This window comes from Pseudoalteromonas sp. BSi20495, from assembly GCF_000241185.1.
Taxonomy (GTDB): domain Bacteria; phylum Pseudomonadota; class Gammaproteobacteria; order Enterobacterales; family Alteromonadaceae; genus Pseudoalteromonas; species Pseudoalteromonas fuliginea.
Genome location: NZ_BADY01000153.1, coordinates 1 through 47,170 on the forward strand (window position 1 = coordinate 1; position 47,170 = coordinate 47,170).

Here is a 47,170-nt window from a genome sequence, read left to right on the forward strand (position 1 = left end):
TTTTCGTTGCTGTTTAGGTCTCCCTGACAGCGGCGTGAATAATACGAACCAACCCCTATTTCGTCAAGGGCTTTTTTGTTTTTTTATAGGTTTTTTAGTCATCTGTCATCGAAAGGTTTAAAATTTCACCTGATTTGTCACTTTTTGAGCCATTTTTACCGACTTGATTTTTTTCTGAGTCAGTAACGTCATCTTCACTTGCTTTCTTTTTCTTTAAAAAAGGCAGCCTGACGTTAAATTTAATCGACTTTTTCTGAACAAATATACGAATTAACAGCCAACCAACCAATAATATGAATATATTACAGCCGACAATCAAACTAATTATTGTTGATGTGGTCATTTTTCCTTCATCAGGATCGCTTTTAATCATTTCATCAGGCGTAATAATCGTTGCAGGGTCAATTTCGGGCACCGCTTCTATGGGTCGTTCTATCTCAAATTTATATGTGGGTAGCGTTGCCATAAATTCACGATCATTTATATTAGTGCCAAAAACAGACAGTTCAACACTATACCGACCCCAGTCATAATTTTTTATCGTAAGCTGGCGTGATACATTTGCTATTGCATCAATAGTAAACATTTGTTCTTCATTATTGGGATAATATATTTTGCCCTGAATTATCACGGTTTCAGGTTTAACAATGTTTGCATCAATAGTTATAGCTAAAATATGATCATCAAAATCCTCTTTAGCTAAAGCTATATCAAACTCAAAAGGCGGCTCATGAATAATAAGTGCTTTTTGGGTTATACGCCTTTGTAGCAAAGGAGTCGCAATGTAAAGTTCTGGTGTCCACTCTCCTGCAGGGAAATCTAATTTAAATTCACCGGTAAATACACCATCTTTTGGTCGTTCATCAAACCCACGACCATCATCTTTAAACTCAGCAACTTCTTGTATACCAGCACCGAAATTCGCAAAACTCTCGTTGTTAGTACTGACAAAATCGACATGTAAACTAACCACATCTTTAAATAAGTTAGCATTAATTGGTTCGCCATCATTTAATACTCTACCCGTAACCTTTACAGATTCGCCTCTAAATAACACAGATGGTAACGACTCTGCCTGCAACGACACCTCACCTAATACCACGATTCGACTATCTGGTAATATGCTGCCTATAACTTGCCAAGGCCCAGGCGTTGGCTTTTTAATTGTAACGAGATCGTAGTTAAGTTCATCAAACCATTCAATGTTAGGATCTTTAACTGAGTCGGGAGCAAAGTATTTACTGCCATCTGGCCTTACTAAAATAACAGCAGGTGTACCTGCCTTTCTAAAAAAAAGTAACGTTATTTCATCAATTTGACTATCTATACGAAAACGATTTTCTAATAAAGGTATTTCATTTTGTTGGCCATCGCGTTTAAGTACTTCCACTTGCTTAGCGCTATAAGCATTATTTGTAAAACAGCTAACCGCTATTAGCACAGTTACAAAACACATCGTTTTCATATTATGGCCTTATTCAGCGCGCCATAAACATTGGCCGCCTTCTTTATTTACAAGATCTAATCGGGCTTCGTGTGCGCTTTGCTCAGCATCGCTTGCTCGCAATACAACTAGTGGGGCTCTGTCACTATTTAAACGCTTTATACCCCCCTTTCGCTGCTCGCTGCCGTCATCTTTGTTTTGATTCAAATTTAGTTTTGTTTGACCGCCCGTCATGGCAAGGTAAACATCAGCTAAAATCTCAGAATCCAGTAACGCACCGTGAAGCGTTCGCTTGGCGTTATCTACATCGTAACGACGACATAAAGCATCAAGATTGTTCTTTTGACCTGGATGCAAGTCACGCGCCATTTTAAGCGTGTCAAGAACTTCACAAAACGTACTCGTTTTAGGATAACCCTGATTAAGCAACGCAAATTCGTTATCCATATGACCAACATCGAACGGCGCATTATGAATAACTAGTTCAGCCCCTTCAATATAGTCGAAAAACTCTTGCGCGATTTGATGAAACAGTGGTTTATCACGTAAAAATTCGTTAGTGATACCGTGAACGTCGATTGCTTCTTCTTCGCTTGGGCGTTGTGGGTTTATATAAACGTGAAAGTTATTGCCTGTTAAACGGCGATTTACTAACTCTACACACCCAATTTCTATAATACGGTGCCCTTGTTTAGGGTCGATGCCGGTGGTTTCTGTATCTAAAACTATTTGTCTACGTGCCATATCGAATTTAGCCTGATTCTGGTATCTTTCTATAATCACTTTATTGTACATAAGATCAAGGTAAAACAGTGCAAAAAACCGTAGAGATTTACACCGATGGCTCATGTTTAGGTAATCCAGGCCCCGGCGGTTATGGTATTTTTATGATTTATAACGGTCACGAAAAAGAAATGAGCCAAGGTTATAAACTCACAACGAATAACCGAATGGAAATGCTCGCGGCTATTGTAGCCCTAGAATCACTCACTCGAGAATGCGAAGTAAATCTAACAACCGATAGCCAATATGTTAAGCAAGGTATTGAATCGTGGATCACTAACTGGAAAAAACGTGGCTGGTTAACATCAGCTAAAAAGCCGGTTAAAAACGTCGATTTATGGAAACGCCTAGATAAAGCCTGTAGCGAGCACAATGTAACCTGGAAATGGGTTAAAGGGCATAGCGGCCATAAGTACAACGAAATAGTTGACGATTTAGCGCGCGATGCCGCAGGCAGTAAAGATTTACTAGAAGATGTAGGCTACCAGCCTTAAATTTATTCTAAGCTAGTTGTTATACCAATTTATTAAAAACATGTTCATTCTATCGCATTAAATAACTCACTAACTGCGTTAAAAATTATTCATATAGAACAACTATATGTCACAATTTTCGCCTTGTTAATGTGCTATTTTCTTAGCGCTATAATAGATCACTTATTTAATGCAATTGGTATTATTTTTTTGGTCACACGTTTTGTAATGCTGCTTAGAGGTTTGCCTAAGCCCTGCCCCTTTTACGGGTGCAAACTGCGGCCTTGCATGCCACTTAGGTTTTATCGGCGTAAGTGGCGCAACTCTTTTTCGTGCCACCAGCATATAAACACTGCCCATTGGTTTTAAATACTGTTTTGCAAAAGTCCGCCAAAACTCAAATCTTGATAACCTGTTACCTCTTGCCAGTGATGAATAAATAAAACGTTCGTCACTTACAATTTCAAAACCCAATAAATTTAGCCAATCTTTAACCCTCGCAGGGGTAAAAAAGCGCCCTGTCCATGGTAATTTCTGACCACTAAAAGGCAGCATTTGTGCAAGCCCGCACAAACTAAACGGATTAAAACCAGTCACGAGTATATAACCGCCCGGAATAAGCGTGCGATGTGCTTCTCGTAAAATATGATGCGGGTCTGAATGATACTCTAAGCAATGGCTTAGTATGCAAGCATCAATACTGTGCTCGTAAAATGGCAGTTCATCTATGTCAGCAACTACCCCGGTGTAAGGTCCTGGCTCTGCAACACACACTTGATGTTTAATCGTACTTATACTTGTGTTTAATTCGCCACTTAAATTACCCAACTTAAGCATATGATAGCCAAACATACGCGGCAGCCATTGCTCCATTTTGCGTTCAATATCTGCACGCAAATAATCCCCATGAGGAAACTGCTGCCACGACAGTGGTTTGGGTCCTTCTTGAAAACTAAGGGCTGGTTTCATTTTTTGAGCTCGTTATACTATGCGATAAGTGTCACTTTATAGAGCAATTTACCATGGTGCAAGTCAAAGCAATTAAAGCCTTTTCTGATAATTACATTTGGTGTTTAACTACCGATAACAGTAACCAAGCATGGGTCGTCGATCCAGGCCAAGCGCATCCCGTATTAACGTACTTAGCTGAGCATAAACTAACGCTTGGTGGCATTTTAATTACGCATCATCACTACGACCACACTGATGGCGTAGCTGAATTAGTTGACGCCTATCCAGATATATCGGTTTATGGCCCTGCAAATAGTCCATTTAAAGGCGTCACTCACGCACTCACTGATGGACAAAGCATCAGTGTGCTTAATATTAACTTTACTATTTTAGCAACTCCTGGACACACGCTTGATCATATTTGTTACACAAATGATGAACTTGCTTTTACCGGCGATACATTGTTTAGCGGTGGATGTGGGCGCTTATTTGAAGGCATGCCAGAGCAAATGTGGGAGTCTTTTAATAAACTAAGAGAGCTGCCTGCAAGCTGCAGTGTGTATTGCACGCACGAATACACGCAAGCTAACCTTGCCTTTGCCAAAGCCGTTGAACCACGTAACCCAGAACTCCTTGCGTACAGTAAAAAAGTAGATGAATTACGCAGTAATAACCAAATCTCCCTACCCACTTCTATTGGCCAAGAGCTAAAAATAAATCCATTTATGCGTAGCGATTTGCCAACCATTACAGAGTTAGTGCCAGAAGAGTTTACCTCGGTTACAAAAAACAATGAACCTTGGGGAAACTTTGCGAGTCTGAGGCAGTTCAAAGACAATTTTTAATGCACAAACTAATACTTTAACATTTATTTTATTAGAATCATTAACTTAAGATATAGTGATGATTCTATTTCTGCGTTTTAAAAAGTCATTCAGTGGCAATGTTAACTCATAACAGGTAGTATTCGCCGAGTTTTTTACCCGATGTATTGGTATTTATGAATAAATCTCCCCTATTAATAGCCTTGGCGTTAGCGCTAAGTGGTTGTCAAACTGTGACAACTTTAGACTCAGACTCTCAAGTCGCCATGCAAACAAACCAACAACTCGAAGGCGCAAGTCCTAACGACATTAACAATGCATTGATGGTAAACGCACAATATCAGCAAGTCGACCCTGATGAGCAAGAAGCTCCCGTGTTTGATGATGTGTGGGAGCGAATTCGCTACCAACTTTCTATCGAAATACCGCAAAACCGCCCTGTTGTTACTGAACGTAATTATTATGCTCGCCACCAAGCCTATTTAGATCGTATTTCTAAACGTGCAGAGCCTTACTTACACTTTATTGTTGAAGAAGTAGAAAAGCGCGAAATGCCAATCGAAATTGCACTACTGCCTATTGTAGAAAGTGCATTTGACCCGTTTGGTTATTCTAATCGCAGCGCATCGGGCATTTGGCAGTTTATGCCTGCAACCGGTGAGCGATTCGATTTAAAACAAAACTGGTGGTACGACGGTCGTCGCGACATAGTGCAGTCGACTCGCGCAGCACTTGATTACTTATCGTATTTACATAAAACACTTGAAGGCGATTGGCTAAATGCGATTGCTGCTTATAATTCAGGTGAAGGGCGTTTAATGCGCGCGATTAAAAAGAATCGTAAAAAGCATTTACCTACCGATTTTTGGTCTCTTGATTTACCAAGCGAAACAACAGCCTACGTACCAAAGTTATTAGCACTTGCCGATTTATTAAAACGCTCAGATGATTTTAACGTTACATGGCAACCAGTAATTAATGCACAAGTGGTTGAAGTGGTTGATGTTGGCTCGCAAATAGATTTAGCACTTGCTGCTGATATGGCTGATATGACGCTTACTGAGCTATACAGATTAAACCCCGGTTTTAATCGCTGGGCAACTGATCCCAATGGCCCACATTCTTTATTATTGCCTGTTGATAAAGCAGAGGAATTTAGCCAAAAACTAGCAAACACTGATGTTAAAAACAGATTACGCTGGCAGCGTTATATTGTGGCTCGAGGCGACAGCTTATCGGTAATTGCCAAAAAGTTTACAACAAGCTCAAGCGCAATCCGATCGCTTAATAAACTCAAATCAAATACGATTAAAGTAGGCCAAGAATTATTAGTCCCGCTTACTGATGGCGCTATAAATAGTGAGCATTTACCAAAGCAGATGCGTTTAGCTGCTAATAAAGCAACTCGCACAAAGCTTTCGCACACAGTTAAAAGTGGCGACACGTTATGGGACATTAGCCGCGAATATGACGTAACTATGGATGAGTTGGCTAAATGGAATAAACTAAAGAAAAACTCTGTATTGCGCCTAAATCAAAAACTAACTGTGTATAAGTCAGCTAATAAACCACAAGCAACGGCAAGCACCAACCGTACTATTACATACAAAGTACGCCGAGGTGATTCTCTTGCACGTATTGCGTCTAAGTTTAATCTAAGCGTTAACGAAATTATTAAGTGGAATAATTTAGCCGGTCAAAAATACTTACAACCGGGCCAAAAGCTAAAACTTAAAGTAGATGTCAGAAGTAGTTAATTTATAAAACTATATTAAAAGTAAAAAAGCAAAAAGGAGCGCATGCGCTCCTTTTTTAATACCTTAAAGTTAAGGATTAAACAGGTAGTTTTTCTAGCCATACTTTTAACCAAGGCTCGGTTACTGGCCATGGTTCAAAATCTTCACATGCATCTATTTCTAGGCGGTTGCCCACAGGCTTTGCTTGTAAATCGCGTAGTAACTCGTCAAAGCTACGCCCTGCGCCACAAAATGTATCGCCGTAGCATCTGTCACCCATTGCAATTACACCAAATGGTTTATCGGTAAGCATTGGGAAAGTGCTATTCATTGCAAAGTACAATCCGGCCAAATTACTCGGTACATCACCTTGGCCTGTTGTGGAGGTAACAATTAAAATATGCGATGCATTTTTTATATCATCAAGTGATGCTTCAGTAATTAGCGTTGCAGTATGACCCGCTTGCTCTATTGTGGCTGCAACTTCATCGCTTAAACGCTCTGCACCGCCATTAACGCTGCCTACAAAAATACTAATATGTGCCATTAATAATCCTTTTCTTGCTCTGGCCAACCTAGCTGCTTACATATTTCAAGCATGTCTTCACCTAGTGGCGCTTTAATTTTTATTGATTCATTACTATAAGGGTGCACAAAACTAAGCTCTGTTGCAAATAACATTAAGCGTCTTAGTTCAAAATGCTCTCTAAAAAATTGATTATGCTGATTATCACCGTGATTTACATCACCAATAATAGGCAGTGATAAGTGCTTTAAGTGTCTGCGAATTTGATGCTTGCGCCCGGTTTTTGGAAAACACTCAACTAACGAGTAACGCACTGTTGGATACTTACCTATAGGAATAGGCAATGCAGCTTGGTGCAAGCAATTAAACTGGGTTTGCGCTTCTTGCGGTGCTTTATCTTGATCTGCAAACTTATCGGCTATTTTATCAAGTTCTTCTTTAAGCGGTTTATCTAAAAATACTGACTCTGGCGCAAAACCGCGCACTAAGGCTAAATAGCGCTTAGCAATAGTACCTTCAATAAATAGCTGGTTCATATCGCGAGCTGCTTCCGAGCTCAATGCAAACAGTAATACGCCCGACGTAGGTCTATCGAGCCTATGTACTGGAAATACATGTTGCCCTAGCTGGTCGCGCAACATTTGCATAGCAAACTGGGTTTCGTGTTTATCTAAAAACGAGCGATGCACTAATAAACCTGAAGGCTTATTTATAGCCACATAGTTTTCATCTTGATACAAAATAGTCAGCTCGCCATATTCAATAGGCGCTGGACGCTCACTCATTTGGTTCTCCTAAAAAGGTATCAAGGGCTGTTAGTAATTCAATTATTTCATCGCTTCCGGCTTTATTCACAAGTGTCATTTGCGCCATAGGGGCAATAGCAAAGTTACGCGGCAGTGGTTGCCTATGTGTTATTAATTGCTGTATTTTTTCAATAAATACAAACTGTAACCACTGCTCAAATGCCATTGTATCGTGACAAAAAGGAGTATTTGAAAGCAGTGCCTCAGCGTCTATTGGCCCACTTTGCCAAAGCGCGTGTTTTTGTAAAAGTGCCGTTAGCTGCACTAAATAAGTTTGGGTTTGCTGGTACATAACCACCCTCTTTTATATATGTAATGCAATTATACCCTGTTCCCTCATAGGCGGCTATGACGTATAATTAATGTAATTTTGCAGTAAAAACAGTTGAGAAAACAATGAGTGATCAAATAGCTACATTAGGTCAGCTTTTAGATGGTGCGGGTACTCAGTGGCGTGCTTTTGATATTGGCAGGCACATTACTAAGCTTGATAAAAAACAATTTTTAGCTATTGAACAAGCTCAAGTGCCTTACCCTTATCCACTTGCTGGTCATGCATGGCTCGCTATTCAATTTTGGGATATTAAAGCCAGTAAAGAACCGTATGTATGGTTTTTAAAATTTCCACTTGATGAGCAAAGTATGCTGGTAAGTGCTAGTCGCGATCACTTTGCTGATATGGTTATTCAAGCACTAGGCACTGAAATTACAGGTGAGCAAGCCGATGGAAAACTTGATAATAACCCTTATGTTTTTACACCAAACGCAAATAAATTAGCGGCATTTAACGCCCAAGTAAAAGTACTATTAAAACAGCCTGCATCGCAGTATTACGAGCATGCACAACTGTACTTTAGCGGTAAAATTGGTTTTGATAATTGGCAAAGTGTTGCACTACAGGGTATTGCCGATTTTGCACTACGCTTAGACAGAGATACAAACTTAAGTAATCTGCAAAAAGCATGGGCGCATTTACCTATTGAAGTACTACAGCCACTCAGTGCCATGCTTGAACACGTTGAAATACCAACATCAATGAGTGAGTTACTTGTTGATTACACGCAGGGTGCAATTAGTGACAACGACACAGTGGCTATAACCGCAGCACTAAGATCAATTTCAAAAGGTCAAGCTCAAGGGTTATGCGCTCAATTAGTCGACACTGTACTAAGCTCAACAGTGAGGCACGACTCTGACGTGTTACTAACAATAGCTGGGCGGTGTTTTAAGCAATTAGAAAACCCTGAACGCTTACATGTATTTATGGATAATTGCGCGCATCATCAAAAAATTGAAGAATTGTTTCCAAGTATTTTTGCTGACTTAGTTGCAATACCGACTATTCGCCCGCATTTATTAGGCTTATTACGTAAAGAAAATCGTAGCGAAACCCTCGCGCGTGCAATTGGAAGGTTATTCTCTTAAATGGCAAGTTTATGGACGTTCATACTTATTGGTAGTGTAATTTACTTATTTTGGCTTAACCGAAAGGTTGCTGAAGCGGCGAACGTTCATGCTAAACGTCAAAGTGAGCAACTGCAGGTGCAGTTAATGAGTGTTGCATGCACAAAACGCCGCTTTGGTTTTTTAAAGAGCGGCAAGCCAGGCATTAAAAGTGAATTTATATTTGAGTTTTCAAGTGACGGTGAAAATGCTTATCAAGGTGTGTTAATTATGGAAAATGAGTTTTTGAAAAGTGTGGTTGTTCCACCCCATAAAATATAAATGGATTTAATTTAGGGCTAAATTAAATTTACTCAAACACAAAAAACTAAGGCGTAACTAAAGTTACGCCCCAATTGGACTGCATCCTGCTAGATATCCGTTATCTATTAATCCGTATTATCATCCCCTGAACGAGTAAACAGCCTTATCTACCCTCACATTGCATCCTGCAATATCCATAACCATCTTGGCAAATCCACGCAAACTAACGCTTAGCTACATCCTGTAGCATCATCCCTGGTAATCCTTTGAAGTAGCTCCTGCCACTTTTGCATCCTGCTATGTCCTCTCGCCACCTTGGCCTATGCGTAATCTAACGCTTGGCTATATCCTTTAGCATCATCCGTGGTAATCCTTTAAGTAGCTCCTGCTACTTTAGCGCACCTTGCACTTCCTATTCGTCCTTGCTTTCCTTGTTAACTTGTCCTTTTTGCTTCCTGCTAGCGTCCGCTACGTTGCCTATTCCATATCCTTGGCAGTAACTCAATCATTGAGCTATGTCTTCTTGACAAAGTAAAGTTTAAAGCAAACGAGTGTGAGTAATAGGACTTAACATTAAATAAATAAGCGTCACAAAAATGAAAAAAACAAAATAAACATTTAATAACAGCAACTTAAATTAAAAAAAGCCACTTAATAGTAGCCTTAAACTGATTATGCTCACAACAATGTAAGAGATGTCTCACGGCCTTATGTCCGTTTGGGCGCATTGGCTTACATTATAATTTTAAATAGCTGGCTCAATTATTGATTTAAACAGTAATTCGCCCTCTACTTGGTTAAAAGTAAGGTGTTTAAATGCTTCAAACTTTTCAGTTTTAAAAAATTCAATGTGCTCCTTACGTGTTACAAATACAGCCATCCCTGTTGACTCAGCGTTACATTTAACTAAGTCATCCAGCCCACGTAGTAAGTAACGGCCAAATCCTTGCCCATGAAAATGCGGATCTACGGCAATAAAAGCTAAAAAATAGTAATTACCTTTCTGTTTAAGCGCGTCTCTAATTGTTTGTTCTTTATCTATTAATTGATTTGTTTGCAAGTAGCCCGCACTCAGCATTAATTTTAAACGCCAGTGCCAATAACGCTGCGCTTGTAATTGGCTATTAGATTCAAATACACACGCTACTGCTTTTAATTTATCGTTGCGGTATAGGCCAATTAGTGGCTGTTTTTCTTGCCAAAAACTACTGAGTTCTTCGCGAATTAATGATCGTAGTTTTTTTTCGTAAACTGATTTATTTTCGTCATTGTAGCTAAGCATGTTTAGTAATACAGGATCGTCATGATAAGCCTGATAAATTAGGCTCGCTGCAGTACTAATATCTTCTGCAGCTAAATACTGTACGCTGAACGTATCAGCTGGTGTGGTTACACTCATTGTATTTCCTTTATTATTTTAGCTATAGGCTGTTTAACTTTAAACCTAACTATATACCTAAAATTATTAACCGTAAATTCAGCGAGAGTTTAACTAGCAAGAGGTACAGTTAGGCACTAGTATGAGTTTTCATTCATTTAAAGGAGCAATATCATGGATACGACAAAACACGACATTAACACACTTTTTGCACAGCTTGGATTACCAAATAGTGATGAGCAAATAGATGCGTTTATTGCCTCACATGAATTAGAAGACACAACACGACTCCAAGAAGCTTCTTTTTGGGATGAAGCACAACAACACTTTTTAGCTGAATCCCTTGCAGAAGATGGAGATTGGAGTGAAGTAATTGACGAGTTAGATGTACGCATTCGTCAAAGTAAGTAATTTATTTAATGTACCCTCCCTTATTTATTGCTAACATAGCATTTGCGCAGCATTTATATGCTGCGTATTTATTTTATTAAAGAGTTATATATCTAATGAATTCAGTTGTATTTGATGCAATCAAAGCCCTTCTCGATGAAGGCAAAACCCCTACTGTAGCACTAACTAAAAGCCGTTTGGCGCAACCGGTTCCAATGCCGATGATTATTGCAGCAGTAAGCCAATATAAAAACAATCCTGATTCAATTAATAACTTCATGAGAAACCCACAGCAGTCAGATAATACTGAGCTTAAAACAAGTCAATTAGATAGAATTGAGCAAAAACTCGATAAACTTCTTGCGCTGCTAGAACAAAAATAATTTGAGACTATAAATGTTCGTTGTTGATTTAACTTTTGATTGCTACCAAGACACCACCCTAGAACAAGCCGAACAAGCAATAAATCGCTTAGTAAATGCACTGCGTTTTAATGGTCAAATAATGGGGGAAGAATTTCCAACCGTTTTAAAAGATGGATTTTTTATTACCCGCGTAATGTGCCCTACTGAAGATGCAATGCACCCGCTAAATAACAGCCCGTTTGTTAAGCACAGTATCGAAAAGTTACATAGTGCTGGGCTACTTGCGCCAAAAGTAAAAGTAATTGGACAAGATATTCACTCCAACGGCGCTGATTGCTGCAAAGAACCATCAAGTTATATTTTATATACAACCTATGTGCATACGTGCAGCCCGCTTTATTGTGGTGATGACTTTTTGCCTGTGCCGCTATTTCGTATTCCGGCAATTGCTAATGGTGACTATAAAACGCTTATAAAATGGCAAGAAGATTGGCAAGCCTGCGATCAAATTCAAATTAATGGCGCAACCCGTTGTGAGTTTCCGGCACTTGAAGAAATATCGAGTGTCCAAAGCGACCTATATAGACGTGGAAAAGACATAACAAAGCGAATTAGTTTTTTAACTAAAAAGCCAACCTATTATTATTTATACCGTGTAGGCGGCGTAGATAAAGCGTCTGAACTTGAACGAAAATGCCCTAGTTGTCATGGCGACTGGAAATTACCTGAATCGTGGTTTGGGTTATTCGACTTTAGGTGTGAGCCATGTGGCTTAGTGTCTAATATATCGTGGGATTTTCAGTAACCACTTTAATGAGTGCTTAAAATCAGCTTAGTGATGACGCTAAGCTGATTTATTAAACACGTTTTAAACCTCTAATGCCTTTAAAAAAGCATTAATGTTAGGTGCAAGTACATGGTGTGTTTTTTTGCCTACGTGCTCTAAACATACTTCACCAGTGTGCACCAATACACTTACTAGTAAATCATCTTGATCAGTTAAACCAATAAATACTGTTTCTGGTTGCTTGAGCTTGCGTTTCATTAAAACATGGCCCGTTATATTTTGCTGTAGCAAATGAAAGTCTTCTTCGTTCCATGCTTGTAGTAATTCAACCTGATGCCCATCAATACTTGCTAAAATACTTCCACCGTACATATGCCCGTATAGCTCGCTAAGCGCTTTTGGAAACTCAAGTTCTAGTGCACTGGCTAAATCATTAAGCGAACCTGCAGGTTGCTGACGCGCGCCCTGCCATTGAATGTTTCCTTGCTCGTCAACCTCACCAACTTCACATGGGCTTGGCCATTGCTCGTCGTGCGCAATAAGTGGGTACTTTGTAGTGTTTTTAAGGGTATTTTCGCTAAATGTTTGATGAAGTTGTTCTATAAGCAATGCAACAGACATACTGTGAAACTCATTTAAATTAGATATAATGTCCCTATTGTAACTATTTAAGAGCAAACATGACAGATTACAGCAATTCTCCAGACCTTAAAGGTAGCGTATTAGGCCAATCTACTGAGTATGTAGATGTGTACACGCCAAGCTTGCTTTTCCCTATTGCGCGCAAACTAAATCGTGATGCTTTAAATATTGACGAAGCAGAGCTTCCATTTAAAGGCCAAGACATTTGGACAGGTTACGAGCTTTCATGGCTAAACAATAAAGGTAAACCGCAAGTTGCCGTGGCCTTATTTACCTTTGAATGCCAAAGCAGCCATATTATTGAGTCAAAGTCGTTTAAACTTTATTTAAATAGCTTTAACCAAACCCGATTTGAAAGCATTGATATAGTAAAACAGCATTTAATTGATGATTTATCAAACGCAGTTAACAGCCCTGTCAAAGTGACTTTATATAATCCTGATGATTACAATTGCTTACCGTGTACAGCGCTGCCAGGTGAATGTATTGATGATTTAGATATTGAGATTAATAATTACGATATTGATGCTAATTCACTTAAAGCAAAGAATGATAACGTAGTAACAGAAACGCTCTACAGCCATTTACTTAAATCAAACTGTTTAATTACCTCCCAGCCTGACTGGGCAAGTGTAATTATACGATACACAGGCGAGCAAATATGCCGTGAGTCGTTATTGCGTTATTTAATTTCGTTCAGAACGCATAACGAATTTCATGAGCAGTGTGTTGAGCGTATTTATAGCGATTTAACAACACAACTTAATATTAAAGAGTTAGAGGTTTACGCGCGTTACACTCGTCGCGGTGGGCTTGATATAAACCCGTATCGCTCTACGCATTATAACGATACGCCATTTGCAGTTAAAATTAATCGTCAGTAGGTTATTTTAAACTGGAATATGAGTATTAAAAAGGAGCCTAGGCTCCTTTTTTACATTCTTTAATTAATACCAATTCCATTAAGTATGTGATCTAAATTTTACGCCGAAAAAATAATTCAGTTCTAGGCGTAAATTGATGTAAATGGTTGTTCCCTTTGCGAAATTTACAACAAAGAAATGGGTTGTTTTAGCAAGTAAAATAGATCAGCTATTTATTGGAATTGGTATAACTTCGCGCTTAGTGGGTATGGCCATACCACACACATCAACGTAGTTATGTGCTTTAACAAACCATGGTTCAACACGGTTTTTACGAGCATTGATTAAGTTTTTAAACACCGATGAGTTTGTTTTCATCACTTTAAATATACTTTTATCGCTTTGTACATCGCCAAGCACTTGTATATTTGTAATTGGGTTAAATGCTTTCCCTTCAGTTGGTGTACGCGCTAAACGGTTAAAATGCTCTATACCTTCAAGCACTCGACCAAACACCGTAATATTTTTATCAAGGTAGCGCGGGCCTTGCCCTATCGTTACAAAAAACTCCGTGTTCGCACTATTTATATCGTTGTCGCGCGCCATTGCAAACACGCCACTACAATGCACTTGCCATGTTTGCGTATGTGCTGAGTTTTGAGCTACTGCAAAGCCGTTTAAAAAGCCGGTAACTGGTGCATACCCGTCGCCATTTAGCTCAGTAATTAAAAGTGGTTTGTTTGTTGTTAAATAAAACTCAGCTGGGACTGTTTTGTCTGCCGTTTTAATTAACTTTTTACCCGAGCTGTCCCCGCCTTGCGCTACAAAACCTTCAACAAACCGATAAACGCTGGTATTTTTATAAAACCCTTCTCGTACTAACTTTTTAATGTTTTGAGCGTGCTTTGGGGCAAGCTGTTCATTAAGCTCAATGTACGCATCGCCCGTTGGCAGTGTTATCTTTAAAATATTTTGAGCATCCACTACTCGCCAGTCATCATCTGTTGCACTAGCAATTACCTCACTCGCGCTCAATAAAGGTAGCTCTTGATTAGCAACATCATCACCGAGTTGTTGAGCGCAACCGCTCAATAAAGCACTAAGCAGAGCTGGCAATATAATTTTTTTCATCGCTTATATCCTTATAATTATTATAGTTTTGATTATTCCCAATCAAACTTATATAGCACATCAACATTTTGGTATAGCCCGCTCGTTATTTCTATGTATAACTGTGAAAGTAACTGATAACGCACAGCCACTTCACTGAGCGAATCAAATACACCCACGCTATATTTAACTTGTAAGCTGGGTGCTACGTAACCTGATATTTCTACTTTGGTGCTATCACCACTACCTGATGAGCTTAAACTTACATCTGACAACCCAAAGGTTTCACCTACCTTAGAAACAACCCCTTCGCTGCGGCTAACACCTTGAGAGAGTAATAACTGTGTGAGCATAGCATCGCTTGACGAACTTTCTCCATCGCCTAAAGGTTGGCCATTAAGTAAATATGCGAGTGCTTGAGCTTGATCCATCGCAGGCTCAGAAAATATTTTAAGTGTTGGTTGTTCAACATTACCCGTGAGCGTAACCCCTGCAATGACACCATTTGCAGTCGTATCGGGGTTACGTATTGCTTTAATATTTAAAAATGGTTGTTCAATTGAACCGCTAAAACCGACTTGCCCTGTGCTGATTATTAAATCTTGCCCAAAGGCTAAGTAAGTACCTTCAATTAAGTTAAGCTCACCTGTGGCTATAATTGGTGCACCTTGATTCATTTTTATAGCTAAATCACCCGCAACTTTTGATTCCAAGCCAAACGATTCTACTTTTACATCGTTTTTAACAATCACTTTTAAATCTATGTCGTAATCAAACGGAACTGTTTCGGTGGCCTCAGTTTTTTGATCAACAATAATTTCATCATCGCTAACTTGCACTGCACCCTCAGGAAGCTCTTCAATCATTATACGACCGTAAGGCACAATTACCTCACCAGCAAGCTTGAGTGCATTATTAGCCAAGCCTATTTTTAAATCCGGCGATACTTTAAAAGTAACCCCTTGCTGCGCGCGTACATAAAACTGCTCGCCAACTACCGCAACATTTACAGCAGGTTGCGCACCTTGCCAATCAACGTCACCGGTGAGATTTATTTTACCGCCCTGATTGTCGTTTAAGTTGCCTTTTATTGTGGCTGTTGTTTTATCAAACAATACGTTTATATTTGATTTTTGCAGCGCTATAGGTAATTGCTCGCCCTCTAAACTAATATCGCTCACATTAAGCTCGCCATTTAATAAAGGATCTTTTAACGTACCAGCTAACGCCACTTTCCCGCTAATATCACCTTTTAACTGCTCAAGGGTTTCAAGAAAAGGTTGTAAGTCTGAAAGGAGTATTTTATCAATATTAATGGTGCCATTAAGCGCTTGCGTATTTTGTATATCGTCGATATTAATGTGTGTATTAATTTTGCCTAATACACTTGATTCTAAATTAGCTTCAAGCTTGCCAATTTGAGAATCCGAAAACGCACTAATAGTTAGAATTTCGATTGGTAACTTAAAACGATCTTCTTCCGAGGTTAGCACTGCTTCTAAGTCGCTAGAATCGATATTTGCGCGTAATGTTTTAAGCGCACCGCTTTGCCAATTAAGTGCTACATCGCCAGCTATATTACCGCGAGTACGAATGCTATTAGGTAAAAAATGCTTAAGCTCCTCAAGTGCTAAGTTGCTTAGTTTAGCATTTAACTGACCGAGATTTTTTGACTGCGCTAAGGTGTCTATACATAATTCACTTTGATCAGATGCCCAACAATGTGCACTCACATCAAAGTCGCCACTTTGCGTATTAACCATAATGGCAATATTTTTAGTATTACTAAAACTAAGCTTTTTATCGCTGAGCGTTACATTACTAAGCTCGCCATTCCAAGTGGTATTATTAATTTTGCCATTAACTTCAAGCTCTACACTGCCTTGCTCGGCATCTACAGATGCCGTAAGTTGATGATCTGTTTTGTCGCCGCTAATATCAATTTTAACGCTATTAATTTGCTGTTCGGCCACCAGCGCCGAACCAACACTTACCGAAACATCGGTTTGCCAATCGGCTGCGGTATCTAACTGCCCTTTTACTGATAATTTATTAATGTTTATTTCATCAAAAATAAAGCGATCGAGTATTAGTGCTAAATCAACAGAGGGCATTAACCTTTCCCCCCTTACTTTTAAATTTGCGTTGCCGTCGGCAGTAAATGGAATATTAGCTTTTTCATCACTTTTTAGCGTTACTTTGCCATCAACTTGCCAAGTATCATCAACTTGCCCGCTTAGTGCTAATTTATTGGTGCCGCTACTTAAATAAAAGCTATCAATATTAGCTTTTAACGTGTTGTCGAGCTTAAAATTTGAGGCAAATTCTAGTGGCACGTCGTTAAGTAATCCGCTTAACTTTGTATTATTCATTTGTAGCTGCCACTTGTCGTCAGCTGCATTAAACGAGCCTTTAAACTGTCCTGAAATATCACTGGTAGCGGCATCAGTTAAATACTGCGCTTTTAAGTTAGCAAGCGTGCCATTAAAGTTAGCCTGTATGCCCTTTTGCCAATCAACATTGGCTTTTATAGTTGCACTGCTTTCGTTCGCTTTAATGCTTAGCGCTTGTAAAGTTGCTTTGGTGAGACTGCCTTTTAATTGGGTATTTAAGTCAACAGCTGGGTACGCACCTAATTGGCTATTCCCCTGTAGGCTAAGCTGATAGTCGTCAGCATTACCTTGTGCGTTAAGGCTTACATTTCGCACTTTAAGCTCATTACTTTGTGCATCAATAAGCCACTGTTTAATTTTGCCATTTAACTCAAACGGATAGTTTTTCTGCTTTAAATTTGCCGTTGCCGTTAAACTAAGCGGATATTGTCCCTGCGTTTCTAAATTTAAGTTTAGATTTGATAAGTCGCCATTCAACTGCAAATTGGCATGGTGCTCGTCACTTTGTAAAACAACATACCCTTTCACGGGCAAATTCCCTGCAAGCTCAGCATTAAGATGCGTATTAAGCTGCCACTGTTCATACTTTGCTGAGAATGACTCTAAATTAATAACCGCATCTTCCACACTTAATTGCAGCGAGATGTTTTCAATAACATGTTGGGCTTCGTTTTGCTCAATCGTAATTTTAGCTATTTCAAAGTCTTCAACAACTAAATCAAGTGGCGAAGTAAATTCTATATTAGGCAATGCGGGTAGGTGCGTTAAAGGCGCTTGAGTATTTTGCGCCGTTTGTGTTTTCGCATCTTGTTCTTGCTCTTTTAAGGCAACAAGTATGGTGGGAATATTCAGGCTTTTAACCGTCAGCTTTGAACCCTCTGCTTTTGCTGAGAGTTTAAAGTTATTAACGCTTACGTTTGCACTTGGATGCTCTAGAGTAAATTTATTGATCGCAATGTTTTTTACAGCAATATTAAAAGGTAAGCTGATTTTTTCAAGCGGCTCTGCCGCGGCTTCTTCTTGTGACTCTGCAGTTTTTGGTAATGTTAAATTTATAGATTTAGCACTTAAGTTATCTATACAAATTCCATCGCACTGCCACCAAAACAAATCAATTTTCAATTGTTGTGCATTAAAGTCCAATCCGTTGCTAGCAAAGCGTACATTAAAGGCATCATTATAAATAAAACGGCCATCTTTAATTTCAATATGTAGTCCATCTACCGCTTTGTTTGCACTATAAGCAATAAATTGATTACCGGGTGCGGTAAATAACAAACAAAATAGTGCAACAACTAACGTGACAAAAATAGCACTTACGGCGGCTGTTATCTTTTTTAATACTGACATTAAATTTCTGGCCCTATGGTAATACTTAAACGTGTGCTTTTACTTTCTTTTGTTAATCCCCAAGCGTGGTCTATACGCACTGGGCCTACAGGTGTTAAATAGCGAAAACCAAAACCAGCACCTACTTCAAAATCATCAGAAAAATCATTAGTCGCAGTACCACCATCAACAAATAAAGCTGCTCGCCAATTTTTAGCAAACTGGTAGTTATATTCCATCGTGCCCGATAGTAAATACTTACCACCTATTAGCTCGCCGTCATCGTTCTCAGGCGAAATTGATTGGTACGCAAAACCACGAACGCTTTGATCGCCACCTGCGTAAAACCGAAGTGAAAATGGCACGTTGTTAATATCATCAACAAGCATTGCTCCCACATTCGCTTTTAAAAACACCAAGTGGCGGTCAAAATAAGTGCGTAGCCATGCATGTTGCATTTGCACCCTAATCAGATTAGTACTCGAAAGCACATCATCTAAGCCAAACTCAGCAGATATAAGCCACTGCTCTCCCCAATAAGGAGTCGTGCCGCCTTTTGATTTTTTGCGCGCGTAGCTAATGCCCGGCATTAACATTTCGGTACTTTCTTCGTCTTCATCACCAATACGGTAGGTTTCTTGGTCGCGGCGTAAAAATGCAGTACGCACCCACTTATTTTCGGTCAACCATTGGCGCTGAACTTGCCCTGTTAATATTTCACTGTAAGTGTCGTTTGTGAGCTCATCTTCTAATTTATAACCGACAGAGAATCGCCATAAATCATCATTAGGATCATCAACCGGAATTGTATAAGCCATGGAAATATCTTGCTGCTTTTGTGCCACATTTAAATTAGTTTCGAGGTAATGGCCGTCTTCTGTGATCCACGGTTTACTCCATTTAAAACGCACCTTGGGCCCTAAGTCAGTACTAAAACCACCGCCAATTTCATAGCTGTTAGCTGGCTTGGGTAATACTTCAACTTTAATCGGTACTTGGCTGTTTTTGCGCGCTGCAATGTCAGCATAAACACGTACACTGGCAAAATAAGGGGTACTTGATAAATCTAGGTTATAGTCAGCAATATGCGTTGATTTATAAGGTTGGCCCTGCGAGAAAGGCGCTATAGAGCGTATGTATTTTTCAGCGGGTGTACTACTGGCAATTTGTATATCGCCAAACTGATACCTAACTCCGGTATCAATTATGAAAGTAATAACAGCACTATTTTTTTTAAGCGATACTTCTAATTTGCGCGCTGGCCACTTAGCATCAAAATAACCAAGCTCCAGCAACATAGATTCTATTTTTTTATGAGCAGAGTCATATTTACCATGATTTAAAACATCACCTTGCTTTAAGTGATTGCTTTTAATCAATGCCTGTAATTGAGTATCACTTTGACCATCACCGTTTAGCGTAATATTAATTGCTTCTATGCGAGTTGCAGGCCCCCGTTCAACTTTAACAATTAGCTCGCTGTCGTCTTTATCATAAATAACCTCGACGGTCGGGCTATAATAGCCAAGTGCTTTGATGCTATTTTGTACTTGTTTTTGAGCATAACGGCGAAGTGTACGGGTTGGCTTCTCGCCAATTAACTGCTTGAGGTAAAGAGCTACGTTATTTTCTAAATCGCCACTTAACCCTTCAATTTCGTAATCTTCTATGACTTTTTCTGCCGCATAGCTATTTGTCGCAATTAAAGCGCTCACAACACACATGCAACGTAAAAACTTAATAAACAAGTAAATATCCTTACTTTTAATATCTAACAAAAAACTGTTTAATTACCCGCATATTAGCATAGCCATAATGAGCAACACATTAACTTAATAACAATCTAACGCGTAAATTTAACTTTGAATAAATATCAGCATAATTAAAATTAGTACGCGTTAAGACAATATTTTAGTTACAATAGTGCCTACGAATAAAAAATTAATTTTAAATGAGTTTTTAATGCAATTCCCTGATGATGATAACGGCCAACTTTTAGCCGAAATAGCCGCTGCTGGCATTGATTTAAATAAAATGCACCAAGTCGATTTTTTTATTTTATTTGAACAAGAAGCCGATGCTGAAAAATTTGCTAAAGAAATAGTCTCTGATGCATTAGTTCAAAAGGCTGAACTTGAAAAATGTAAAGACACTGGCGTTTGGGAAGTAATCACTCAAGTACAAATGGTGCCAGAGCACACCCTCTTAGGACAAGCTGAGCAATACATTGAGAGCATTGCTAATAGCTTTAATGGATACGGTGACGGCTGGGGACTAATGGACGGTGACGAGGCTTAGTTGCCTTTTAATTGTATTAGTTCAATGTACTCTATCAGTTAAGCTTAGCGGCTTAACTGATTTGCCTTTCTAAAACCCCCTTTATAGTCAAATAGCTTATCAGCCACTTTCCAACCATATTTTTTGCTTTTTCGTGCAATAACAAAATCCGGTGGTACTAATTCAAATTGTGCTTTTACTACTTGCTCTGCAGTTTTAAAATTAATGGGTGTTTGTCCAAGTCCTACTCGTAGACCAAATTGCTTATTAAATATAAATTGCCCGCCTTTATTTGCGAGGTTATATATTTCATCGCAACTTGCACCATCTTCATCAAAATACGTTATTTTAATAAGTTCATCTTTAATTTGAGTTACCGATAACCCACTACATCGAAGCACAAGTGCGTCTTTTAAGTTTAATGCATTACGTAACTTATCATCAGGGTCGGCCATTGCCGCGCCACAATCATGGCATTTACGTGCAGCAATATCATTTTGGGCACCGCACTGCTCACACTCTTTAAACCTAAAACGATAATCGCACTGCTCTTTATGCCCATCATCATCTTCTAACAGCCCTTTACAGCGCCTGCCAAAGTGCTCTATTACTTTTCCTGCGGAATCAGTTTTACCCCAAAATATATTCGCAAAACCACAGCCAGGACAAAGTACCTGCACAGGTTCATTATCACTATCGCCTTTTTTATCGCCTACTTCTGGGTGAAATAAATTAAAACCATTGCCAGCATAATCTATTACTAAGCAATCCGTTTTTGATTCAGATAGCCTCAAGCCTCGCCCCACAATTTGTTGATATAAACTAACTGATTCTGTAGGTCTTAAAATAGCTATAAAGTCGACATGTGGCGCATCAAAGCCGGTTGTTAGTACCGATATATTAACTAAATACTTTAATTGCTTAGCTTTAAATTGCTTAATGATTTTATCGCGCTCAGTGTTTGGCGTATCACCTGTTATAAGTGCACTTTGTTGAGCTGGCAAATAGCTTAATATTTCCTGAGCATGCATTACCGTGGCTGCAAAAACCATAACACCTTCACGCTCTTCACTGTATTGAATTACTTGCTGTAATATCGCTTTCGTTGCGCGCTCACTGTTTTTTAAAAGCGCATTCATATCATCAGTCGTATATTGCCCAAATGCATTGCTATCTAAAGACGAAAAATCATAATGGCTAATCGCTGCATCAACTTCGTTTGGCGACGTTAAATAATTATGTTTGATCATATACCTGAGTGGTAATTCAAAAATACAACTTTTAAACGGGCTTTCATTAGTCCCTTTAACAAAGCCATGATAATGATGATGGTATATCCACCCCGTTCCTAGCCGATAAGGTGTTGCTGTTAAACCCAATACTTTTAACTGAGGGTTATATTCTTTTAAACTACTTATTACTTTTCCGTACTGGCTTTTTCTATCCCCATTTACCCTGTGGCATTCATCAATAATAAGTAACGAATAATGCTCATTTAATTTATTTAAATTACGAGAAAGTGATTGCACACTGGCAAAGGTTACTTGATGGTTTAATGACTTTTCTTTTAAACCTGCTGAAAATATACTCGCCTCTAAACCAAAACTTTTATATTTTTGCGAATTTTGCTCTACCAACTCTTTTACATGAGCAAGTACTAATATTTTTTGCTTAGCAATACGGGCAAGTTCAGCAATAACCAAACTCTTACCTGCGCCGGTTGGTAGTACAATAACGGCAGGATCATTACTCTTTCTAAAGTGTAAAACGGTGCGTTCTACGGCTTCTTGCTGGTAAGGTCTTAGTTTATAGCTCATGGGAAAACAAATAGGTTTGAGTGAGGAGATTTTAGCAAATAATAGCTGGGAGTTTTAAACTTTAATCATATTTTATTGAGAGGTAAACAAAAAAGAGAAGCCGGAGCTTCTCTTATATTTAGCTTTAGGCTAAAAACTTTTCAAGCTCAACACCTTCAAACGCTTTAGGACGACGGCCACGGCCAGTCCATTCAATAGTCTCACCATTAAGTTCCATGCGGTACTTAGGCTTAACTTTGGTGCGTTTGTCAGATGCTCCATCTTGTAAATCTTCTAGCGTAAGTCCTTTTTCTTTTAAAAGATCCAAAACTTCCTGTTTCGCTTTTTGCTGCTGGGTATATTTTGAAATTGCATCATTGATAAGCTGTTGAGCTTTTTCAAGATCCGTTAATGATGCTGTTTTAATAAAAGATCGGACTTCTTTCATTTATATCTCGCTAAATTTATTTGGTTAGATTTACTTTAATATTCTATTTTAGTATAAGCGGATTCTTTTGAAATGACTATGGTATAAATTATTTACTATCAACAATATACACAAAAGAAGAAAATAAAAAAACCGCGATAGATATCGCGGTTTCAAATTTTAAAAATTAATTAAAATTTAGTAGTTAAATTTAACTGTAAGTAACGACCTGTTACATCATAAGCTTGTGATACTGTGTTAATACCTGTACCACCATTTGATGAACTTTGGTTAGCAACTGGTGGTTGCTTATCGAACAAATTACGCACTGTTAATGTAACACTTGTACTATCAGTAAAGTTATAACCTGCTGATACATCATGATAAACAACTGATGGGAAGTTATTATACTTCTCTAACGGTGTAAAATCAGTGTAGTTAAAGTTAGCACCTTCAACACTATCTACAGAACGATCCCAGTAGCGCATACGCCATGAAACGTTTAAGTCTTCCATACCATAAGTTAGGTTTAAGTTAGCTCTGTTATCTGGTGTGAGTACTTCACCAGCGTATTCAACTGTTTCCCCGCTTTCGATACCAGTTGTATCGTATTTACTTAAGTGGTTCCAAATTAAGTTAGCACCAAAAGCACCATACTCTGTGTCTATTTTATATGCTAATTCAATATCAACACCTGAAGTTTCGATATTATTTTCATTACCAGTACCTGAATTAACTTCTACTAATGCACCTTTCGCATCACGTAATGCATTACCACCACAAGATGGGTCAAAGTTAGCTGAACTAACATCAAAACAACGATTTAGTACAGTAGTACGGCTAGTGGTAGATATTGCATCCTCAACAGATATATCGTAGTAATCGACAGTTAAAGAAAGCTCTTCTGTCATCTGCCAGATTACACCCACGCTGTATGTATCAGCGGTTTCTTCTTTAACATTCTCGTTACCACCAACAAAACCACCTGCGCTTTGCGCTTCTATTTGCGTAAGCTCAAATTTACCATCAGCTGCAACACGCGCAGCAACTTCAGGAATAGACAGACAGTTTTGGGCTGCATTACCAACATCAGAAGCAGTTACACCGCTACAAGGGTCCGTAACACCAGCAAATGTTTCACCACGTCCACCAAATAAATCTGCAATATTTGGAGTACGGATAGCTGTTGCTGCTGAAGCACGGAATTTTAATGTCTCTAACGGAGAATACTGGATACCTGCATTCCATGTTGTTTGACCGCCAACAATTTCATGATCTGAGTAGCGAGCGGCTAAATCAACCTCAAGATTGTCAAGTATTGGTAGAATAGTTTCAGCGTAGTAATCATTTGAATAATAGCTACCATCTGTTGGTAGTGACTTATTAGTACTAGAAGCACCTGTTTGAGCTAAATCACCTGGGTTGAAGAAACCACTTTCTAAACGATGCTCTGCACCAAATGCAACACCTACAAAACCACCTGGTAGTTCTATTGGTAATTGACCAACTAATGATGCTGAAACAATGAACTGTTCAGTTTGACCAGCGATTTTTGCAGGAACTTTAATATAATCAACAGCTTCCTGAGTCACAGTGCCTGCACCAAACAGGTTAAGCGGCACACAACCTTGTAGAATAGCAAGGTCGTCAGCACATTGAAGTGTACCGTCTGCATTTTCTACCACATCAAATGCTTTCGCAGCTCTTTCAATATTTACTTGACCACCACTGTCTTGACGTTGATCTGTTTTACCCCAAGAAACGTAAGTATTCAAAGACCAATCGTCATTTATAAACCAGTCAAAGCCAGTTGCAATACGGATAGTATCTCGTTCTAAATCTGTCGAACGAGCACCAAACTCAACCATACGACGAACCATATTTGGAATATTACTATCCATTGTTAGATCAGGGTCAGCAGCCATTAAGTTTTGACGTAGCAAATCAGGAATCATAGGGTTGCTTAGTTTTATACCGCCTACCCCACCTCGCTCTGGGATAAACACATCGTTAGTCGCGAACGGTGTTGGTTCAATTGTTGAACCGTAAGTTTTTGACGAGTTCCAGTTCATTTCAGCAAAAAAGCGAACCTCATCATTAATGTCTTGCTTTATATTTAAAGCTGCATATTTTCTTTCTAGAGGTGTAACAAGTTGACGAAAAGCAGCACGGTTGAAAGCTTCACCCCCAGCTAAACCTTGATAAGCTGTACCATCACCATTAAAAGCACCAATACGCCCTTGTGGTGGGTAAGATGAAAATACTTTATCTACATATTCGTTACCATTATCATCTAATAAAATTGCTTCATCAAACTCAGAGAAATCACGGTCAGCTGGCTTTAAACCTTTGTCATCATCGTAACCAAATGATGCAGTTACATTACCTGTGTTCCAGCTATTACCAGCAGTTAAACTTAATGAATATTTTTCACGGTCGCCTTCAGATGAAATACCTGTTTGAGCATTAACTTCAACACCTTCCACATTATTTCGAGTAATGATATTGACTACACCTGCAACAGCATCTGTACCATAAACAGCAGAAGATGCGCTTTTAAGTATGTCGATACGCTCAATCATTGATGCTGGAATAGAGTTTAAGTCAACTGCGTAACCGCTCGAAGGTGAGCGGCCAGATACAAAACGACGACCGTTAACTAGTACTAGAGTTCTTGATTCGCCCAGGTTGCGAAGTGATGTTGTATTAAGACCAACGCCTGAAGTGCTAAATGATGAATTAGATTGGTCTGCACCAGCAATTGTTACAGGAGACTGGTTTAAAATATCAGAAACATTAATTGCGCCCATAGCTACGATATCAGCACGTCCAATAGTAGTAATTGGAACTGTTGTTTCAATGTCAGTACGTTTAATACGTGAGCCTGTAACTTGAATACGTTCTACTTTTTCTACGCCTTCTTCAGCAGCGATTGTACTTGCTGAAAATGCAGCTGTTGATGCTGCACCAAAAGCAATCGCTAAGCGAACAGCTTTTGTTACTTGATTATTTAACATTTGATTCTCCCAAGAATACATTTTATTAATTATAATTTTCAATCTAACGTGATAGCAAAGTGTTACCAAACGCTACAATTGTGTGATGAATGATAATACCAGTGAAACAACAACGTCAACAATCAATTAACCTTAAACCCTTTTAAATTACAAAAAAAACTTAGACACACAATTAAATATCAATCACTTAGAAAAGCACAAAGACATAACCAATTGTTTTAAAAGCAAGAAAAAAATAAGTAAAAAGGTTCAATTTAAATTACATAAAATAGGGGATTATTAACAAAACAACATGAGGGAATCATAAATTTTAACAAAAAAAGAGAAAAACACTTCATCCCATATCAAAGCAGGTTAAATTTCACACAATAAAAATAACGATTTAAATACAAAAACTGTAAAGTAATTATAAAAATGAAAGTTGAGCCCCTTGATATTCAATTTCTTTCAAATTCAAGGCATCAAGTACCATTTGAGCGATAGGTGTTAGCTGTTTTTGTATGTAAGCCGAATAATTTAAATTATTGGAACCATTGTATAATTGCGCCCCATCATCAGAATAAACATATTCAATAATTTGACCTCGTTTAATTTCAAAATCAGGATTACTAGCTTTATACTTTTTAATCGCTTGCACTTGGGGAGGAACATTTTTTACGTAATCATTTAGATTTTGTCCTAACTTTTTACGGTATATTAACTTTTCATCGAATTCACCTGCGAACAATCTTTTGGTGTAGTCACTTATAATCTCGTGAAGTTGTTTTATTTCAAATTTTTCATTAAATAAAGTTTTGAATAACTCTTTTTGAAACTCTTGTGCAAATTCGGTCCAATCGCTGCGTACGGTTTCCATTCCTTTAAATATAAGTTCAGGCATCCCATTTTTTATAATTTGTCCTACGTAACGTTTTTTTGAACCCGTTTTTTTACCTCTTATTGTTGGCATAAAGAATGGGCTATAGTGGGTTTCAAACTCTATTTCTAAATAACTAGTAAGCCCAAAACGGTCCTTAATATCGAAGCTCCATTTATTATTAATATAGAGCGTTAAATCCTTGCCTATTTGATTGCAACTCAGCGCACTTAGCTGATCGTCAGCTTTTACAAAAATAGAGTCTGTATCGCCATAAATTACTTCATAACCTAACGTTTCAATCCATTTACGGGTTGTTTGCATAATTTCATGCCCACGTAATGTTATTGAACTCGATAATCTTGGATCATAAAATCGACACCCCTTAGAGCCAAGTACGCCGTATAAGCTGTTCATTATTATTTTTATAGCTTGCGATAACATTGGCTGATTTGTGTCTTTTGCCCTTTGCCGTGTATGTGTTAAATGCTTAATTAACGACGGTAAGTGGTGTTCATTTCGTGAAAAAACGGCTTCATTAAACCCTTCAATTGCATTTTCAGGTGAGTCTAACCCTTTAATAAGCCCAAGAGGGTCAATACAAAAAGTTCGCATAATTGAGGGATATAGGCTTTTAAAATCTAAAACAAGTATATTCTTATAAAGCCCAGGCACTGACTCCATTACATAACCACCGGGGCTTTCAAAAGATAAACCGTGATCGCCTAAATTTGGCGCAACATACCCGCTGCGATGTAGTAATGGCAAATATAAGTTAGTAAATGCTGCAACCGAGCCGCCCATTCGCTCAAGCTCAAGACCGGTTAACTGAGTCCTCACTATTGCAAATTCAAAGAGTTGTAACTCTGCAAAAATCCTCTTAACGAGTATACAATCTTGTCGGTTATAAGCTGCTAAGTTGAGCTTATCTTCATTAAATTGACGAACAATTTCACTTAAACGATTATCCGCCTGAATTAGTTTGGATTCACCAAGGACTTTATAAGAAATGTTCGCAAGCGAATAGCTATCAAAGTGATAAGTGGCATTTTTTAAGGTATCAATGCCATCTATAACGCTTCGCCCAGGTAAGGTGAGGCGAGTGTAATGCCCTGTTTTTATATTTAAAGGCTGCTGATCCCGGCCAAAATTAAGCGTTATCCCTAGCGCCTCTGCCCGAGAGTTTAACACTGTAAAATCAAATTCAATGACATTCCAACCCACAATAATGTCAGGATCATTATTATTGATATACTGCTGTAGCTTTTGTAGTAGATTAATCTCGTCAAAGCACCAATCAATATTAAATGGCTGATTATGCTGTTGAGGCTCACCAATCATTAATACAGTATCAAGGCCATTTCCTACCAGCCCAACCGAAAACAATACGCCCTCACCATTACACTCAATATCTAATGAAAGCGATTTCAGCGTGGGTGTATATTCAGGGCTCGCTTTTAATTTAGCATTGCTAATTAAAATAAAGCCATTTTTTTGAGATACTTCACCCGTAACCCATACCCCACCTTTAATAAAACGTTCCATTAAAAAACGATCGCTGTGGCGTATATCCGCTTCGTATATACTTATGTGCTTTTCAAGTAATGTGCGTGCTTTGTAAAGGTTACTTACATCATTAAAATAACAGCCTATGCACACAACACCACTAAAATGGCGCATTTCTACCGTTTTAAAATTAACACTTATATTTTCTTTATTTAATATGCTTTGTGCAAAATTGTGTTCATCTTGTGGGATAAAAAAAACAACTTGCTGGTTTTCAATTAGTACTTTAATTGGGCCATGCTCTGATACGAGCCAGTAGCAAAGCGTGATCCCACGCTTACTCTTAGGCGAGTATTGTTGCCTTGATAAAATAAAGCCCTGATAGATTGCTTGTGTCAACGTACGATCCCACTTAATATATACACTGTAATTATATACATACTTTAGGTAAATCATCCCATGCTTTCTGACTCACTAAAAAAAACAATTAGGCAAGTACACCAGCATGTGGCTAATAACCTAACTGATTACCGTCCGCGCAGCAGCCAAAACTACCTTGTAGCCGAAATAGCAAAAACACTCGCAGGCGACTATCACAAAAAACAACGTATATGCGTTATTGAAGCAGGCACCGGTACAGGTAAGTCTCTTGCCTATTGTTTAGGTGCATTACCACTGGCCTTGGCACAAAAAAAGAAACTGGTTATTTCGACTGCTACCGTTGCACTGCAAGAACAATTAATAGCAAAAGAGCTCCCGTTTTTTAAAAAGCATTCAGGCCTCGACTTTAAATTTGATTTGGTAAAAGGTCGTCATCGTTATATTTGCGCTCACAAACTACACAATGCTGTTAATGGCGATAGCCAAACACAAATGGATTTTATGCCATCGCTTACTTCACCACTGAGCGCAATGGAAACCAAGTGTTTGAATGAGCTATATAACGCCTATGTGAATAAAAAATGGCAAGGCGATAGAGACAGCTGGGCCGATACTGTACCCGATAGAGTGTGGAACTTAATAGCCTGCGATAAACATTCATGCCAACGCCAAATGAAGGCCCATCAAACGTGTCCGTTTCAGCTTGCTCGTAACCAATTAATGCAAATGGACGTACTGGTAATTAATCACTCATTACTACTTGCCGATTTAGACTTAGGCGGCGGTAAAATTTTACCAGAGCCCGACAACACCATTTACGTTATTGATGAAGCGCACCATTTAGCACATATAACACGCGATTTTTCATCTGCTGCTGCCACAATAAAAGGTACAATAGAATGGCTTGATAAGCTCACCAAGTTTAGCGGGAAAATGGCGAAGGTTTTAGTGGGGCAAAGAGCTATTGGCCAAAACTTTAAACTTTGCGACAGTATTAACGACGCGAATAAAGATTTAAAAGTAGTTCGCGATATTCTTGATAATGCCGACTTTGAATACTCAAAAGACGATACTTACCGCTTTGAACACGGTGAAATTCCAGAATCGCTGCACAGTAAAGCGAAAGACATAAGCGAAGCCACGCAAGATGCGCTGCGCTGTTTAAACAAAATGCACGACACCCTTACCCAAGATGTTAGCGATGGCGACATAAAACCTTACGTTGCCGACCCAATACTAGGCGAAAGCGGTCAATACATAAACCGCTTAGAGCAACTAAACAAACTATGGTTTAGTTACGCAAAAAAGGGGGAAGGTGCTCCTCATGCACGGTGGATAAAACGCCTTGAATATAAAAGCCATCACGATCACTTATTAAGCGACTGCCCTATCGAGGTCGGTTATTATTTAAAAGATAAATTATGGCGCGAATGCGCAGGCGCTGTTTTGTGCTCTGCTACATTAAGTGCACTGGGCTCGTTTGATCACTTTGCTTACGAAACAGGGCTTGCCAAAGAAGAAGGCGTTAAATTTATTAAAGTACCTTCTCCTTTTGATTACCCCAAACAAGCGACTTTACGTATTCCGGTATCTAAGGTAGAACCAACCGACAAAGACTTTAGTGATCACTTAGCTAAAACTTTACCAGAGTACTTAAATGATAAAAAAGCGAACCTTGTACTATTCGCTTCTTACTGGCAAATGGACCATGTAACAAAGTTTCTTAGAACAAAAGGTTTTAACTTATTAGTACAAGGTGAGATGTCGCGAGAAGCGTTGCTTAAATTACACACCAAAAGTGTAGACGAAGGCAAAGGCAGTATTTTATTTGGAACACAAAGCCTTTCGGAAGGTCTTGATTTACCTGGTAAATATTTAGAGAACTTAATAATTACTAAAATTCCATTTGCTGTACCTACTTCGCCAATAGAAGAAGCGCAAGCAGAATTTGTACAAAGCAAAGGCGGTAACCCGTTTTTAACGATTACCGTGCCAGACGCCGCAAAGAAATTGGTACAAAGCTGTGGTAGACTGCTGCGAAAAGAGAGTGATGAAGGCTGTATTACTATTCTCGATAGGCGCTTAGTTACTAAGCGATACGGTAAAGCCATGCTCGACACCCTACCACCTTTTAAAAGACAAATAGATTATTAATGTTTGAACTCGCACTCGATCCAACAACCTGGGCTGTTTTATGTGCTGTTGCACTTGCCGCAGGTTTTATAGACGCTATCGCCGGTGGCGGTGGCATGTTAACTGTACCCGCTTTATTAACTGCTGGTTTACCTCCACATTTAACATTAGGCACCAATAAACTAGCAGCAAGTTTTGGCTCGTTAACGGCAAGCTATACATACTATAAAAAGAACTTATTTAGTCCTAAGTTTTGGGCTGCCTCTATTATTGCTACCGCAATAGGTGCATTGATAGGTACTGTTATTGTTGATCATTTAAGTATCGACTTTTTAAACAAACTACTTCCAATTATTATTATTTTAGTTGCTGGCTATAGTTTATTTGGTAATTTAAGTACCACCGAAGGTAATAAACTTCCTAAACTAAACAAAGCGATGAAAATAAAACAATGGCTACAAGGTTTAGCATTAGGCTTTTTTGATGGTTTAGCAGGCCCAGGTACGGGTACTTTTTGGACTGCTTCTAATGGCATGCTTTACAAAATGAACCTGCTACTCAATTGTGGCTTAGCGCGTTCAATGAACTTTGTGTCTAACTTTATATCGTTGATAACCTTTGTTGCACTCGGCCATGTAAACTTTTTACTTGGCATAACAATGGGCTTTTTTATTATGCTAGGCGCATGGTTTGGGGCGCATTCAGCAATACGTTTTGGTAGCAAATTTATTCGCCCAGTATTTAATACTATGGTTATACTTTTAGCATTAAAACTAATTTACGAGGCTTACTTTTAATATGCACCCTACAGCTTTAGATAAACTACGCCAACAAGTTGCAACGCTAAAACAACAAGCTGAGCAATTTGATAAAGCTAAACTTTTTTCTAAAAATCGTTACATGCAAGCGCAACCTAGCTTGTTTGACCGCGCAGTTTTTAGCACAAAGAGCATGAACCTAGTCGATTACGTAATAGAAATAGAAGACGAAGTGTCAAGGTTACCGCCAAGCGAACATCGTCATGCATACACCTACGCACTTGAACGTATTGCAGCTCAAGTACAAGCCGTATTCAACGTTATTAAATCAACGCCTATTTGGGTTAAAGAAAATAAAAGCCATTATAAACCTCGCCCTAAGCAAACCGTTTACAAGCAAGCTGTACAAAAAATAATGCAATCATCGCATGAGCTTTATGACGAATTAAAACAAAACCATGAGTTTGAACGCCGTTTAGTGCTCATGATTGAAGAGCGGAAAATGCAAATGGATAAAGCCTCGCCTGCTAAAGCACAAAAGCTTAACCTTGAAATATTAAGCACACACGCTCGATTAGGCCGCTGCAGAAAAGCAATTTCTGCCACCGAAGATAAAATTCAACAAGTCGAAAAACAACAATTACGCTAATGCAGCTTTTTTACCACCCGCTATATTCTGCTTTAACGCTTCCTGAGCGCCATCGTTTTCCAATACAAAAATACCAAAAGCTTAAAGCAGAAATTGAAGGACTAGGCTTAACGCCCAATAATTTTACTTCACCTATAAAAGCAACGCCTGCTCAGCTTTCGCTGTGCCATAATCAAACTTATATAAATAACTTTTTAAACGGCACGCTTAGCAATAAAGCCATAAAAAAAATGGGTTTTCCTTATTCAAATGAATTGGTAGAGCGCACATTACTATCAGTTGGGGCAAGCATCCAAAGTAGTGAACACGCGCTAAAACATGGTTTTTCGGCTAATTTAAGTGGTGGCTATCATCATGCATACAGTGATTACGGTAGCGGTTTTTGTATTTTTAACGATCTAGCTATTGCAGCAGCACATTTAATAAATACAGAGCAAGCCGACACTGTTTTAATTTTTGATTGCGACGTACACCAAGGCGATGGCACAGCACAAATCACTCAAAATCATGACCAAATTATTACCTGCTCAATTCATTGTGAGCAAAATTTCCCTCGTAATAAACAGCAATCCACTTACGATTTTGCATTACCCGCTAAAACAACCGACGCTGAGTACCTCACTACATTAAAACAAGCACTCGATTTTTGCGTGCGTATTCATAACCCCGATATTATTTTATATAATGCTGGCGCAGATATTTACGAAAAAGATGAGTTAGGGTTATTAAATGTATCGCTCAATGGCGTATATAAACGTGACTTTTTTGTTCTCAATTTTTGTAAACAACAGAAAATACCACTCATGTGCAGCCTTGGCGGTGGTTATCAACGTAATTTAACCTCATTAGTTAATGTACATAAACAACTATTTAAAGCCGCTATCGATTTATAGTAAGCCTTGGTATAAACTCAATTAAATGGATTAACAAAGAGTGATAGGAATATGCGATTACATGACGATATACACAACTTTTACGAAAAAATTGTTCTAGAAGAAATAATTAAAAGAAAACTTGATGGACAATACAACGAAGATGTAATGGCTGACTTTTGCTGTACTGTACTAAACCAACTGCCACCAAGATATATTCGCTATGACGTAGACATGGCATTTTACTTACCACAAGCCGAACGTACACATATGGAAGAACGCGTACAAACTGCGATTGATGTGGCTATTAGTCAAATTTCTAAAAAGAAAAAGCACCATGACCAACCCACTTGATCAAGCTCCAACATATATTAAACTTGCAGTAGATTTAATTATGATATTAGAGCAACACGATGTTGCTCCAGAAGAAGTACTAAAAGCACTTGAAATAGTTAAAAGCGACTTTGAAAAGAAGCGAACCGAAAGTTAACTTTATTTAGCATGCTCAATTGGATAGGTCGTTACAGTCTCTTCGTATTTCTCACAATTAACTTTTCTTTATTAACCTTGGTTTATTATTTTTATGTGTCAGTTCCGAATATGGCTTACACCATTTATAAACCCTGTTACTCTACAAGCTAACCAGTATAATTAAAGTACTATCATGACCTTAGCAAGCTTACTACGATTGTTTTTTTTGGCCGCTATTTGGGGCGCTTCTTTTTTATTTATGCGAATGGCAGCTAACAGCTTGGGGCCTGCAGTATTAATTGAGTTTAGAGTAGGCTTTGCTGCAATTACTTTATTTATTGTTGCTTTGTATTTAAAACGCCGTTTAGCGTTTATCCAGCATAAAAAACACTTTTTTATTATAGGCGCGTTTAATTCTGCTCTGCCGTTTTTATTTTTTGCTTACGCAGCCCAAACTATTAGTGCATCCACACTCTCTATTTTAAATTCTACAACACCAATATGGGGTGTTGTAGTTGGAATTTTATGGACAAAAACAAAGCCCACAAAAAGTATGGTGCTTGGTTTACTGCTTGGTTTGATAGGTGTTGCAATACTTGTTGGGCAAAATCATTTTGTATTAAATAGCCAATCAATTTTAGCCATAGTAGCAGCATTAAGCGCATCACTTTGCTATGCCATTGCATCGCATTACACTAAAAACGCGCCTAAACTGGCCCCATTTGATAACGCCCATGGCTCAATGTGGGCATCGAGTTTTATGGTATTACCGCTTATCTTATTTATGCCAATACGAGAAATACCAAGCACCAACGTTATGCTAGGTGTACTCGTATTAGGAGTAGTGTGTACCGCACTTGCTTATATTTTATTTTTTAAATTAATCGACGATATAGGCCCTACCTCGGCGTTAACAGTCACGTTTTTAATTCCACTATTTGGCATTTTTTGGGGGCATTTAATTTTAGATGAGCAAATTGGGCCAAATACGTTACTCGGCGCATTATTTGTAATTATAGGTACGATGCTTGTAACTGGATTTTTACCACGAAAAAAAGCACTTAGCTAAAGTAAGCTAAGTGCTTAAAATTGCATACTACTTCTTGCGTCAAGATTTACTGCTTATTCACTAATTTGGGATTGCTGAATAAGTAACAACAACTCAGCAGTAGCGGTTGCATCGGCCAATGCGCGGTGATGGCTCGTTAAATTTAAATTAAAATGCGATGAGAGATTGCCAAGCGAATACGACTTTAAGCCTTTAAACGCTTTGCGCGATTCAACCACGGTGCACATTTTTGGCATTTTAAAAAAGTGCCCTGCAACCTCGCATTCTTTTTTAATAAAACCATAATCAAAGTTCACGTTATGGGCTACAAAAATACTGCCTGCGAGTTTATCTAATAGCGGCTTGGCTATATCGGCAAATACAGGCGCGTTGTACACCATACTGTCGCTAATACCGGTTAATGACGTAATAAAGCCAGGTATATGGCGCTCGGGGTTAACTAAGCTCGTCCAAGTGTCAATTACTTTACCGTATTGCACTTTTACAAGGCCTATTTCGGTAATACGGTTACCGCCTTTTAAGCCGCCGGTGGTTTCTATATCAACTACGCTGTAAACACGGTTTGGGTCTACAAACCACTTAACTGCGGCAATATGTACTGTAAAGCCCACATTTTTTAAATTATCAATAGTTGTAAGTTGGTTGCGCCTAAGCTTATCCCCCGGGGCTTTTACCTCTTCAAAATGTACTTGGCCATTATTAATGACCATTAAGTCGGGATAGCCGTCTTTTAGCTGTAAATAATGTTTGCTCATGGCTGTTAAGTGCGCAATTAGCGCCTTAATAGGGCTGTTTAAAATAAGCGCCTCTAGTGGCTCTAATAAATTGCTGCGCCATCTAAACAAACCGTTAGGTTGCTCAAAGTATTGCGCTGCATGTTTGCATACTAAATTAAGTAATGCTTGCGACGTTTGGCACTGCGCTAAGCGCTCATTTATCTGTGTTTGCTGCGCTTCATAAAAATTACCAAGCCTTAATACTTGCGGATAAATATCAAACTCATTACATGGCGGATAAGGCGACTCCACAAATAACTCATGCCAAAATACTAAACCAAACAAACTTTGCCAAAGCGTGTTTTCGGTATTAAATACAGCCATACCTTGGCGAGTATAATAATCGTTTACGCCCTGCTCTACTTCACCTCGGTACAGTTCATCTATTTCTAGCACGCACTGAGTGTCGGCAAGCATGGCGCTTAAGCGCGAACGTGTTTTTTTATTAAACTTACGCATTAAAAAATCGTCAGCAAAATAAAGTAAATCATCAGTAAGTGGGTTTTCGATAATGGCTTCTAATCGTGCTTTTACCCACTCCTTATTGCCAAGCCTGTATTGCTCTCTTATTTGAATTTCTTGTGCTTCGCTATCATCCACGCACCCTTCAAGTAAACTAAAAGCAAGTTCGCTATCAACTATTTTTAGCTGCCTATAAAGCCTAACTAATAGTTTGTTTTTTAATACAATGGCAATTACACCATGTGCAGCTTGCACTAAAACCTGCGACGCTAAAGCAACATAGTCGCTCTCATCTGTTATATTTTTAAATGCTAACCGGTAACGGTTTAATAAATAGTTTGATTGCGCTTCGTCAAGTGTTTCAAAACGTGACAAGCTCTCGCTGTGTCCTTCGCGCGTAGCGGTTAAGCCTAAGTCTCGCATTACAAAACGGTTTTGATGATTCACATCACCACCGCTTAGTTTGCCTGCAAATAAAAACTCAAAATACTCGTAGTAATCACTGCGGTTATTAATTACATACTGGCTATAAAGTGGCGCAAGCTCTTGTGGGCACGCTTTAAAAAACTCACGTGCAATATCCACCAGCTCGCCTTTAGCGGCGCTCTTTTTAAAGCTTATTTGCTCACTGTAATTACTTAGCAACTCAACCAAAGAAGGCTTAGTTAAGTGCGCTAAAAGCTGCGAATAATGCTGCTCGTTTGGCTCAAATAAAATACCCGCTTTTTTTAGCGTATAAATAGCCTGATGCGGCGAGGTTATTTCTTCATAATTAAGCGATTGCGCCTGCACTAAATAAGGCTTTCGCGAGTACACACGCGCCAACATGCATTGGCTTTGCTCATCTAGCTGATTAATTTTACTAATAAATTCGCTGTGTTTGGGCTCAAGTAAATGCATACATTTACTTGTTACAAACTCAATAAGCTCTCTAAAATGCGCTAAATAGTATTTTGCTGGTAATTCTTTTTTCATAATATCGCCACAACTGTATATAAAAACAGTATCCAGCATTTATGCTTATTATTCAATCTTAAACTTGTAACTAAAACACGCTATAGTGAGCTTATTAAAGTAAATTCATTGAAAATAAAGGACTTACCATGAGCGCGCATCCGTACGATGTTTTATCACTCAATAACGGCGCAAATATTATTTTTACGCCTTGCCCTGGTACAAAAACACAAAACTTAGCGGATTCAATCGCTACATTAAAAGCTGCTGGCGCTAACGTGCTGCTTTCACTTATGCCTCAAAAGGAGCTTGAAAAAAACAACGTAGAAACAATTAATAGTGAGTGCAATAAGCACGATATAACCTGGTTTCATTTACCTATAAATGACGACGAAGCACCCAAACAGCCTTTTATATCAAGATGGAACACCCACAAAATCGACATATTACAGGCCATACAACACAAACAAACCATTGCCATACATTGCAAAGGCGGTACAGGCCGCACAGGGTTGGTCGCTGCGCTTATTTTAAATTCGGCAGGTTACACAAAAGAAGAAGTATACAGCCTAGTACAAGGCATTCGCCCTAAAGCACTCACTATAGAATTGCAAAAAGAGTACTTTGAGAATTTTGAGGTGTAAGACAGAAATTTCGGAGGATTTAGCACTATAAATAGTGCTAAAAAATTTAATGCTAGTTATAGATTAGCGGTTGATGGGGTTAACCACTTGTTATGCATTGCGGTCATAGTCGTACACGCCTATGAATTTATAGAAGTTACTTTCAATAGTTCCTGTAACTTCTGGCTTGTATTCGAAGTTGTACATTAAAAACACATGCACTGTTTCTTTAATTTCACTCGAAAGAGCAGCTTTTTTTAGCAAAGGACTTTCCATATGAAGAACAATTAAGAATCTCCTCTAGCGATGATAAACCATCTAATGCCATCGCTTCCACAAAGTCGTGATCATAATAACCAAAATCCGTACTAAATTGATTGAAAGGGTCATCGTCATCGCCACCGTAATTTTCTTCAAAATAGTCGTTCGGAATATCACCCGAAGAACACTTAGCAATCCAAATAGAAACCACATCTCTGTCTTCACACTCGAAATCTGGTCCGTCATATCTGCCCATGATGATTCCTATGCATAGCGCCAACCTACACCGCAGCATACTGGTGCAAGTTTTGCGCCTTTTTTTTGTAAAAAATGCGACAGTATTAATTGTCGGATTTGAGGTTCTTATTAACAGTACTTACTGCCAGAGAACTCTGGATTGCTTTTCTTTTTCGAGAGAAAAGAAGTATAGCCTGATCTGAATTAACTTTATCCTTTGGTGCTTTAGGTTTGTCAGGAATTTCCGCAGCAATGCTTTCAAGGCCAGCTCTGACTAGCTCTTTGTCACTTTCATCGTTAATATTTTGAAACAGCTTTTTTAATTCTTTGTTGGCCTCATCAATTTTTTTACTGACATCGCTGGCCATCATGGCACCATTAGCTCCACGTTTAATGGATTCAAGTTGATTAATCACTTTTTGAATGGAACCAATAATTCCGACACGAGCTTCTAATCTAATTACATTTTGCTGCCTAGCACCAGATTGGAAGGTTGTTTCCGCTATTATGTATTCTGTTAATCTTTTAGAATCACTATATATCAGCTGTATTCCGTCCCTGAAGTTTTTGTAATTAGAAATCCCAGTGAATAACAGCCCGATAGTCCCCATCACTGTAACTCTTGCAATCAAAGAACCGTCTTCAAATTCAATTTCAACAGGCAGTTCAGGAGACAAAAAGAACTCAACACGACTTTTAGTAAATTGAGTTAAATTAAGCTTGAATCTTTCTAAATCTTCTTTCGTTTCAAATGCAGTAGGTTCAACATGCACGTAAGCTTGGCTCAGTATATTTTTATTTATGTAATCTGCCATTAAAGCTTCCTTGTGCTGTTACGAGCCTATAGATTAGCTCATTTTTTATTTAAATTTTATTTATAAATAAACCATAGCTGAGTTCCTATTTTGGTTCAATCTATTACTGTAATTTTACGCAGGATATAAAGAGGTGTTTGAGTGAGCTTTAGTGCTTGCTGCCCACCTCAAGGTGTGTTGTTAATCGCTTTCTGTATTTTGGTAATTTTCAATGTCCGATGCAATTTGATTTTGTATCCACTCTTTTGTAACACCAAATTTTGACCATATATTAAGGTTTAAAGATTCAACCGCACGATCTGCCAATTGGAATTGTTTAATGAGCTCCTGTAATTTACAAATCATGACATGTCGTCCTTTAGAATCTGAGAATTCAATTGCATAGTCATAGAAAAAATCATGTGCAAGCCAATTACGATTTTTAAGCGTTGATTGAAGAGCGTCAATTAATTCCTGAGAGATCTCTATACGCTTCTTTACATGCCTCAACAGTTGACCGAAGGTTTTAGAGTTTAGATTATTGTACAACACAAGCCACTCATCTTGAGTTAAAGCCGATTCGTCCAATAATTTGTATCCCATTACGAAGTTTACTAAAGCTTTTTCCGCACATTGTGCATTAAAAGACGCCAAACCAAAAAAGGCGAATACTTCTTTTTCATCTTCAGCATCCATTTCAGGAACAGGGTTTATAGCAGAAATATTAATGCCTCCGAAATTCATATTGCCTCCATGGCACATAACAACTTAGTCTATGACATCTATCGCTTTAAACCGACAAACGCCCCTATTTTTTAACGTATTTACCTTATCCACCAAATAGCCAACTGTAAACAATTACCTAACTTCAGAACAGGCTACGCAATTGCAAAAAACACCAAAATGGTAAAGAGCAGTGATATTGCTCCAACAGGCACTTTCCATAAAGTGCATATTATTTATTGAAATTTATTTTTTGTTATTAAAATTCGCTACTTAATTTCAAAGTATTTAAACTAACGCCTTTAGACTAATACTTTTAAATTAAAGCCCTTAAAAACGCCTCAATTTATACTCACCAACCCCTTTATACCCGCATAAGCATATTCAACCATAGCGCTTTACGATATTATGCTCCTTTGAATTTAAATTAACTTTCAGGGCATATAATGACAACGCACACACCGCCTTCCCACTCAGCCAACACAGTTGAACACACCTCTCTTTTTTACGTAATATTTATATCGGCTGTGGCTGCTATTGGTGGCTTTTTATTTGGTTTTGACTCGGGCGTTATTAACGGCACAGTGTCGGCACTCGGTAATGCATTTAATTCTAGCAGTGTAGCTACGGGCTTTAATGTAGCGTCTGTGTTATTAGGGTGCGCCTTAGGTGCGCTTGCTGCGGGGCCGCTGGCTGATAAGTTTGGTCGCCGTGCAATTATGATCATCACTGCGATTATTTTTGCCATTAGTGCTTTTGGGTCGGGCATTAGCGAAAGCTCTGCGGAGTTTATTTTTTACCGTTTATTTGGTGGTTTAGGTATTGGTGCTGCATCGGTATTGGCGCCAGCTTACATTGCTGAAGTTGCGCCACCAGCACTACGTGGTCGTTTAGCTACATTACAACAACTCGCTATTGTATTGGGTTTATTTGCTGCTTTTTTAAGTAACTACTTAATTGCTGATGCAGCAGGCAGCGCGCAAAATATTTTAATGCTTGATATAGCCGCTTGGCGCTGGATGTTTTGGGCTGAGCTTGTGCCTGCTGTGTTGTTTTTAATCGGTGTTTTGTTTATTCCGGAGTCGCCTCGTTATTTAGTGGCGCAAGGTAAAGTGGATGATGCAAAAGCGGTATTTAGTAAAATTTCGAACGACAACCTTGATGCGCAAATAAGCGATGTAAAAGGCTCTTTGCATAGCGATAAAAAGCCAAGTATTCGTGATTTATTTATTGATAACAGTAAAAAAGTACACCCAATTGTTTGGGTGGGTGTTGCGCTGAGTGTATTTCAGCAATTTGTGGGTATTAACGTGGTATTTTATTACGGCTCTGAGCTTTGGCAAGCCGCTGGGTTTGACGAGTCGCAATCGTTATTTATAAATGTACTCGCAGGCACTACTAATATTGTATCAACCTTTATTGCCATTGCCCTAGTTGACAAGATTGGCCGTAAACCACTGCTATTAGTCGGCAGTATTGGTATGTTTATCAGCTTAAGCACGCTTACTTATATATTTGGCAGTGCAGGCCTTGATGAAGCAGGCAAACTTGCACTTAGCGATAACATGGGTACGTTTGCGCTTATTATGGCTAACTTATTTGTGGTATTTTTTGGCTTAAGTTGGGGCCCAATTGTGTGGGTATTATTAGGCGAAATGTTTAATAACCGTATTCGGGGGGCAGCGCTTGCTGTTGCGGCTAGTGCGCAGTGGATTGCTAACTTTGCCATTACCATGACCTTCCCTATTATGCTGGCCAATATTGGCCTTGCTGGCGCTTATGGCTTTTATGCGTTATCGGCACTTATAAGTATATTTTTTGTTGTTAAATACATAAAAGAAACACGCGGTAAAACGCTCGAATCTATGTAATATCAATCTACATAGTCAGTAATGGCGAGGCTACTCGCCATTTAGCTACGAGCTTTAAAACTCAAATAATACACCCAATTGAGTTGTTTCATTGCGGCCGAACTCAACTTCAGTACTCGCATACGAAAGTGAAAGTAAAACCAAATCACCCAGCGGTACTTCAAGTCTTACTTTATAAGTAAAATCAGTTCCTGAAAATTCCTCTTTTGCCTCAGGACCTGGGTTTAAAAAAAACCCTTGTTTAGTGTCTAATTCCCAGCGCGATAACCCAACCATTGGCACAACCCTAAAGTGTGTTGCTAAATCAAATGAATACCCTATCATTGCCTTAAATTCATACGTTTCGTAACTATCAAAAGTACCAAATAATACATCACTTGATGTATAGGCTAAATTAGCCTCTGTGACTACATTGTTTTCAAACTTATAACCGAGTATATAACCAAGCGAAAACCCGTCGGTGTCAAAATCTTCTTTTAAAATTGCAAAATCTTTATCTACTTTTATTTTTCCTGTACCAAGCTCAACGCCCATTCTTATTTGAGCCTCATTGGCATGTGTAGTAAAACTACTCATTAACAATGTGAATGCACTAAGTGTGATTATTTTTTTCATTTTATTATCCAATATTGAGTTGACCTTAAAACGACACTTTGTTGCTCCAAGGGTGTGTTCAATATATGATATTAAGCGTACCCAAATTAATCCACGGACATAACCGGACATAACCGGACATAACCGGACATTTTAAGTATTGCGTTAGGAAACCTTTTGTCAAAATTGAAATCCCTCCTAAGCCGTAAAATATTTAATACCGACTTACAAGAGTGAAAATTGAACAATTCAAAAACTGCCCTTCTAAATCGAGGGCAATTACAGCAATATATAATAGAGCAATCGATAAAACATTTATGGCTTGCCAATCAAATAGGTGTAAGTGAAAAAACCCTTACTCGATGGCTTAATGGCTCAGTTACAAGAATACGTCTGAGTAATTTAAATAAGCTTGCAAGTGCTTTAAATTGTGAAAAAGGAAGCTTGATCGCCCGTTCAGAAGTGGATATTTACCCGAGTGAAGAGAACCGAGATATTTTAGTAAATGAATTGCATAACGATGGGCTTTTGTATGAACTAATGATGAGCAGTAAAATTAAGCTCGCTATTTCTTTAATTAAATCAACATTTCACTCCGCATTACCAAGCGCTATTGTGGCCAACTTCTATATTAAACTTGGTTATGCCGCGCTTATTCATCGTCAATATGAAAAAGCACTACAATATTTTGATAAAGGCCTTAATAAAGCAATTAAAGTGAATGATCTTCCGTTAGTGTTTTCTGCTAATTTAGGCACTGCAATTACTTTACTATTCTCTTGTGAGTTTAAAAGATCACACCATTATTTAGTAATATGTAATGCCACATTACAACACGCGAACCAAGAAAAGGCTCACTATTACAGCACAAATGCACTTTTCTATTTATATTCTGGTGATATAAACGCTGCAATCCAATCAGCTAATTTATGCTTAAACGAATGTGATATAACAACAGATTCAATAGAAAAGAATCTATTTAAGAGTACCGCTTTACAGCTGCTCGGCGCGTGTTATTTGTTACAAGGCGATATTGAATTAGCGTATACACTTTGCGCTGAATCACTAAACGTAGCCAATCTATCTGGGTATAATCGCTGTGTTGCGGTATCAAAAGGATACTTAGCCGCTATTCATTGCACAAACGCAAACTATGTACTTGCAGAGCAACTTATAGCCCAGAGTATTGCCTTAGTAAGTGACGAAGATATTGCACTACCGAGCTTGTTGTGTATCTCATTATTTATTTACCGAAAAACTGGGAACAGTTCAAAATTCGCGGTTTCTTTAAACGCACTAAACAAAATTTGTAACACCGCTACAGTCCCTAACACCTTTGCTATATATCAACTTTATTTAATAAATATAGAGCAAGGTGAGATGCACAAGGCATCTGAAAAATTAACACATATTGAAAACACACTAACTCAGCTCTCACTCCCGCTTTGGCAGCCATGGTTAACTAAGCTAAGCTAGTATGTTTTCAATATGTTAGTAAATCTCTTAACCAGAGTTCAGGTTATGTAGTTTTATTGCACTCATTTGTAAAAACTCACTTATTAGCCGGCTAATTTAATTAAGCTGCCAAGGCTTAATAAATTTTTCCAGATCCGCTTTTGTGACTGGTTTTTGTAAATAATGCGTAATGCCTTTTTTAAATAATTTTGCTATTTGAACATCATCTGTGAGACCCGACAAGATAGCTTTTGGTGTATCAGTATTTAAAGTACTTTTGCTTACTAACTGCTGCGCTACATCACTGCCAAATATTTCTGGCATACATTCATCTAAAAGCAGTAAATCAAATTGATTATTTAAAGCTAGCGTTAAAGCACTAGCACCGTTATCTGCACATGTTACCGAACAACCGAGCATTTCAAGCATCACTTTAGTCGCTACTTGACTTGGTAAGCTATCGTCAGCAACTAATACAGACAAGCGTTTTTGGGCATACAATGCAGTTCGAATAGCGACCAAATCTGTATCAAAAAAGGGCCATCCAAGCACATTGCCTGATAATTCTATGTCTTTATTTAGTTCATCAACTTTACCAATAGCATAAAGTTTTATACTGTTTTTTAAAAAGTTAGTATCCAGCTTTCGCATTAGAGAATGACTATTTAAGTGTCGTAAGTCCTCGAGTTGTAGAAATTCATTACAAGTATTTTCGTATAATCTAAAATTAAAAGCATACAGCTCATGAGTGTGCGCTGACATTATTGAACAGCTTTTAAATAATGTTTCGCAATCAGTTAAAACACCAACATTTTGATTAAGCTTAAGTGCTAAATCAATAGGTTGTTTGGTAACTAACAGACCATGCACATCAAATGTATTTTCTTGGTTAGCATCATCTATCCAATAGCAAACATTAACTCCTAAGGTATTCGCTCTAACTTTTAGCACAAAATTATCATTTACTGACTTCAAAGCAGGAATAATAAATTTTTCGCATTGCGCTAAAACGTGTTCATAAGGCGCATGTAAACATACGTAATTGCATTGCAGCTCATTGATTAAAGTAATTGACATATACCGCTCTTGTGTTTCGCAGTATTTACCAATTACCCCTTGGATAATCTTTAAAATATGGCTTTGAGTATTCATATATACCTTATGTAACTTTGTATACTTAGCTTAAGTCAAGTTACATGCCACATTTATAAACATTCTTTATTTAATATATTCAATAACTTAAAAATTAATATTAAAAACACTTTAGCCGTATTCGCATTTTAAAAATCATAATGCGAAGCATATTGGGGTGACTTCCTATATTTATGCTTTATTCGAACAGTCCAATCGATTTTTTGCGCTTTAAAATATTTTTTAATCATTTAAACTGATATCAATCAAATAAAGGAGAGCATTATGCTAACAGTAATTTTTGGCCGTGAAGGCTGCCCATTTTGTGTACGTGCAAAAGATGTTGCGGAGCAACTATCAAATGAACGTGATGACTTTAAATTTCGTTACATCGATATAATTAAAGAAGGCATTAGTAAGGCCGATCTTGAAAAGTCAGCAGGCAAACCTTGCCCAACAGTGCCGCAAATTTTTGTAGACCAAAATCACATTGGTGGATTTACCGAATTTGAAGCTTACGCAAAAGAAAACCTAGGCTTGTATAAATAAGCTTTGTATTAAATATGTTAACCAGATCAATAAACCCAATATTGAGCTGGTTAAATTTCGACCAACATCAAACACATAGAAATTAGTTTCAATTTATACAAGCATTTGCCTCGCGAATCCTATATAATGCGCGCCTCTTTAAATTCGTTGAGGCGTATTAATGTCAGAACCAGTCACGTTTGAATCTCTAAATCTTTCTCCTGCAATTTTGAAGGCAGTTGAAGAGTTGGGTTACAAGACACCATCTGAAATCCAAGCTCAATGTATACCGTTATTGCTAGAAAGAAAGGACGTACTGGGACTAGCTCAAACGGGTACAGGTAAAACCGCAGCATTTGCACTGCCATTACTAAATAATATTGACCCGTCTGTGAAACAGCCACAGATCCTTGTACTCACACCAACACGTGAGCTTGCGATCCAAGTTGCTGAGGCATTCGAACAATATGCTAAACATGTTCGTGGTATTGAAGTATTGGCACTCTATGGTGGCCAAAGCTACAGTATCCAATTAAGCGCACTTCGTCGTGGCGCTCAGGTTATTGTTGCAACTCCAGGTCGTTTAATCGATCACATTAACCGTGGCACTATCAAGTTTGATGCTCTACAAGCACTTGTACTTGATGAAGCCGATGAAATGTTACGTATGGGCTTTATCGATGATGTAGAAAACATCATGGAAAAAACACCGCGCGAAAAGCAAACATGTCTTTTCTCTGCGACTATGCCTAAGCAAATTCAAAACATCAGCAGCAAATATATGAACAATCCTGAACAGGTTCATATCTCTGCGCGTAACTCTACAGTATCATCTGTTGAGCAAGTGTTTTGGAATGCAAGCGTACATAAAAATAAAGCAATTGTTCGCTTCTTAGAAGCTGAGCAATATGAAGGTGCTATTGTTTTCGTTCGTACACGTAACGATACAGTACAACTTGCTGAGTTATTAGAGCGCGAAGGTTTCTCTGCTGCTCCACTTAACGGTGACATGAACCAGCAAGCACGTGAACGCACTGTAGATCGCTTAAAAAGTGGCATGCTAAACATTGTTATTGCAACAGATGTAGCGGCACGTGGTCTAGATGTTGACCGTTTAAGCTTAGTTATCAACTACGATATCCCACAGGATTCTGAAGCCTACGTTCACCGTATCGGCCGTACAGGTCGTGCTGGTCGTACTGGTAAAGCAATCTTATTCGTAAAACATAACGAACGTTATTTACTTAAAAATATCATTCGTCATACGAAGTCTGAAATTGCTCAAGTTGAATTACCAACAGCAAAAATTGTTGAAGAAAAACGTATCGAAGCGTTACAAGCAAAATTAACTATTGCGCTTGAAAACAAAGACATCACGTTCTTCAATGAAGTAGCTACTAACATGGCTGAAAAACTTGACCTTCCTCTTGAAAGCTTAGCGGGTGCGTTACTGTGTTTAGCACAGCAACAGTCGCCAATTAAAGTTGAAGAAGTTAAGATTCAACCTCGTGAACGTAACGAGCGTAACGACCGTAATTCACGCAACGACCGTGGTGACCGTGGACGTCGTAACGAACGTGGCGGCGAACGTGGTGGTGAACGCGCTGAGCGTAAACCTCGCGAACGTAACAGCCGTGATGCAGGTCCTATGGATACTTACCGTATCGAAGTAGGTCGTGAACATGGTGTTCAGGTTAAAAACATTGTTGGCGCTATCGCTAACGAAGCTGACATCTCAAGCAAGTTTATTGGTGATATTCGTCTACACGACAATCACAGCACGGTTCAATTACCGCAAAACATGCCTAAAGATGTACTTGATCACTTCCAAAAAGTGTTTATTTGTAAACGCCCTATGGGCTTAACAATTACCACTGATCAAGGCCCTGCTGAACCACGTGGCGAACGCTCTGAGCGTCCAGCTGGTGATAAGAAACGCAGCTTTAATAAAGATGACGGCGCACGCGGTGATAAGCGCAGCGGTCCTCGTAAAGAACGTCGCCCTGTAAGCTTCACAGCTAAATAAGCAACGACTCTTTAAT

At 38.5% G+C, this 47,170-nt stretch carries 43 protein-coding genes; 22 read left to right on the top strand and 21 right to left on the bottom strand.

What is annotated here, in order from left to right:
* Window positions 1–94: 94 nt before the first annotated feature.
* On the bottom strand, window positions 95–1,465 hold the full coding sequence (locus tag P20495_RS03575; protein ID WP_008138491.1) for a TIGR03503 family protein: 1,371 nt from the start codon (window positions 1,463–1,465) through the stop codon (window positions 95–97).
* Between the two features lie 9 nt (window positions 1,466–1,474).
* Complete coding sequence (dnaQ, locus tag P20495_RS03570) at window positions 1,475–2,188, bottom strand: DNA polymerase III subunit epsilon (protein WP_007378211.1); 714 nt, start codon at window positions 2,186–2,188, stop codon at window positions 1,475–1,477.
* 68 nt (window positions 2,189–2,256) lie between these two features.
* Here dnaQ and rnhA point away from each other — a divergent pair, with 68 nt between their 5' ends.
* Window positions 2,257–2,721: a ribonuclease HI gene (rnhA, locus tag P20495_RS03565; protein WP_007378210.1), complete on the top strand. Its 465-nt coding sequence runs from the start codon at window positions 2,257–2,259 to the stop codon at window positions 2,719–2,721.
* A gap of 162 nt (window positions 2,722–2,883) precedes the next feature.
* Here the strand turns inward: rnhA and P20495_RS03560 are convergent, their stop codons facing one another.
* Complete coding sequence (locus P20495_RS03560) at window positions 2,884–3,669, bottom strand: class I SAM-dependent methyltransferase (protein ID WP_008138494.1); 786 nt, start codon at window positions 3,667–3,669, stop codon at window positions 2,884–2,886.
* A gap of 53 nt (window positions 3,670–3,722) precedes the next feature.
* Between P20495_RS03560 and gloB the strand changes: the two genes are divergently transcribed.
* Together gloB and P20495_RS03550 are read left to right on the top strand one after the other, a co-directional pair.
* Complete coding sequence (gene gloB, locus P20495_RS03555; RefSeq protein WP_008138496.1) at window positions 3,723–4,496, top strand: hydroxyacylglutathione hydrolase; 774 nt, start codon at window positions 3,723–3,725, stop codon at window positions 4,494–4,496.
* Between the two features lie 155 nt (window positions 4,497–4,651).
* Window positions 4,652–6,232, top strand: coding sequence for a LysM peptidoglycan-binding domain-containing protein (locus tag P20495_RS03550; RefSeq protein WP_008138497.1), 1,581 nt, complete (start codon window positions 4,652–4,654; stop codon window positions 6,230–6,232).
* Window positions 6,233–6,308: 76 nt separating this feature from the next.
* Here the strand turns inward: P20495_RS03550 and P20495_RS03545 are convergent, their stop codons facing one another.
* From P20495_RS03545 to P20495_RS03535, 3 genes are read right to left on the bottom strand one after another with little or no spacing between them, the layout of a single operon-like run.
* Window positions 6,309–6,758, bottom strand: coding sequence for a flavodoxin (locus tag P20495_RS03545; protein WP_008138499.1), 450 nt, complete (start codon window positions 6,756–6,758; stop codon window positions 6,309–6,311).
* Window positions 6,758–7,522 carry a tRNA pseudouridine(65) synthase TruC gene (truC, locus tag P20495_RS03540; RefSeq protein WP_007378205.1) on the bottom strand — a complete coding sequence of 255 codons (765 nt, stop codon included), beginning with the start codon at window positions 7,520–7,522 and terminating at the stop codon, window positions 6,758–6,760. Before truC ends, P20495_RS03545 begins: the two co-directional genes overlap by 1 nt.
* Window positions 7,515–7,835 (bottom strand): YqcC family protein, encoded by a 321-nt coding sequence (locus P20495_RS03535; protein WP_008138501.1) that lies wholly within the window; start codon window positions 7,833–7,835, stop codon window positions 7,515–7,517. Before P20495_RS03535 ends, truC begins: the two co-directional genes overlap by 8 nt.
* A gap of 104 nt (window positions 7,836–7,939) precedes the next feature.
* On the opposite strand from P20495_RS03535, the gene P20495_RS03530 reads away from it, so the two are divergent.
* Together P20495_RS03530 and P20495_RS03525 are read left to right on the top strand one after the other, a co-directional pair.
* Window positions 7,940–8,968: a DUF3549 family protein gene (locus tag P20495_RS03530; RefSeq protein ID WP_008138503.1), complete on the top strand. Its 1,029-nt coding sequence runs from the start codon at window positions 7,940–7,942 to the stop codon at window positions 8,966–8,968.
* A complete protein-coding gene (locus P20495_RS03525) occupies window positions 8,969–9,268 on the top strand; it encodes a DUF3301 domain-containing protein (RefSeq protein ID WP_007378202.1) in 300 nt (99 codons plus the stop codon).
* Between the two features lie 727 nt (window positions 9,269–9,995).
* Here P20495_RS03525 and P20495_RS03520 read toward each other — a convergent pair.
* Window positions 9,996–10,649: a GNAT family N-acetyltransferase gene (locus P20495_RS03520; RefSeq protein WP_008138505.1), complete on the bottom strand. Its 654-nt coding sequence runs from the start codon at window positions 10,647–10,649 to the stop codon at window positions 9,996–9,998.
* Window positions 10,650–10,802: 153 nt separating this feature from the next.
* On the opposite strand from P20495_RS03520, the gene P20495_RS03515 reads away from it, so the two are divergent.
* From P20495_RS03515 to P20495_RS03505, 3 genes are all read left to right on the top strand, one after another.
* Window positions 10,803–11,039 carry a DUF2789 domain-containing protein gene (locus tag P20495_RS03515; RefSeq protein WP_008138507.1) on the top strand — a complete coding sequence of 79 codons (237 nt, stop codon included), beginning with the start codon at window positions 10,803–10,805 and terminating at the stop codon, window positions 11,037–11,039.
* A gap of 95 nt (window positions 11,040–11,134) precedes the next feature.
* Window positions 11,135–11,401 (top strand): hypothetical protein, encoded by a 267-nt coding sequence (locus tag P20495_RS03510; RefSeq protein WP_007378199.1) that lies wholly within the window; start codon window positions 11,135–11,137, stop codon window positions 11,399–11,401.
* A 13-nt stretch (window positions 11,402–11,414) separates the two neighbouring features.
* The gene (locus P20495_RS03505) at window positions 11,415–12,188 is read left to right on the top strand and encodes a Zn-ribbon-containing protein (protein ID WP_008138509.1); all 774 of its coding nucleotides are present in this window, start codon (window positions 11,415–11,417) and stop codon (window positions 12,186–12,188) included.
* A gap of 63 nt (window positions 12,189–12,251) precedes the next feature.
* Here P20495_RS03505 and syd read toward each other — a convergent pair whose 3' ends face one another.
* Window positions 12,252–12,791: a SecY-interacting protein gene (syd, locus tag P20495_RS03500; protein ID WP_007378197.1), complete on the bottom strand. Its 540-nt coding sequence runs from the start codon at window positions 12,789–12,791 to the stop codon at window positions 12,252–12,254.
* Window positions 12,792–12,850: 59 nt separating this feature from the next.
* Here syd and queF point away from each other — a divergent pair, with 59 nt between their 5' ends.
* Window positions 12,851–13,696, top strand: coding sequence for an NADPH-dependent 7-cyano-7-deazaguanine reductase QueF (gene queF, locus P20495_RS03495; protein ID WP_007378196.1), 846 nt, complete (start codon window positions 12,851–12,853; stop codon window positions 13,694–13,696).
* Between the two features lie 204 nt (window positions 13,697–13,900).
* Here the strand turns inward: queF and P20495_RS03490 are convergent, their stop codons facing one another.
* The 3 genes from P20495_RS03490 to P20495_RS03480 are packed head-to-tail and all read right to left on the bottom strand — an operon-like array spanning window position 13,901 to window position 20,255.
* Window positions 13,901–14,806, bottom strand: a complete 906-nt coding sequence (locus P20495_RS03490; RefSeq protein WP_008138511.1) for a peptidylprolyl isomerase — start codon at window positions 14,804–14,806, stop codon at window positions 13,901–13,903.
* Window positions 14,807–14,838: 32 nt separating this feature from the next.
* A complete protein-coding gene (locus tag P20495_RS03485; RefSeq protein WP_008138513.1) occupies window positions 14,839–18,528 on the bottom strand; it encodes a translocation/assembly module TamB domain-containing protein in 3,690 nt (1,229 codons plus the stop codon).
* The gene (locus P20495_RS03480) at window positions 18,528–20,255 is read right to left on the bottom strand and encodes an autotransporter assembly complex family protein (RefSeq protein WP_007378193.1); all 1,728 of its coding nucleotides are present in this window, start codon (window positions 20,253–20,255) and stop codon (window positions 18,528–18,530) included. The genes P20495_RS03485 and P20495_RS03480 overlap by 1 nt, the downstream gene beginning before the upstream one ends.
* Window positions 20,256–20,469: 214 nt before the next feature.
* On the opposite strand from P20495_RS03480, the gene P20495_RS03475 reads away from it, so the two are divergent.
* Complete coding sequence (locus P20495_RS03475) at window positions 20,470–20,805, top strand: ribonuclease E inhibitor RraB (RefSeq protein ID WP_002958248.1); 336 nt, start codon at window positions 20,470–20,472, stop codon at window positions 20,803–20,805.
* A gap of 44 nt (window positions 20,806–20,849) precedes the next feature.
* Here P20495_RS03475 and P20495_RS03470 read toward each other — a convergent pair whose 3' ends face one another.
* The 4 genes from P20495_RS03470 to P20495_RS03455 form a co-directional block, all read right to left on the bottom strand.
* Complete coding sequence (locus P20495_RS03470) at window positions 20,850–22,601, bottom strand: DEAD/DEAH box helicase (RefSeq protein WP_008138514.1); 1,752 nt, start codon at window positions 22,599–22,601, stop codon at window positions 20,850–20,852.
* A 124-nt stretch (window positions 22,602–22,725) separates the two neighbouring features.
* Complete coding sequence (locus P20495_RS03465; RefSeq protein WP_007586043.1) at window positions 22,726–23,028, bottom strand: H-NS family nucleoid-associated regulatory protein; 303 nt, start codon at window positions 23,026–23,028, stop codon at window positions 22,726–22,728.
* Between the two features lie 170 nt (window positions 23,029–23,198).
* Window positions 23,199–26,024 carry a TonB-dependent receptor domain-containing protein gene (locus P20495_RS03460; protein ID WP_008138515.1) on the bottom strand — a complete coding sequence of 942 codons (2,826 nt, stop codon included), beginning with the start codon at window positions 26,022–26,024 and terminating at the stop codon, window positions 23,199–23,201.
* Between the two features lie 406 nt (window positions 26,025–26,430).
* Window positions 26,431–28,785, bottom strand: coding sequence for a DNA polymerase II (locus tag P20495_RS03455; protein WP_008138516.1), 2,355 nt, complete (start codon window positions 28,783–28,785; stop codon window positions 26,431–26,433).
* Between the two features lie 60 nt (window positions 28,786–28,845).
* Here P20495_RS03455 and dinG point away from each other — a divergent pair, with 60 nt between their 5' ends.
* The 7 genes from dinG (at window position 28,846) to P20495_RS03425 (ending at window position 34,719) form a co-directional block, all read left to right on the top strand.
* Entirely contained in the window at window positions 28,846–30,921 is a 2,076-nt protein-coding gene (gene dinG / locus P20495_RS03450; RefSeq protein ID WP_008138517.1) for an ATP-dependent DNA helicase DinG, read from the top strand.
* On the top strand, window positions 30,921–31,697 hold the full coding sequence (locus tag P20495_RS03445; protein WP_007378183.1) for a TSUP family transporter: 777 nt from the start codon (window positions 30,921–30,923) through the stop codon (window positions 31,695–31,697). Before dinG ends, P20495_RS03445 begins: the two co-directional genes overlap by 1 nt.
* 1 nt (window position 31,698) lies before the next feature.
* The gene (locus tag P20495_RS03440; protein WP_008138518.1) at window positions 31,699–32,307 is read left to right on the top strand and encodes a primosomal replication protein; all 609 of its coding nucleotides are present in this window, start codon (window positions 31,699–31,701) and stop codon (window positions 32,305–32,307) included.
* Window positions 32,307–33,200 carry a histone deacetylase gene (locus P20495_RS03435; protein WP_007378181.1) on the top strand — a complete coding sequence of 298 codons (894 nt, stop codon included), beginning with the start codon at window positions 32,307–32,309 and terminating at the stop codon, window positions 33,198–33,200. Before P20495_RS03440 ends, P20495_RS03435 begins: the two co-directional genes overlap by 1 nt.
* 51 nt (window positions 33,201–33,251) lie before the next feature.
* Window positions 33,252–33,533: a late competence development ComFB family protein gene (locus tag P20495_RS03430; RefSeq protein ID WP_008138519.1), complete on the top strand. Its 282-nt coding sequence runs from the start codon at window positions 33,252–33,254 to the stop codon at window positions 33,531–33,533.
* Complete coding sequence (locus P20495_RS21730; RefSeq protein WP_007378179.1) at window positions 33,517–33,669, top strand: DUF2496 domain-containing protein; 153 nt, start codon at window positions 33,517–33,519, stop codon at window positions 33,667–33,669. Before P20495_RS03430 ends, P20495_RS21730 begins: the two co-directional genes overlap by 17 nt.
* A 174-nt stretch (window positions 33,670–33,843) precedes the next feature.
* Window positions 33,844–34,719 (top strand): DMT family transporter, encoded by an 876-nt coding sequence (locus tag P20495_RS03425; RefSeq protein WP_008138520.1) that lies wholly within the window; start codon window positions 33,844–33,846, stop codon window positions 34,717–34,719.
* Between the two features lie 53 nt (window positions 34,720–34,772).
* On the opposite strand, the gene P20495_RS03420 is transcribed toward P20495_RS03425, so the two are convergent.
* Complete coding sequence (locus P20495_RS03420) at window positions 34,773–36,971, bottom strand: exonuclease domain-containing protein (protein WP_033016296.1); 2,199 nt, start codon at window positions 36,969–36,971, stop codon at window positions 34,773–34,775.
* An 89-nt stretch (window positions 36,972–37,060) separates the two neighbouring features.
* Here P20495_RS03420 and P20495_RS03415 point away from each other — a divergent pair, with 89 nt between their 5' ends.
* The gene (locus P20495_RS03415) at window positions 37,061–37,555 is read left to right on the top strand and encodes a dual specificity protein phosphatase family protein (protein WP_008138522.1); all 495 of its coding nucleotides are present in this window, start codon (window positions 37,061–37,063) and stop codon (window positions 37,553–37,555) included.
* Between the two features lie 214 nt (window positions 37,556–37,769).
* Here P20495_RS03415 and P20495_RS20980 read toward each other — a convergent pair whose 3' ends face one another.
* The 3 genes from P20495_RS20980 to P20495_RS03405 form a co-directional block, all read right to left on the bottom strand.
* Window positions 37,770–38,051, bottom strand: coding sequence for an immunity 22 family protein (locus P20495_RS20980; protein ID WP_033016297.1), 282 nt, complete (start codon window positions 38,049–38,051; stop codon window positions 37,770–37,772).
* A gap of 85 nt (window positions 38,052–38,136) precedes the next feature.
* Entirely contained in the window at window positions 38,137–38,847 is a 711-nt protein-coding gene (locus P20495_RS03410; RefSeq protein WP_008138524.1) for a hypothetical protein, read from the bottom strand.
* Between the two features lie 180 nt (window positions 38,848–39,027).
* Window positions 39,028–39,570 carry a hypothetical protein gene (locus P20495_RS03405; RefSeq protein WP_008138526.1) on the bottom strand — a complete coding sequence of 181 codons (543 nt, stop codon included), beginning with the start codon at window positions 39,568–39,570 and terminating at the stop codon, window positions 39,028–39,030.
* 425 nt (window positions 39,571–39,995) lie between these two features.
* On the opposite strand from P20495_RS03405, the gene P20495_RS03400 reads away from it, so the two are divergent.
* The gene (locus tag P20495_RS03400) at window positions 39,996–41,420 is read left to right on the top strand and encodes a sugar porter family MFS transporter (RefSeq protein ID WP_008138527.1); all 1,425 of its coding nucleotides are present in this window, start codon (window positions 39,996–39,998) and stop codon (window positions 41,418–41,420) included.
* 54 nt (window positions 41,421–41,474) lie between these two features.
* On the opposite strand, the gene P20495_RS03395 is transcribed toward P20495_RS03400, so the two are convergent.
* Window positions 41,475–42,035, bottom strand: coding sequence for an outer membrane beta-barrel protein (locus tag P20495_RS03395; RefSeq protein WP_242401498.1), 561 nt, complete (start codon window positions 42,033–42,035; stop codon window positions 41,475–41,477).
* A 219-nt stretch (window positions 42,036–42,254) separates the two neighbouring features.
* On the opposite strand from P20495_RS03395, the gene P20495_RS03390 reads away from it, so the two are divergent.
* Complete coding sequence (locus P20495_RS03390) at window positions 42,255–43,490, top strand: helix-turn-helix transcriptional regulator (RefSeq protein WP_008138531.1); 1,236 nt, start codon at window positions 42,255–42,257, stop codon at window positions 43,488–43,490.
* A 96-nt stretch (window positions 43,491–43,586) separates the two neighbouring features.
* Here P20495_RS03390 and P20495_RS03385 read toward each other — a convergent pair whose 3' ends face one another.
* The gene (locus P20495_RS03385) at window positions 43,587–44,621 is read right to left on the bottom strand and encodes a response regulator (protein WP_008138533.1); all 1,035 of its coding nucleotides are present in this window, start codon (window positions 44,619–44,621) and stop codon (window positions 43,587–43,589) included.
* 264 nt (window positions 44,622–44,885) lie between these two features.
* Between P20495_RS03385 and P20495_RS03380 the strand changes: the two genes are divergently transcribed.
* Window positions 44,886–45,149 (top strand): GrxA family glutaredoxin, encoded by a 264-nt coding sequence (locus P20495_RS03380; RefSeq protein WP_007585470.1) that lies wholly within the window; start codon window positions 44,886–44,888, stop codon window positions 45,147–45,149.
* Window positions 45,150–45,309: 160 nt separating this feature from the next.
* Window positions 45,310–47,154, top strand: a complete 1,845-nt coding sequence (locus P20495_RS03375; RefSeq protein WP_007378970.1) for a DEAD/DEAH box helicase — start codon at window positions 45,310–45,312, stop codon at window positions 47,152–47,154.
* The last annotated feature ends 16 nt before the right edge of the window (window positions 47,155–47,170 follow it).

Coding starts and splice junctions, on each gene's coding strand:
- P20495_RS03560 (WP_008138494.1), bottom strand. CDS start 3,669: ATGAAACCAGCCCTTAGTTTTCAAGAAGGACCCAAACCACTGTCGTGG.
- P20495_RS03485 (WP_008138513.1), bottom strand. CDS start 18,528: ATGTCAGTATTAAAAAAGATAACAGCCGCCGTAAGTGCTATTTTTGTC.
- P20495_RS03420 (WP_033016296.1), bottom strand. CDS start 36,971: ATGCTGGATACTGTTTTTATATACAGTTGTGGCGATATTATGAAAAAA.
- P20495_RS03505 (WP_008138509.1), top strand. CDS start 11,415: ATGTTCGTTGTTGATTTAACTTTTGATTGCTACCAAGACACCACCCTA.
- P20495_RS03405 (WP_008138526.1), bottom strand. CDS start 39,570: ATGAATTTCGGAGGCATTAATATTTCTGCTATAAACCCTGTTCCTGAA.
- P20495_RS03415 (WP_008138522.1), top strand. CDS start 37,061: ATGAGCGCGCATCCGTACGATGTTTTATCACTCAATAACGGCGCAAAT.
- P20495_RS03435 (WP_007378181.1), top strand. CDS start 32,307: ATGCAGCTTTTTTACCACCCGCTATATTCTGCTTTAACGCTTCCTGAG.
- P20495_RS20980 (WP_033016297.1), bottom strand. CDS start 38,051: ATGGGCAGATATGACGGACCAGATTTCGAGTGTGAAGACAGAGATGTG.
- P20495_RS03445 (WP_007378183.1), top strand. CDS start 30,921: ATGTTTGAACTCGCACTCGATCCAACAACCTGGGCTGTTTTATGTGCT.
- P20495_RS03575 (WP_008138491.1), bottom strand. CDS start 1,465: ATGAAAACGATGTGTTTTGTAACTGTGCTAATAGCGGTTAGCTGTTTT.
- P20495_RS03395 (WP_242401498.1), bottom strand. CDS start 42,035: ATGAAAAAAATAATCACACTTAGTGCATTCACATTGTTAATGAGTAGT.
- P20495_RS03380 (WP_007585470.1), top strand. CDS start 44,886: ATGCTAACAGTAATTTTTGGCCGTGAAGGCTGCCCATTTTGTGTACGT.
- P20495_RS03550 (WP_008138497.1), top strand. CDS start 4,652: ATGAATAAATCTCCCCTATTAATAGCCTTGGCGTTAGCGCTAAGTGGT.
- P20495_RS03515 (WP_008138507.1), top strand. CDS start 10,803: ATGGATACGACAAAACACGACATTAACACACTTTTTGCACAGCTTGGA.
- P20495_RS03400 (WP_008138527.1), top strand. CDS start 39,996: ATGACAACGCACACACCGCCTTCCCACTCAGCCAACACAGTTGAACAC.
- P20495_RS03545 (WP_008138499.1), bottom strand. CDS start 6,758: ATGGCACATATTAGTATTTTTGTAGGCAGCGTTAATGGCGGTGCAGAG.
- P20495_RS03475 (WP_002958248.1), top strand. CDS start 20,470: ATGCAATTCCCTGATGATGATAACGGCCAACTTTTAGCCGAAATAGCC.
- P20495_RS03430 (WP_008138519.1), top strand. CDS start 33,252: ATGCGATTACATGACGATATACACAACTTTTACGAAAAAATTGTTCTA.
- P20495_RS03385 (WP_008138533.1), bottom strand. CDS start 44,621: ATGAATACTCAAAGCCATATTTTAAAGATTATCCAAGGGGTAATTGGT.
- P20495_RS03440 (WP_008138518.1), top strand. CDS start 31,699: ATGCACCCTACAGCTTTAGATAAACTACGCCAACAAGTTGCAACGCTA.
- P20495_RS03535 (WP_008138501.1), bottom strand. CDS start 7,835: ATGTACCAGCAAACCCAAACTTATTTAGTGCAGCTAACGGCACTTTTA.
- P20495_RS03510 (WP_007378199.1), top strand. CDS start 11,135: ATGAATTCAGTTGTATTTGATGCAATCAAAGCCCTTCTCGATGAAGGC.
- dnaQ (WP_007378211.1), bottom strand. CDS start 2,188: ATGGCACGTAGACAAATAGTTTTAGATACAGAAACCACCGGCATCGAC.
- P20495_RS03425 (WP_008138520.1), top strand. CDS start 33,844: ATGACCTTAGCAAGCTTACTACGATTGTTTTTTTTGGCCGCTATTTGG.
- syd (WP_007378197.1), bottom strand. CDS start 12,791: ATGTCTGTTGCATTGCTTATAGAACAACTTCATCAAACATTTAGCGAA.
- P20495_RS03460 (WP_008138515.1), bottom strand. CDS start 26,024: ATGTTAAATAATCAAGTAACAAAAGCTGTTCGCTTAGCGATTGCTTTT.
- P20495_RS03530 (WP_008138503.1), top strand. CDS start 7,940: ATGAGTGATCAAATAGCTACATTAGGTCAGCTTTTAGATGGTGCGGGT.
- P20495_RS03470 (WP_008138514.1), bottom strand. CDS start 22,601: ATGAGCTATAAACTAAGACCTTACCAGCAAGAAGCCGTAGAACGCACC.
- P20495_RS03490 (WP_008138511.1), bottom strand. CDS start 14,806: ATGAAAAAAATTATATTGCCAGCTCTGCTTAGTGCTTTATTGAGCGGT.
- P20495_RS21730 (WP_007378179.1), top strand. CDS start 33,517: ATGACCAACCCACTTGATCAAGCTCCAACATATATTAAACTTGCAGTA.
- P20495_RS03410 (WP_008138524.1), bottom strand. CDS start 38,847: ATGGCAGATTACATAAATAAAAATATACTGAGCCAAGCTTACGTGCAT.
- P20495_RS03375 (WP_007378970.1), top strand. CDS start 45,310: ATGTCAGAACCAGTCACGTTTGAATCTCTAAATCTTTCTCCTGCAATT.
- gloB (WP_008138496.1), top strand. CDS start 3,723: ATGGTGCAAGTCAAAGCAATTAAAGCCTTTTCTGATAATTACATTTGG.
- dinG (WP_008138517.1), top strand. CDS start 28,846: ATGCTTTCTGACTCACTAAAAAAAACAATTAGGCAAGTACACCAGCAT.
- queF (WP_007378196.1), top strand. CDS start 12,851: ATGACAGATTACAGCAATTCTCCAGACCTTAAAGGTAGCGTATTAGGC.
- P20495_RS03465 (WP_007586043.1), bottom strand. CDS start 23,028: ATGAAAGAAGTCCGATCTTTTATTAAAACAGCATCATTAACGGATCTT.
- P20495_RS03520 (WP_008138505.1), bottom strand. CDS start 10,649: ATGAGTGTAACCACACCAGCTGATACGTTCAGCGTACAGTATTTAGCT.
- P20495_RS03525 (WP_007378202.1), top strand. CDS start 8,969: ATGGCAAGTTTATGGACGTTCATACTTATTGGTAGTGTAATTTACTTA.
- truC (WP_007378205.1), bottom strand. CDS start 7,522: ATGAGTGAGCGTCCAGCGCCTATTGAATATGGCGAGCTGACTATTTTG.